General features: G+C 72.1%; 50 protein-coding genes (2 of these 50 only partly in view). 16 read left to right on the top strand and 34 right to left on the bottom strand.

Features of this window, described 5'->3' with window-relative positions:
* Positions 1 to 891, top strand: partial view of an AAA family ATPase gene (locus tag IEZ07_RS07465; RefSeq protein WP_191894066.1) — the 3' portion only. 534 nt of this gene lie to the left of the window's left edge; only the last 891 of its 1425 coding nucleotides appear in the window; its start codon lies off the left edge, out of view; its stop codon occupies positions 889 to 891.
* 40 nt (positions 892 to 931) lie between these two features.
* On the opposite strand, the gene IEZ07_RS07460 is transcribed toward IEZ07_RS07465, so the two are convergent.
* From IEZ07_RS07460 to IEZ07_RS07440, 5 genes are all read right to left on the bottom strand, one after another.
* Positions 932 to 1660, bottom strand: coding sequence for a PH domain-containing protein (locus IEZ07_RS07460; protein ID WP_191894065.1), 729 nt, complete (start codon positions 1658 to 1660; stop codon positions 932 to 934).
* Positions 1661 to 1688: 28 nt separating this feature from the next.
* Positions 1689 to 2771: an adenosine deaminase gene (locus IEZ07_RS07455; RefSeq protein WP_191894064.1), complete on the bottom strand. Its 1083-nt coding sequence runs from the start codon at positions 2769 to 2771 to the stop codon at positions 1689 to 1691.
* A gap of 63 nt (positions 2772 to 2834) precedes the next feature.
* Positions 2835 to 3188, bottom strand: a complete 354-nt coding sequence (locus IEZ07_RS07450) for a cupin domain-containing protein (protein WP_068896675.1) — start codon at positions 3186 to 3188, stop codon at positions 2835 to 2837.
* A 34-nt stretch (positions 3189 to 3222) separates the two neighbouring features.
* Positions 3223 to 3912 (bottom strand): AMIN-like domain-containing (lipo)protein, encoded by a 690-nt coding sequence (locus IEZ07_RS07445; protein ID WP_191894063.1) that lies wholly within the window; start codon positions 3910 to 3912, stop codon positions 3223 to 3225.
* A 199-nt stretch (positions 3913 to 4111) separates the two neighbouring features.
* Positions 4112 to 5539: an MFS transporter gene (locus IEZ07_RS07440; protein WP_239319528.1), complete on the bottom strand. Its 1428-nt coding sequence runs from the start codon at positions 5537 to 5539 to the stop codon at positions 4112 to 4114.
* A gap of 87 nt (positions 5540 to 5626) precedes the next feature.
* Between IEZ07_RS07440 and IEZ07_RS07435 the strand changes: the two genes are divergently transcribed.
* Complete coding sequence (locus IEZ07_RS07435; RefSeq protein ID WP_068896673.1) at positions 5627 to 6019, top strand: MarR family winged helix-turn-helix transcriptional regulator; 393 nt, start codon at positions 5627 to 5629, stop codon at positions 6017 to 6019.
* Between the two features lie 121 nt (positions 6020 to 6140).
* Here the strand turns inward: IEZ07_RS07435 and IEZ07_RS07430 are convergent, their stop codons facing one another.
* From IEZ07_RS07430 to IEZ07_RS07405, 6 genes are all read right to left on the bottom strand, one after another.
* A complete protein-coding gene (locus IEZ07_RS07430; RefSeq protein WP_191894061.1) occupies positions 6141 to 7421 on the bottom strand; it encodes a thymidine phosphorylase in 1281 nt (426 codons plus the stop codon).
* Between the two features lie 5 nt (positions 7422 to 7426).
* Complete coding sequence (locus tag IEZ07_RS07425) at positions 7427 to 7819, bottom strand: cytidine deaminase (RefSeq protein ID WP_191894060.1); 393 nt, start codon at positions 7817 to 7819, stop codon at positions 7427 to 7429.
* The gene (locus IEZ07_RS07420; RefSeq protein ID WP_191894059.1) at positions 7816 to 9105 is read right to left on the bottom strand and encodes an ABC transporter permease; all 1290 of its coding nucleotides are present in this window, start codon (positions 9103 to 9105) and stop codon (positions 7816 to 7818) included. The genes IEZ07_RS07425 and IEZ07_RS07420 overlap by 4 nt, the downstream gene beginning before the upstream one ends.
* Positions 9102 to 10244, bottom strand: a complete 1143-nt coding sequence (locus IEZ07_RS07415) for an ABC transporter permease (RefSeq protein WP_239319531.1) — start codon at positions 10242 to 10244, stop codon at positions 9102 to 9104. Before IEZ07_RS07415 ends, IEZ07_RS07420 begins: the two co-directional genes overlap by 4 nt.
* The gene (locus tag IEZ07_RS07410) at positions 10241 to 11788 is read right to left on the bottom strand and encodes an ABC transporter ATP-binding protein (RefSeq protein WP_239319534.1); all 1548 of its coding nucleotides are present in this window, start codon (positions 11786 to 11788) and stop codon (positions 10241 to 10243) included. The genes IEZ07_RS07415 and IEZ07_RS07410 overlap by 4 nt, the downstream gene beginning before the upstream one ends.
* 130 nt (positions 11789 to 11918) lie before the next feature.
* Positions 11919 to 12986 (bottom strand): BMP family lipoprotein, encoded by a 1068-nt coding sequence (locus tag IEZ07_RS07405; RefSeq protein WP_204054273.1) that lies wholly within the window; start codon positions 12984 to 12986, stop codon positions 11919 to 11921.
* Positions 12987 to 13843: 857 nt separating this feature from the next.
* Here IEZ07_RS07405 and IEZ07_RS07400 point away from each other — a divergent pair.
* The gene (locus tag IEZ07_RS07400; RefSeq protein WP_191894058.1) at positions 13844 to 14170 is read left to right on the top strand and encodes a hypothetical protein; all 327 of its coding nucleotides are present in this window, start codon (positions 13844 to 13846) and stop codon (positions 14168 to 14170) included.
* 190 nt (positions 14171 to 14360) lie between these two features.
* On the opposite strand, the gene IEZ07_RS07395 is transcribed toward IEZ07_RS07400, so the two are convergent.
* Entirely contained in the window at positions 14361 to 15602 is a 1242-nt protein-coding gene (locus IEZ07_RS07395) for a M20 family metallopeptidase (RefSeq protein WP_068896668.1), read from the bottom strand.
* A 538-nt stretch (positions 15603 to 16140) separates the two neighbouring features.
* Here IEZ07_RS07395 and IEZ07_RS07390 point away from each other — a divergent pair.
* Entirely contained in the window at positions 16141 to 17517 is a 1377-nt protein-coding gene (locus tag IEZ07_RS07390) for a peptide ligase PGM1-related protein (RefSeq protein WP_239319537.1), read from the top strand.
* On the opposite strand, the gene IEZ07_RS07385 is transcribed toward IEZ07_RS07390, so the two are convergent.
* Positions 17476 to 17742: an SCO4848 family membrane protein gene (locus IEZ07_RS07385; RefSeq protein ID WP_239319540.1), complete on the bottom strand. Its 267-nt coding sequence runs from the start codon at positions 17740 to 17742 to the stop codon at positions 17476 to 17478. The genes IEZ07_RS07390 and IEZ07_RS07385 overlap by 42 nt on opposite strands.
* A 109-nt stretch (positions 17743 to 17851) precedes the next feature.
* Between IEZ07_RS07385 and IEZ07_RS07380 the strand changes: the two genes are divergently transcribed.
* Complete coding sequence (locus IEZ07_RS07380; RefSeq protein WP_191894056.1) at positions 17852 to 19063, top strand: D-alanyl-D-alanine carboxypeptidase family protein; 1212 nt, start codon at positions 17852 to 17854, stop codon at positions 19061 to 19063.
* Positions 19064 to 19165: 102 nt separating this feature from the next.
* Here IEZ07_RS07380 and IEZ07_RS07375 read toward each other — a convergent pair whose 3' ends face one another.
* From IEZ07_RS07375 to IEZ07_RS07360, 4 genes are all read right to left on the bottom strand, one after another.
* On the bottom strand, positions 19166 to 19909 hold the full coding sequence (locus IEZ07_RS07375; protein WP_191894055.1) for a GNAT family N-acetyltransferase: 744 nt from the start codon (positions 19907 to 19909) through the stop codon (positions 19166 to 19168).
* Positions 19910 to 20029: 120 nt separating this feature from the next.
* Positions 20030 to 20968 carry a YihY/virulence factor BrkB family protein gene (locus IEZ07_RS07370; protein WP_191894054.1) on the bottom strand — a complete coding sequence of 313 codons (939 nt, stop codon included), beginning with the start codon at positions 20966 to 20968 and terminating at the stop codon, positions 20030 to 20032.
* Between the two features lie 35 nt (positions 20969 to 21003).
* On the bottom strand, positions 21004 to 22008 hold the full coding sequence (gene trpS / locus IEZ07_RS07365; protein WP_191894053.1) for a tryptophan--tRNA ligase: 1005 nt from the start codon (positions 22006 to 22008) through the stop codon (positions 21004 to 21006).
* A gap of 38 nt (positions 22009 to 22046) precedes the next feature.
* The gene (locus IEZ07_RS07360) at positions 22047 to 23414 is read right to left on the bottom strand and encodes a hemolysin family protein (RefSeq protein ID WP_239319543.1); all 1368 of its coding nucleotides are present in this window, start codon (positions 23412 to 23414) and stop codon (positions 22047 to 22049) included.
* 122 nt (positions 23415 to 23536) lie between these two features.
* On the opposite strand from IEZ07_RS07360, the gene galE reads away from it, so the two are divergent.
* On the top strand, positions 23537 to 24496 hold the full coding sequence (gene galE, locus IEZ07_RS07355; protein ID WP_068896663.1) for a UDP-glucose 4-epimerase GalE: 960 nt from the start codon (positions 23537 to 23539) through the stop codon (positions 24494 to 24496).
* Between the two features lie 34 nt (positions 24497 to 24530).
* On the opposite strand, the gene IEZ07_RS07350 is transcribed toward galE, so the two are convergent.
* The 3 genes from IEZ07_RS07350 to IEZ07_RS07340 form a co-directional block, all read right to left on the bottom strand.
* Entirely contained in the window at positions 24531 to 25085 is a 555-nt protein-coding gene (locus tag IEZ07_RS07350; protein ID WP_191894051.1) for a DUF11 domain-containing protein, read from the bottom strand.
* Positions 25086 to 25304: 219 nt separating this feature from the next.
* A complete protein-coding gene (locus IEZ07_RS07345) occupies positions 25305 to 26282 on the bottom strand; it encodes a malate dehydrogenase (protein WP_191894050.1) in 978 nt (325 codons plus the stop codon).
* Between the two features lie 42 nt (positions 26283 to 26324).
* Positions 26325 to 27782, bottom strand: a complete 1458-nt coding sequence (locus IEZ07_RS07340) for an MDR family MFS transporter (RefSeq protein ID WP_191894049.1) — start codon at positions 27780 to 27782, stop codon at positions 26325 to 26327.
* Between the two features lie 56 nt (positions 27783 to 27838).
* Between IEZ07_RS07340 and IEZ07_RS07335 the strand changes: the two genes are divergently transcribed.
* Positions 27839 to 28363, top strand: a complete 525-nt coding sequence (locus IEZ07_RS07335) for a PadR family transcriptional regulator (RefSeq protein ID WP_068896738.1) — start codon at positions 27839 to 27841, stop codon at positions 28361 to 28363.
* Positions 28364 to 28564: 201 nt separating this feature from the next.
* Here IEZ07_RS07335 and IEZ07_RS07330 read toward each other — a convergent pair whose 3' ends face one another.
* Positions 28565 to 30889, bottom strand: a complete 2325-nt coding sequence (locus IEZ07_RS07330; protein WP_191894048.1) for a serine/threonine-protein kinase — start codon at positions 30887 to 30889, stop codon at positions 28565 to 28567.
* Positions 30890 to 31167: 278 nt separating this feature from the next.
* Here IEZ07_RS07330 and IEZ07_RS07325 point away from each other — a divergent pair, with 278 nt between their 5' ends.
* Positions 31168 to 32763: an RNA polymerase sigma factor gene (locus IEZ07_RS07325; protein ID WP_191894047.1), complete on the top strand. Its 1596-nt coding sequence runs from the start codon at positions 31168 to 31170 to the stop codon at positions 32761 to 32763.
* Between the two features lie 28 nt (positions 32764 to 32791).
* Here the strand turns inward: IEZ07_RS07325 and IEZ07_RS07320 are convergent, their stop codons facing one another.
* Positions 32792 to 33325 (bottom strand): hypothetical protein, encoded by a 534-nt coding sequence (locus IEZ07_RS07320; RefSeq protein WP_191894046.1) that lies wholly within the window; start codon positions 33323 to 33325, stop codon positions 32792 to 32794.
* Positions 33326 to 33389: 64 nt separating this feature from the next.
* Here IEZ07_RS07320 and IEZ07_RS07315 point away from each other — a divergent pair, with 64 nt between their 5' ends.
* Both IEZ07_RS07315 and IEZ07_RS07310 read left to right on the top strand, forming a co-directional pair.
* Positions 33390 to 35159 carry a hypothetical protein gene (locus IEZ07_RS07315; protein ID WP_191894045.1) on the top strand — a complete coding sequence of 590 codons (1770 nt, stop codon included), beginning with the start codon at positions 33390 to 33392 and terminating at the stop codon, positions 35157 to 35159.
* Positions 35156 to 37120 carry a WD40 repeat domain-containing protein gene (locus IEZ07_RS07310; protein ID WP_191894044.1) on the top strand — a complete coding sequence of 655 codons (1965 nt, stop codon included), beginning with the start codon at positions 35156 to 35158 and terminating at the stop codon, positions 37118 to 37120. The genes IEZ07_RS07315 and IEZ07_RS07310 overlap by 4 nt, the downstream gene beginning before the upstream one ends.
* A 144-nt stretch (positions 37121 to 37264) precedes the next feature.
* Here the strand turns inward: IEZ07_RS07310 and IEZ07_RS07305 are convergent, their stop codons facing one another.
* The 3 genes from IEZ07_RS07305 to IEZ07_RS07295 all read right to left on the bottom strand — a co-directional run bounded on the left by IEZ07_RS07305 (position 37265) and on the right by IEZ07_RS07295 (position 39990).
* The gene (locus IEZ07_RS07305; protein ID WP_191894043.1) at positions 37265 to 38479 is read right to left on the bottom strand and encodes an NADP-dependent isocitrate dehydrogenase; all 1215 of its coding nucleotides are present in this window, start codon (positions 38477 to 38479) and stop codon (positions 37265 to 37267) included.
* A 117-nt stretch (positions 38480 to 38596) separates the two neighbouring features.
* The gene (locus IEZ07_RS07300) at positions 38597 to 38872 is read right to left on the bottom strand and encodes a DUF3017 domain-containing protein (protein WP_191894042.1); all 276 of its coding nucleotides are present in this window, start codon (positions 38870 to 38872) and stop codon (positions 38597 to 38599) included.
* The gene (locus tag IEZ07_RS07295) at positions 38869 to 39990 is read right to left on the bottom strand and encodes a citrate/2-methylcitrate synthase (protein WP_191894041.1); all 1122 of its coding nucleotides are present in this window, start codon (positions 39988 to 39990) and stop codon (positions 38869 to 38871) included. The genes IEZ07_RS07300 and IEZ07_RS07295 overlap by 4 nt, the downstream gene beginning before the upstream one ends.
* Positions 39991 to 40171: 181 nt before the next feature.
* Here IEZ07_RS07295 and IEZ07_RS07290 point away from each other — a divergent pair, with 181 nt between their 5' ends.
* Positions 40172 to 40828, top strand: coding sequence for an FHA domain-containing protein (locus tag IEZ07_RS07290; protein ID WP_191894040.1), 657 nt, complete (start codon positions 40172 to 40174; stop codon positions 40826 to 40828).
* A gap of 155 nt (positions 40829 to 40983) precedes the next feature.
* Here IEZ07_RS07290 and IEZ07_RS07285 read toward each other — a convergent pair whose 3' ends face one another.
* The 4 genes from IEZ07_RS07285 to purN form a co-directional block, all read right to left on the bottom strand.
* Positions 40984 to 41841 carry a bifunctional methylenetetrahydrofolate dehydrogenase/methenyltetrahydrofolate cyclohydrolase gene (locus IEZ07_RS07285; RefSeq protein ID WP_191894039.1) on the bottom strand — a complete coding sequence of 286 codons (858 nt, stop codon included), beginning with the start codon at positions 41839 to 41841 and terminating at the stop codon, positions 40984 to 40986.
* 176 nt (positions 41842 to 42017) lie between these two features.
* The gene (locus IEZ07_RS07280; RefSeq protein ID WP_068896650.1) at positions 42018 to 42200 is read right to left on the bottom strand and encodes a hypothetical protein; all 183 of its coding nucleotides are present in this window, start codon (positions 42198 to 42200) and stop codon (positions 42018 to 42020) included.
* Between the two features lie 555 nt (positions 42201 to 42755).
* The gene (gene purH, locus IEZ07_RS07275) at positions 42756 to 44300 is read right to left on the bottom strand and encodes a bifunctional phosphoribosylaminoimidazolecarboxamide formyltransferase/IMP cyclohydrolase (RefSeq protein ID WP_191894038.1); all 1545 of its coding nucleotides are present in this window, start codon (positions 44298 to 44300) and stop codon (positions 42756 to 42758) included.
* Positions 44301 to 44440: 140 nt separating this feature from the next.
* Positions 44441 to 45067, bottom strand: coding sequence for a phosphoribosylglycinamide formyltransferase (purN, locus tag IEZ07_RS07270; RefSeq protein WP_191894037.1), 627 nt, complete (start codon positions 45065 to 45067; stop codon positions 44441 to 44443).
* An 80-nt stretch (positions 45068 to 45147) separates the two neighbouring features.
* Between purN and IEZ07_RS07265 the strand changes: the two genes are divergently transcribed.
* The gene (locus tag IEZ07_RS07265) at positions 45148 to 45558 is read left to right on the top strand and encodes a hypothetical protein (protein ID WP_191894036.1); all 411 of its coding nucleotides are present in this window, start codon (positions 45148 to 45150) and stop codon (positions 45556 to 45558) included.
* A 31-nt stretch (positions 45559 to 45589) separates the two neighbouring features.
* On the opposite strand, the gene IEZ07_RS07260 is transcribed toward IEZ07_RS07265, so the two are convergent.
* From IEZ07_RS07260 to icmB, 4 genes are all read right to left on the bottom strand, one after another.
* Positions 45590 to 47248: a cell division protein PerM gene (locus IEZ07_RS07260; protein WP_191894035.1), complete on the bottom strand. Its 1659-nt coding sequence runs from the start codon at positions 47246 to 47248 to the stop codon at positions 45590 to 45592.
* 348 nt (positions 47249 to 47596) lie between these two features.
* A complete protein-coding gene (sucD, locus tag IEZ07_RS07255) occupies positions 47597 to 48472 on the bottom strand; it encodes a succinate--CoA ligase subunit alpha (protein WP_068896645.1) in 876 nt (291 codons plus the stop codon).
* Positions 48472 to 49653 (bottom strand): ADP-forming succinate--CoA ligase subunit beta, encoded by a 1182-nt coding sequence (gene sucC / locus IEZ07_RS07250; protein WP_068896644.1) that lies wholly within the window; start codon positions 49651 to 49653, stop codon positions 48472 to 48474. The genes sucD and sucC overlap by 1 nt, the downstream gene beginning before the upstream one ends.
* A gap of 184 nt (positions 49654 to 49837) precedes the next feature.
* Positions 49838 to 50245, bottom strand: a complete 408-nt coding sequence (icmB, locus tag IEZ07_RS07245; protein WP_068896643.1) for a coenzyme B12-dependent isobutyryl CoA mutase small subunit — start codon at positions 50243 to 50245, stop codon at positions 49838 to 49840.
* Between the two features lie 177 nt (positions 50246 to 50422).
* Between icmB and IEZ07_RS07240 the strand changes: the two genes are divergently transcribed.
* From IEZ07_RS07240 to IEZ07_RS07230, 3 genes are all read left to right on the top strand, one after another.
* A complete protein-coding gene (locus tag IEZ07_RS07240; RefSeq protein WP_191894034.1) occupies positions 50423 to 50881 on the top strand; it encodes a hypothetical protein in 459 nt (152 codons plus the stop codon).
* Positions 50882 to 51445: 564 nt separating this feature from the next.
* Positions 51446 to 52213: a hypothetical protein gene (locus tag IEZ07_RS07235; RefSeq protein WP_191894033.1), complete on the top strand. Its 768-nt coding sequence runs from the start codon at positions 51446 to 51448 to the stop codon at positions 52211 to 52213.
* Between the two features lie 210 nt (positions 52214 to 52423).
* Entirely contained in the window at positions 52424 to 53302 is an 879-nt protein-coding gene (locus tag IEZ07_RS07230; RefSeq protein ID WP_191894032.1) for a hypothetical protein, read from the top strand.
* Between the two features lie 508 nt (positions 53303 to 53810).
* Here the strand turns inward: IEZ07_RS07230 and pcrA are convergent.
* Entirely contained in the window at positions 53811 to 56030 is a 2220-nt protein-coding gene (gene pcrA, locus IEZ07_RS07225; protein WP_191894105.1) for a DNA helicase PcrA, read from the bottom strand.
* 254 nt (positions 56031 to 56284) lie between these two features.
* On the opposite strand from pcrA, the gene IEZ07_RS07220 reads away from it, so the two are divergent.
* Positions 56285 to 56955: the 5' portion of a PIG-L deacetylase family protein gene (locus IEZ07_RS07220; protein ID WP_191894031.1), read on the top strand. Its footprint extends 49 nt past the window's final position; only the first 671 of its 720 coding nucleotides appear in the window; the start codon lies at positions 56285 to 56287; its stop codon lies beyond the right edge, outside the window.

Here is a 56955-nt window from a genome sequence, read left to right as displayed (position 1 = left end):
CTGGTCGTCCACCCCCTCACCCCGGTGGACGTGGCGGACGCGACGGGGCTGCCCGCCGCCGAGGCCGTCGACGCCCGGCTGGTCTCCGGCGGTCTGCCGCTGATCTGCCGGGAGTGGCCCCCGGGGCTGCCCGTGCGGGAGCAGCTCCGGCGGGCCCTGTCCGATCCGGTCTCCCCCCTGGTGGTCACGGGGGAGCGCGTCCTGGCCGCCGAGGCGCCGCCGGACACGCAGGCGAGGACCGTCCTGAACGCCGTCGGCGCCGGGCACCGCACCCACTCCGCGATCGGCCGCGCCGTGCCGGGGGTGCCCAGGGCCTCGCTCAACCGGGCGCTGCAGTCCCTCGTGGAGCGGCGGCTGGTCACCGCCGCGGCCCCGCTCTCCACCCGGCCGTCGCGCGAGACCCGCTACCACGTCACCGACGCGCACCTGCGCTTCTGGCTCGCCTTCGTCGGCCCCGGGCTGGCGGAGATCGGCCGGGACCGGGGCGACCTCGCCCTCGCCCGCCTCCTGCGTTCGTGGGACGCGTGGCGCGAGGCGGCCGTCAAGCCCCTGGTCCGGGAGTCGCTGCGGCGCATGGGCGGGCTTCCCGGAGGGACGGGCGCGATCGGCGGTTACTGGACCCGCACCGACGACCCGGAGATCGACGTCGTGGGGACGGACCTCGAACCGGTCGGGCGTACGGTGACCCTGCTCGGCTCGGTCGTGTGGCGGGAGGACCGGCCCTTCGGGCGGGGCGACCTGGACGCGCTCATCGTCCGCCGCTCCCGGATGCCGGGCGCGACCCCCGGCACGCCGCTGCTCGCCGTCTCCCGGAGCGGCTCGGCGACGGCGGAGGTCACCTTGGTCACCCCGGAGGACCTCGTCGCCTCCTGGCGTCCCGGCCCGCCCTGAACCCGCCGGGCCCGGGGCCGCGCCCTCCTGCCGTACGGGCTCAGGCCAGGAAGGCGGCCACCACCAGGGCCAGCGCGACGCCCAGCGCGACCAGGGCGCCCGGCGCCCAGGTGATCCTCATCATCCCGGGCCCCCCACCGGTCCCGGCGGTGGCTCCCGGCCCGAGCCCGGCCCCGGTCCCAATCGTCGCGGGCCCCTCACCGGTTCCGGCGGCTCCCGACCCGGCTCCGGCCCCGGTCCCACCGGTCCCACCGGTCCCGGCCCGCGGCCTGGCGGCCTCCGCGCGCCGCCTGATCTGCTCGGCCGCCCAGTCGGCGTGCGTCCTCCCCGCCAGCGCCTCGGCCGCCGCCTGCTCCCCCCGGCTGCGGGCGGGCTCGGCCGCCGGACCGCCGCCCTCGGGGCCGGAGCGCCCGCGCCGTACGGCCGCCGCCCGCTCCCGCGCGGTGGTCTGCGGCGTCCAGCAGCGGACCGCCGCGTCACCGGAGGTGATCGTGATCGCGTGCGAGACCGCCACGTCGTCCACGGCCGTCCAGGGCACGAAGGCGTCCCGGAGCGGGTTGCGGACCAGCACGCCCTCGTCGGTCAGGACGACCGCCGGGCGGATGCACGTGACGAAGACCAGGGCCGTCAGCACGGCCAGGACCGCCCCGGCGGCCAGCGAGGACGGCCCGCTGTAGCGGACGACCAGATCGACCGCGTTCGCCGCGGCGAACGCGACCCACACCCAGCCGAGGACCAGCGCGGCCTTCGACCGGAACACCTCTCTCATCGCGCCCGTCCCGCTCCCGCCGCCCCGCTCACGCCTGCCACTTCAGGCGCGCGAAGCCCGGCTTGATGACGCCGTTGATGAGGGCCAGCCGGTCGTCGAACGGCAGGAACGCCGACTTCATCGCGTTGACCGTGAACCACTGCAGGTCGTCCCAGTCGTAGCCGAACGCCTCCACCAGTTTGGCGAACTCCTCCGAGACCGTGGTCCCGCTCATCAGCCGGTTGTCGGTGTTGACCGTCACCCGGAAGCTGAGGCGGCGGAGCAGGCCGATCGGGTGCTCGGCGATGGAGGCCGCCGCCCCGGTCTGCAGGTTGGAGGTCGGGCACATCTCCAGCGGGATGCGCTTGTCGCGCACGTAGGCCGCCAGGCGGCCGAGCTTGGGCTCGCCGTCGCCGGACACCGCGATGTCGTCGATGATCCGCACGCCGTGGCCGAGCCGGTCGGCGCCGCACCACTGGATCGCCTGCCAGATAGACGGGAGCCCGAACGCCTCACCGGCGTGGATGGTGAAGTGGGCGTTCTCCCGCTGGAGGTATTCGAAGGCGTCGAGGTGGCGCGTGGGCGGGTAGCCCGCCTCGGCCCCGGCGATGTCGAACCCGGCCACGCCGACGTCGCGGTAGCGGACCGCGAGCTCGGCGATCTCCATGGACCTGGCCTGGTGGCGCATCGCGGTGAGCAGCGTGCCCACCTTGATCCCCCGGCCCTCCGAGCCGATCCTGAACCCCTCCAGGACCGCCTCGATGACCTCTTCGAGGCTCAGGCCCCGCTCGGTGTGCTGCTCGGGCGCGTAGCGCACCTCGGCGTAGACCACGCCGTCGGCCGCCAGGTCCTCCGCGCACTCGGCGGCGACCCGGACCAGCGCCTCACGCGTCTGCATGACGCCGACCGTGTGGTCGAAGGTCTCCAGGTAGCGCTCCAGCGAGCCGGAGTCGGAGGCCTCCCGGAACCAGGTGCGCAGCGCGCCGGGGTCGGTCGTGGGCAGTCCGTCGTAGCCGGTCTCACGGGCCAGGTCGACGATGGTCCCGGGCCGCAGACCACCGTCGAGGTGATCGTGGAGCAAGACCTTCGGAGCCCGGCGGATCTCCTCAAGGGTGGGTAGCTGCTGGCTCATCTCGTCATCCTACCGTCCGGTATGATCCGGCGATCTTGCGGAGACCGCCGGAGGCCGCGCGGGCTATCCGTCGCGGCGTGCCGTCTCCGGGGAGAAGGCGGGCAGGCAGACGGCGACGTACTCGGCGCCCTCGGGGCCGCAGCTGTAGCGGACCTTCTCCCCCGGCTCGCAGGCGAACGCCTGGCCGGCGTGCACCTCGGTCGTGCCCTCGGCGTGCTCGACGACGACCGTTCCGGAGAGCACCAGGGTGTACTCCGCGAACTCCGGCGTCTGGGCCGGCTCGTCCCAGCCCGCGGGGGCCTTCATGTGCGCGATGGAGATCCCGGCGTCGCCGCTGTTGACCCGGCCGACGTACTCGTCGATGATCTTTCCCCCGGGTACGGGGATCCGCGTCGCGCTGTCGATTTTCCTCACCATCGGACCATCTTGCCACCGGGCCCGGGACGCGGGTTCAGTGGGCCACGTCGATGACCAGGCGGTTCGGCTGCTTCTGCTCGGTGACGCGGAATCCGGCCCTGCGCTCCAGCACGATGCCCACGCCCACCACGGCCTCGAAGTCGCCGGTCTTCACGACGCTGCGCACGTTGCCCAGCCCGGCCTGGAGGATCGGCCCGCCCGTCAGGGTGGGGGTGCCCGACTCGGTGTGCGCGTTCGCCGGGAGCATCGTCACCTGCAGGTAGGCCCCGCCCTCGACGTCGATCGGCTCCCCCGACCCGTCCTGGACCAGCTCGGGCACCCAGTCCACGGTGTATCCGGGCAGGTCCCCCCTGAAGTCGATCACCACCCGGTCGTAGCCGCCGTGCTCGGCGAAGCGCACGCCGGTGACGAGCGGCGGCTCGTCGGGGTGCCTCTCGACCCGGACCGCCGCGGTGCTCGTCGGCGGCTCCGGCCCGGTGGGCGGCGCCTGCGGGGCGGAGGTCCTCCCCTGCGGGCTCCGCGCGCCCGGCGAGTCCTGCGCGTCGGGCGGGTCCTGTACGGCCGGCGGAGCCGACCCGGTCCCGCCGGTGGCGGCGACCCCGGAAGACGGGGAGCCGGTGATCCCGGTGGTCCGGCCGGCCGGGTCCGCCTGACCGGTCGAACCGCCGCAGCCGGTCAGCAGGGCGAGGGGAATGAGCACGAGTGCGGCGCGAGAGCGGTTCATGTGGGCCTCCTGCCAGGTTAGATGCCCGGGAACCCCTACGGGTTCACCGCCCCGGCCGCCCCTCGTCGCGCGGAGATCCGCACCCGCCCCCATGGGCCCCTGATTCGTCCATGGGGGCGCGGGCGTCCCCGGCCGGTCTTCCGTCCCCGGGCCGGTTCCGCCCACGGGCGGCTCCGCCTCCGAACGGCCGGCTCCGTCCTCAGACCGGCTCCAGGACCGGCTCCTCCTTCCGTTCCGCGGCGGCCGTACGGGCTCCGCGCAGCCCGGTGAGGGCGATCACCAGACCGGCGAGCGCGAGGATGCCGGAGACCGCGATCGCGGCGCGGAAGCCGTCGAGCGGGTCGGCGCTCGTGCTGGAGGTCAGCACCGCCGTCACCACCGCGAGCACGACGGCGCCGCCGACCTGGCCGGAGGTGTTGAGCAGGCCGGAGGCCAGGCCCTGCTCGTCGTCCGCGACCCCGTTGGTCGCCTGGATGTTCAGCGACGGGAAGGACAGCGCGAAGGCGACGCCCAGCAGGACCATGCCGGGGATGACCAGCGTGGCCAGGTCGGGCGCCCCGTCCACGCGGAGGAAGAAGGCGTATCCGGCGGCCAGCGCGGCCGAGCCGATCACGATCAGCCGGGCGGTGCCGAAGCGGTCGGCCAGGTCGCCCATCTTCGTCGAGGTGACGGCCACCAGCAGGCCCGCCGGGAGGAAGGCCAGCGCGGTCTCCAGCGGGGACCAGTGCAGGAAGTTCTGGAAGTACTGCATGGCGACGAACTGGAAGCCGACGTAGGAGCCGAACAGGATCACCAGGCCGAGGTTGGCCCGGACGATGGGGCCCGAGCGCAGGATGCCGAGCCGTACCAGCGGGTGCCTGACCCTCCGCTCGGTCACCACGAAGGCGGCCAGCAGGGCGGCGGCGGCGAGCAGCGAGCCGACGGTGCGCAGGGAGCCCCAGCCGGCCTCGGGCGCCTCCACCACGGCGAAGACCAGCAGCAGCATCGAGGCGGTGATGGTCACGGCGCCGACGAGGTCGTGGCCGCTCTCGGCCCGCTCCTCGGGCCGTTTCGGCAGGAACCGCAGGGCCGCGACCAGGGCGATGACCGCGACCGGGACGGGCATCAGGAACGTCCAGCGCCAGCCGAGCTCGGTCAGGAGCCCGGAGATGACCAGGCCCAGGGAGAACCCGCTGGCGCCGGAGGCGGTGAAGATGCTGAGGGCCCGGTTGCGGGCCGGTCCCTCGGCGAACGTGGTGGTGATGATGGACAGGGCGGCGGGCGCGGTGAAGGCGGCGCTGATGCCCTTGACGAACCGGGCCGCGATCAGCAGGGTGCCGTCGTCGACCAGGCCGCCGAGGAGCGAGGCCACGGCGAAGACCGCCAGGGCCACCAGGAAGACGCGGCGCCGGCCGAGGAGGTCGGCGGTGCGGCCGCCGAGCAGGAGCAGGCCGCCGTAGCCGAGCACGTAACCGCTGACCACCCACTGCAGGGAGTCGGTGGACAGCCCAAGGTCCGCCTGGATGGACGGGAGCGCGACGCCGACCATGGAGACGTCGAGCGCGTCGAGGAAGACGACGGCACACAGGACCGCCAGGGCGGCCCACAGGCGCGCGTCCCAGCGTCCTTCGGTGGAGGGAGGGATCATGAGGCCCAACAATACATGCAGACGCATCTAATGCAACAGAATTTAATTACCATGCATTTGATGTTCACGCATGCTAGGATCCGCGGCATGAGCGAGGAGTCCGCCGTCCGCGCCTGGCGGGAAGTGCTGGCCAGGCATTCCGTGACCGCCTGCGCGCTGGAGCGGGAGCTCTCCGACAGGCACGGCCTGGGCATGAGCGAGTTCGAGGTCCTGGAGCGCATGGTCGAGGGCGGCCGGCCGAAATACCGCGTCCAGGAGATCGCCGACGCGGTGCACCTGAGCCAGAGCGCCTGCTCGCGGGTGGTCGCCCGGCTGGAGAAGGCGGGCCTGGTCAGCCGGGGCATGTGCGAGGCCGACCGGCGCGGCATCTTCGTGTGCATCACCGAGGACGGCCGCGCCCGCCACGCCGCCGCCCTGCCGACCCACCGCGCCGTCGTCGCCGGGATCTTCGACTCCGCGGAGGCGTCCCTCCCCGCCTGAGCACGCACCCCGAGCACGCACCCCGGACACGGTGGCGGCCAGCCACCGCCGTGCGGTGACCGGCCGCCGCGCCGATCGCCGGAGACCTCCGGCCGGGACCTCGAGGGTCAGCTCCCGACGCTCACGCCCTGATGCGGTCGATCACCAGCGGGAGCAGGTCCACCTCGCCGGCCTCGCCGATCGCGTAGGCGCCGTCCAGCGCGGCCAGCGCGCGGTCGAAGCGGGCCGTCTCGTCGGCGTGCAGGGTCATCAACCGCTGGCCCTCGCGGACCGCGTCCCCCGGCCGCGCGTGCAGCATGATGCCCGCGCCGAAGGAGACCGGGTCCTCCTTGCGCTCCCGGCCCGCGCCGAGCCGCCAGGCGGCCAGCCCCACACCGTAGGCGTCGAGCCGGGTCAGCACGCCCGTCGCGGGCGCGACGACCTCCATCGTCTCGGCGGCCCTGGGCAGCGCCGCGTCCGGGTCGCCGCCCTGGGCACTGATCATCCGGCGCCAGGCGTCCATCGCCGAGCCGTCCTTCAGCGCCTGCTCGGGGTCCTTTCCGCCGTCCAGCCCCGCGGCCTGGAGCATCTCGCGCGCCAGCCGCACGGTCAGCTCGACCACGTCCTCGGGCCCGCCGCCGGCGAGCACCTCGACGGACTCGGTCACCTCCAGCGCGTTGCCCACCGCCCGGCCCAGCGGCCGGTCCATCGCGGTCAGCAGCGCCACCGTGTTCACCCCGGCGTCGGTGCCCAGCTCGACCATGGTGGTGGCCAGCTCCCGCGCCCGGTCCACGGTCTTCATGAACGCGCCCGAGCCGACCTTGACGTCCAGCACCAGCGCGCCGGTGCCCTCCGCGATCTTCTTGGACATGATCGAGGAGGCGATCAGCGGGATCGCCTCGACCGTGCCGGTCACGTCGCGCAGCGCGTAGAGCTTCTTGTCCGCCGGGGCGAGCCCCTCGCCCGCCGCGCAGATGACCGCCCCGGCCTCCCGCAGCACGCCGAGCATCTCCTCACTGGAGAGCGAGGCCCGCCAGCCGGGGATCGACTCCAGCTTGTCCAGCGTGCCGCCGGTGTGGCCCAGACCGCGGCCGGACAGCTGCGGAACGTACCCGCCGCACGCGGCCACCAGCGGGGCCAGCGGCAGCGTGATCTTGTCGCCGACGCCGCCGGTGGAGTGCTTGTCGGTGGTACGGCCCGGCAGCCCGGACCAGTCCATCCGGGTCCCCGACCGGATCATGGCCTGGGTCCACTCGGCGATCTCCCGCCGCGTCATGCCGTTGAGCAGGATCGCCATGGCGAGCGCGGACATCTGCTCGTCGGCGACCACGCCCCGGGTGTAGGCGTCGATCACCCAGTCGATCTGCGCGGTGGACAGCTCGCGGCCGTCCCGCTTGGTGACGATGACGTCGATCGCGTCCAAAGGTCTCAGGCCCCCCGGCTCAGGTCGTCGGGTCCGAAGGCGTACGGCAGGATCTCCGCCATCGGCTTCGGCCCGTCCACGGTCTCCATCAGCAGCTCGGGGCCGCCGAACTCGAACAGCAGCTGGCGGCAGCGCCCGCACGGCATGAGCAGTTCCTCGTGCCCGTCCACGCAGGTGAAGGCGACCAGCCGGCCGCCGCCGCTCGCCTGGAGCGCGGAGACCAGCCCGCACTCGGCGCACAGCCCGACGCCGTAGGAGGCGTTCTCCACGTTGCAGCCGGAGACGATCCGCCCGTCGTCCACCAGCGCGGCGGCGCCCACCGGGAACTTCGAGTAGGGCGCGTAGGCGTTGCCCATGGCCCGTACGGCCTCGGCCTTGAGCGCGGTCCAGTCGATCAATGTTGCTCTCCTCGGCGATAGCGCACACCGTCGGCCGCAGGCGGACGCAGGCTCTGCGAGGCCACGGACAGGACCAGCAGCGTCAGCACGTGCGGGGTGATGAAGACGAACTCGTTGGGCAGCTTGTCGACGGTCAGCCAGAGCCAGAGCAGCGCGACGGCGGCGAGCGCGGCCGCCGCGGCGGCGGTGTACTGCCGGACGCCGGGCAGTTCGGCGGCCAGGCGGCTGCGGACCTGCATGCCCGTGTAAACGAGCAGGAGCAGGGCGCCGAATAGCAGGAGCCCGGTGACGGCCTGGGAACTGCGCAGCTGCAGGCCGTCGGCGTAGCCGAACAGCGAGGCGCCGACGGCGAGACCGCCGGGCCGCCAGTTACCGAAGATCATTGCGGCCAGGCCGATGAACCCCCGGCCGGAGGTCTGCCCCTCGACGTACTTGGTGGTGACGAAGACCAGGAAGACGCCGCCGAGCCCGGCCATCGCACCCGAGACGACGGTCGCGACGTACTTGGTCCGGTATACCTTGACGCCCAGCGACTCGGCCGCCCACGGGTTCTCGCCGCAGGAGCGGAGCCGGAGGCCGAAGGCCGTGCGCCAGAGCACGAAGTACGTCAGCGGGATCAGCGCGACGGCCAGGATGACCAGGACGTTCACGTTGTGAGTGAGGCCGCGCAGCATCCCCGCGACGTCGGAGAGCAGGAACCAGTGCGTGCTCTCCAGCTTCCCGAGCAGGTCGGGGCCGTCGGACAGGATCGGCAGGCTGACCTCCGGGGCGGTGGAGGAGAGCGTGGGCGAGGTGGTGATGCCCGCCCCCTTCTCGGCGGCGGCCGTCCCCTGGGCGTACAGCACCTCGGACAGGAAGCGGGTGATGCCCGGGCCGAGGAGGTTGATGGCCACGCCGCTGATGATGTGGTCGACGCCGAACGTCACGGTCGCGATGGCGTGGAGCAGCCCGCCGAGCGCGCCGCCGAGCAGGCCCGCGACGAGGGCCGCGACGGCTCCCCACTGGTAGCCGGCCCATCCGGCGAACCAGGTGCCGAGGACCATCATGCCCTCGAGGCCGATGTTGACGATGCCCGCCCGCTCGGCCCAGAGGCCGCCCAGGCCCGCCAGCGCGATGGGCACGGCCAGCAGCAGCGCGGCGCTGAACGTTCCCGAGGAGGTGAGTTCGGGCGCGTCCCCGATGACGCGGGCGAGCGACAGGAGCAGGATCAGCGCCGCCACGGCGAGGAGCGCCAGATGGTAGCGGCGCACCCGGCGGGCCTCCGCGGTTGCCACGGACGCGGTCATGCGGCCACCCCTGCCTGGTTGGTGGTGGCGAGCTGGCGTGCGGCCCGCCGTTCCTCGTTGCGCATCGACATGCGGATGGTGACCTCGTTGGCGATCACCACCATGAGCACGATGGTGCCCTGGATGATGGTGATGACGGACGGCGGGATGTCGGCGAACTGGAGCGGGGCCCCTGCGCGGTCCAGGAAGGCGAAGAGCAGCGCGGCCACCGCGATGCCACCCGGCCTGTTCCGGCCCAGCAGTGCGACCGCGATGCCGAGGAAGCCCAGGCCCGCGGTGAAGTTCGAGCCGTAGGCGTGGGTGCGGCCGAGGATCTCCGGCAGGCCGATGAGGCCGGCGACGGCGCCGGACAGGACCATCGCGGAGATCACCATGCGCTTGGGGTCGATGCCGGAGGCGAGGGCCGCCGAGGCGTTGAGGCCCGTGGCCTTCACCTCGAACCCGAACCTGGTGCGTTCGAGCACCAGCCAGATGATCAGGCCCGCCACGACCGCCACCGCGAGGAATCCCCACAGGCCGCCGCCGCGCGGGGCGGGCAGGCCGAACATCTCGAACAGGAAGTTCAGGTTGGGGAACCAGGCGGACTCCGGCAGCTCCGGCGTGGAGGTGGTCAACTGACCCTCCGCACGCTCACCGGCGAACGGGCCGCGGACCAGGAAGGCCGCGAGGTTGATCGCGATGTAGTTGAGCATGATCGTGGCGATCACCTCGTTCACCCCGCGCGTCACCTTGAGCACCGCGGGTATGAGCGCGTACAGACCACCCACAGCCATCGCCACGGCGATGATCAACAGGATCTGGACGGGGCCGGGCAGATCGAATTGGGACCCCACGAAGGCGGCGACGACCGCCGCGATGCGGTACTGCCCCTCGACGCCGATGTTGAAGAGGTTCATCCGGAAGCCGATGGCCACCGCCAGACCCGCGACGAACAGCGGAACGGCCCGGTTGAGAAGGGTGGTGACGGAGTTCACCACCTGGATCTGCGTGTCGCCGAAGTCGAACATCGCCTGGAGCGCGGTCACCGGGCTCGCCCCGGCGGCGAGGATCGCGACACTCGACACCGCGACGGCGATCAGCACCGCCACCACCGCGCCTGCCACCGTCAGCAGCGCGCGTTGCAGCCCTGCGGGCATCATGCCTGTCCCTCCGCGATCGCCCCGGTCATGTATCCGCCGAGTTCCTCGGGTGTGACCTGGTTCGGGTCGAGGCGGGCCACCATGCGCCCGCCGTAGATGACGTAGAGACTGTCCGACAGGCCGATCAGCTCGTCGAGGTCCGCGGAGATCAGCAGCACGGCGAGTCCCGCGGCGCGAGCCGTGCGCAGGTGGTCCCAGATCGCGGCCTGCGCGCCGACGTCCACACCGCGCGTCGGGTGGGCGGCGATGAGGAACTTCGGCGCGCCGCTCATCTCCCGCCCGATGATCAGTTTCTGCTGGTTGCCACCGGACAGCGCGAGGGCGAGGGTGTCGATGCCGGGCGCCCGGACGTCGTACTCGCGCATGATGCGCTCGGTGTCCTTGCGCGAGGCCGCGCGGTTCACCCAGATGCCCTTGCGGGCCGGAACCCGCGTCTGGTGGCCCAGCACCCGGTTCTCCCAGAGGGGGGCCTCCAGCAGGAGGCCCTGGCGGTGCCGGTCCTCCGGGATGTAGCCGATGCCGGCCTCACGCCGCCGCAGGGTCGTCCAGGCGGTGATGTCCTCCTCCGCGAGGAGGATCCGGCCTCCATCCAGGGTGCGCAGGCCCATGATGGCCTCGATCAGCTCGGACTGGCCGTTGCCCTCGACACCGGCGATGCCCACGACCTCGCCCGCGCGCACGGGGAAGGTGACGTCCTTCAGGAGCGGTCTGTCCCCGCTCCCGCAGACCGTCACGCCGTCCAGGTCCAGCACGACGCGGTCGGTGACCGTGGACTCCCGGGTCTCCGGGGTGGGGAGCTCGCTGCCGACCATCAGCTCGGCGAGCTGCCGGGCGGTGACCGATCCGGGTTCGACGCTGGCGACCGTGGTGCCGCGCCGGATCACCGTGATCGCGTCGGCGATGCTGAGCACCTCGTTGAGCTTGTGCGAGATGAAGATGATCGTGAAGCCCTGGGCCTTGAGCTCGTTGAGGTTGCCGAAGAGCTCGTCGACCTCCTGCGGCACGAGGACCGCCGTGGGCTCGTCCAGGATCAGGATGCGCGCGCCGCGGTACAGGACCTTGAGGATCTCGACCCGCTGCCGGTCACCGACGCCGAGGTCCTCGACCAGCCGGTCGGGGTCGACCCGGAGCCCGTGGCTCTCACCCAGTTCGCGGATGCGCGTGCGTGCTCCGGCCGCGTCCAGCCCGCCGGCCTTCTTCGGCTCGGCCCCCAGGACGATGTTCTCCAGGACCGTGAGGTTGTCGGCCAGCATGAAGTGCTGGTGCACCATCCCGATTCCAGAGGCGATGGCGTCGCTGGGGGTACGGAAGTCGACGTCCTGGCCGTTGACCCGGATCCGTCCTTCGTCCGGCCGTTGCATGCCGTAGAGGATCTTCATCAGGGTGGACTTGCCCGCACCGTTCTCACCCACGATCGCGTGCACCGTTCCGGGGGCGACGGTGATGCGGATGTCGTGGTTGGCGATGACGCCGGGGAAGCGCTTGGTGATTCCCTCCAGCTCGACGGCGGGCGGCGCCGCGGCGAGGGTGTCCGAGCTCGTCACAATGCGTTCTCCTGGAGAGCCTAGGGGGCTCGCGAGATCCTGTCCGAGACAGGGAGAAAGCCCGGGGGCCTGCCCCGGGCCTCTCCTGCTTCCTCCGCGGCCCCCTGTCGGGGCCCGCGGAGGAGCGACCTCACGGCTGCGTCGGAACGGTGACCGAACCGTCGATGATCTTCTTCTTGGCCTCGTCGACCTTGGGCATGACATCGTCGATGAAGCCGCCGGAGGTGGACAGTCCCACACCGTCGACCTTCAGGTCGTAGACGCTGTTGCTGCCGCCCTTGGCGCCGCCCTGGAAGGCCTTGATGAACTCGAAGACGCCGTTGTCGACGCGCTTGATCATGGAGGTCATGATGACCTTCTTGAGGTCGGCCTCCTTGACCGTCTCGTACTGGTCGGAGTCGACGCCGATGGCCTGCTTGCCGGCGGCCGCGGCCGCCTGGAAGACGCCCAGGCCCGAGTCGCCGGAGGCGTGGTAGACGATGTCCGCGCCGTCCTGGTACATCTTCTCGGCGGTGATCTTGCCCTTGTCCGGGGCCTTGAAGCCGCTGAAGTCGCCGTCCGGCGTCAGGTACTTGACGTCGATCTTGATGTCCGACTTCACCGACTTGGCGCCGGCCTCGAATCCGGCCTGGAACTTCTTGATCAGGTCGTTCTCGACGCCGCCGACGAACCCGAGGTGGTTCGACTTGGTCTTCTCCGCCGCCGCGACGCCCGCCAGGTAGGAGCCCTGCTCCTCCGCGAAGAGCAGGCCGGTCACGTTCGGCGCGTTGGACGCCGAGTCGACCACCGCGAACTGGATGTCGGGGTACTCGGTGGCGGCCTTCTTGATGTCCTCGCCGTAGGCGAAGCCGACGCCGATGATCGGGTTGTAGCCGGCGTCCGCCAGCTGGCGGAGCAGTTCGCCGCGGTTCGAGCCGTCAGCGGCGGGGCTGAGGTCCTTGATCTCGGCTCCGAGCTCCTTGCCCGCGCGCTCGAGACCGGCGTAGGCGGAGTCGTTGAACGACTTGTCGCCGCGGCCTCCGACGTCGTAGGCGAGACCGACCTTGAGGCTCGACTTGGGCGCCTCGCTGGTCGCACCCGGGCTCGCCGCGGTGTTTCCCCCCGAGCCGGTGTCGTTGCCGCCACACGCGGCCGCGGCCATGAGCATGGCTCCCGCCACCGTGGTCATGGCCATCTTGCCGAACTGGTTACGAAGCAAGGTGACTCCCCTCCATCTCTCCGCTGTATCAACCTGTGCACGCACGAAGAAACGCACGGCAGCCATCCACGGAATGTAGTTGGTAAGACAGACCGCTCCAAACCGGTACACAGGTCCGCAACCTGCCCGTTACCGACCTCAGTCGAGACCGTAACCGGAACGAGCCCTACCCCCCTTCCGAGAGCCCGAACCGGTCACGGGCAATGCCCCTCCCAGCATCCCGTGCCGCTTCTGCAATCGACCTCGGACAGCCGCAGGCCCCCTGTTCCGTGACGGCACACCCGCATCGGGAACGGAGACCCGGGGCCGCGTTCCGCACGCCCGCCCCGGCGGGACGCCCCGGACGGCCGGAGTCACGGCCTGCGCCGCGAACCGGGATCGCCGGCCGTACGAGCGGTCCCGTCCGGCGCCCCGGCCGGTACTCGGCCCCGGTACTCGGCCCCGGTACTCGGCCCCGGTACGCGGCCGCCGTCCGCCCGCCGGGGCGGAACCACCGGGAAATCGTCCGGATCGCCGGCCCAGGACATTCTTCCGACACGGAACCCGTGATTCAGTTAAAAACGTTTCCACGAAAATCTTCCGGCCCTCGGGGCCTCCCCGGCCGAGTCCGAAACACTTCTTCCCATGAATCCGTCCCAGCGCCTTCGACCCGAGCCGAGTACGGCGCCGCGCGCCCCGCCATGCCCCGGACGAAGCGGCCGACCTTTCCAGACGGCCGTCGAAGGCCGAGCTCGGCACCCGAAAGATCGCATTTCACTCCTTGCGGGGAGAATGCGAAGCCTGATTCTCACCGCCGGCCGAACAGACCCCGTGTTAGCCTACCGCCGCAAGATCATCTCGCCGCGAGGAGGATTCACATGAAGAAGCTCAAGGCCATCGCAACGACGCTGATTAGTTCTGCAGCGCTCCTTACCGCGAGTGTCACCACGGCCTCTCCGGCCAACGCGGAGGTCTGGTCCTGCTCGACCAGTCACTCGCCGAACGTCGCACGCACGCAGTGCTTCGCGGGCTGGGGCGCCTACCGGGTGATGGCCACCTGCGTCACTTCGAAGTACCCCTACCGCATCACGATCTACGGCAACACCGTTACCAGGGAGCGGAACACCATGAAGGCACCGGCTTCCGCCGTACGGGCAGCGGGGTACAACTGCAGCATCACCGACGCGACCGTCGACGTTCACTGAGGGAGCGCCGGAAACACCGGTTCGCCGCCGATCGGCTCTGCGGAACGGACGAAGGACCGGTCCGGCACGGATCATTGCCGTCACGGGCCTTGCGGAGATCATCGAGCCTCCGCAAGACCTCTCTTCTCCGCTGTGGAGGCGCGGCGGATCCCGCCACGCTCCGCAACCGGATCGGTCGGCCTCCGGCGGCTCAGGTGTCCAGGTTCACCACGACGAGCGGCTCCTCGACGGTAGGCTGCCGCTCCTCCCAGAGGGCGGTCAGCGCCGTCCCGACCAGGAAGCGCACGCCCGCGCCGATGCAGCTCTCGTCGACGTCGAAGGTGCCCTGGTGGATGTCACCGGCGTGCGCCGTGCCCGGCGTACGCGTGCCCAGGCGGGCGAACGCCCCGGGGACGGACTCGAGGTACCAGCCGAAGTCCTCGCCGCCCAGGCTCTGCTGGGTCGGCACCGCGGCGCCCTCGCCGAGCATGCTCTCGGCCGCCTCGGACAGCATCTGCACGCTGTCCTCCTCGTTGACCACCGGCGGCACCCCGCGCACGTAGTCGAGGTCCACCTCGACGCCGTAGGCCCCGGCCACCGACTCCAGCAAGGACTTGATCATGTCGGGGGCCGCGTGCCAGGCCTCCTCGTCCAGGCAGCGCAGGGTGCCCTCGGCGAGGCCGTCGTCCGGGATCGCGTTGGCCACCGAACCGGCCTCGACCCGGCCCCAGACCAGGCTGAGCGACGAGCGCGGGTCGACCCTGCGGGAGAGCGCGGCGGGCAGCTCGGTGAGGATCTTGGCGAGCGCGAAGACCAGGTCCACGGTGAGGTGGGGCCGGGCGGTGTGCCCGCCGGGACCGCTGACCCGGATGTTGACCCGGTCGCAGGCGGAGGTGATGGGCCCGGCCTTGAGGCCGACCTTGCCCACGTCCACCTTGGGGTCGCAGTGCAGACCGAAGATCCGGTCGACCCCGCTCAGGCCGCCCGCGGCCAGGACCTCCAGCGCCCCGCCGGGCAGTTCCTCGGCGGGCTGGAACAGCAGCCGGACCTTGCCGGGCAGCAGTCCCGCCCTCGCCTGCTGGGCGAGGAAGAGCCCGGCGCCGAGCAGGATCGCGGTGTGCACGTCGTGGCCGCAGGCGTGGCAGACGCCGGGGACCGTCGAGCTGTAGGGCACGTCCTTCTCGTCGGGCACCGGGAGCGCGTCGATGTCGGCCCGGAGCGCCACCGTCGGTCCCTCGCCGCTGCCGATCTCGCAGATCAGGCCGGTGCCGCGCGGCAGCACCGTGGGCACGAGACCGGCGGCGCCCAGCCGCTCGGCGACGCGCTGCGTCGTGCGGTATTCGGCGAACGCCAGCTCGGGGTTCATGTGGAGGTCTCGGCGGAAGCCGATCAGCTCCGCCTCGCGCTCGGCGAGGAACGCGTCGAGTTCCCCCCGCAGATTACGCCCTCGCATTGGTCACCGTCCCATCCGCGCCAGCGGTCTGAATCCTCGACGCACGTGCCACTGCCCAGAATCACCCGATCCATGGGGCAGTCCTGTTGGAAAGCGGTCGCCGCACGGAAGGGCGCGGGCGGGTGCCCCGGACGGGCATCGCGGACACACCGCCGTGGACGACGGATCGCCGGCGCGGAGTCGGCATGCCGAAGCGAGGCCACCGGCGCGTTGACGATGACATCGACTTTATCCCTCCTCAGCGGCCCCGCGCCGACATCTGCACCAAATGTTTTGTCGCCCCATACCCGTCTCCTGTCCCTCCTGACCCATCCGAACCATGACGAATGACTCGGATTAGCCAGGGAACGGTAGTCCTACCGGATGACGGGCGCCTGGCACCCGGGGTCACGGAGGGTTGAAACATCGCCCGACCTGGCAACTTCCATGACCCCGAGGTACCGCTCATCGAACCCGGCGGACTGATGCAACCCGAAAGAATGCGTGGTTCACTCCGCTTATGATCACTAATATCCCATTTGGGGAGAAGCACTCCAGATTGAGCATCTTCGAACCGAACGAGGGAACCGTGGTGGTCATCCCCTCGCTCTCACTGCCCCAGGACGAGCTCCGGATCATCACCGGGGCGCGCTGCTACGAGGAGAGGCTGCTCTTCCTGCTCTTCACCCTGAAGCGGCCGGGGGTGAAGGTCGTCTACCTCAGCTCGGTCCAGGTGGACCCGGCGATCGTGGACTACTACCTGGGCTTCCTCGACGACCCGGGCGAGGCCCGCGGACGCCTTGAAATGATCAGTTTGGATGATCCGCGCCCCCTGCCGCTCACCGACAAGATCCTGAGCCGGCCCGACGTCCTGGCGCGGATCCGCAGCGCGCCGGGCGACGTCCGGGACGCGTGGATGGTGCCCTTCGTGGTCAGCGAGTCGGAGGAGCGGCTCTCCGGGCTGACCGGGCTGCCGGTCTACGGCCCGGCCACCGCCCTGGCCCACCTGGGTTCCAAGAGCGGGAGCCGGATGGTCGGCGACGAGGCGGGGGTCCCCCTCGTCCCCGGCTTCACCGGCCTGCGGTCGCTGACCGAGGTCGAGCACGCGGCCCGCGCGCTCGGCCGGGGCGGCCGGCTGATGGTCAAGCTCAACAACAGCTACTCGGGGCTGGGCAACGCCATCGTGGTCAAGGACGACCCGCGCCTGACCGCCTGCCGTACGAGCTTCTCCGCCGCCGAGGAGAACTGGGCCACCTTCGCGGAGAAGATCGCCGCGCGGGGCGCGGTGATCGAGGAGTTCATCGAGGACCGGCCGCTGCGCTCCCCCAGCGCGCTGGCCAGGATCACACCCGGCGGCGCCTACGACGTGGTCGCCACGCACGAGCAGGTCCTCGGCGGCCCGAACGGCGACGTGTACCAGGGCTGCACCTTCCCCGCCAGCCAGGACTACCGCGCCGAGGTGGGCGAGTGCGCCGGGCGGATCGCCGCCGTGCTGGCCCGCCGGGGCGTGGTGGGGTTGTTCGGGATGGACTTCTTCGCCGTGAAGACCGACGGCGGCTACCGGACGCTGCTGTGCGAGATCAACCTGCGCATCGGCGGCACCACCCACCCCTTCGGGGCCGCGCTGCTCACCACGGGAGCCGTCTACGACCCCGGGACCGGCCTGCTGATGTGCGACGGCCGGCCCAAGTACTACGTCGCCACGGACAACTGCGCCGTCCCCCGGCTGCGGGGCCGCAAGCCGCGGGAGGTCGTCGAGCTCCTGCGCGACCGGGGTCTCGGCTTCGACCGCGAGGCCCGCACCGGGAACGTGCTGCACCTGCTGGGCGCGATCCCCGAGTTCGGCAAGCTCGGCTTCACCAGCATCGGGAACTCCGCGGAGGAGGCCGCCGAGCTACACCGGCGGACCCTGCGGACGCTTCACCCCGCCGCGTAGGCCGCGCAGTCCCCGAAGTCCCCGAAGTCCCCGCAGGCCGCCCAGCCCGCGCACGCCGACGAAACCGAGCACGAGCCCGAGCCCGACGTTGACCGCGACCAGCACGCCGTGGACCACGTAGAACGCCGTGGGATGGCCGTCCTGCAGGTTGAACCCAAGGTTGATCCACTCGACGATCATGAAAGCGGCAAGCCCGACCAGAAATCCGGCGATCTTTCGCGACATTTGCATTATGTCCGTATCCCGCAGCGTGGCTCGTCCCGGGGCCGGGGATGAGCTCCCGCATGCGAACGCAGGCGAATCACCACAAAGCTACCCTGAGATCACTATGGGGATGAAACACGTCGCACCCGCAGGGGTGCTGCTCGCGACGGTCACCTTCCTGGGCGCGCCCGCGCAGGCCGTACAGGCCGCGCCGCCCGCGCAGAGCGTACAGGCCGCACCGCCCGGGCAGGCCCGGACCGTACAGGCCGCACCATCCGCGTACGGCGCGCCGGCCGGGGCATGGGACCCCAGCGGCCGTGAACCCGTCGGCGGCGTGCGCCTGGGCGAACGGGGCATCGTCTTCCCCACCGGGATGAAGGCCCCGCCCAAGACCTCGGCGAAGTCCTACGTGATCGCGGACGCCGACACCGGCGAGGTGCTCGCCGCCAAGAACGCGCACGGCCGCTACCTGCCGGCGAGCACGCTCAAGGCGCTGACCGCCCTGGCCCTCATCCCGAAGCTCGACAAGGCGAAGAAGGTCAGGCCGAGCAGGAACGCCGTCAACGTCGAGGGCAGCGCGGTCGGGCTGGTGCCCAAGCCGCTCTACACCGTCGAGGACCTGTTCAAGGCCCTGCTGCTGGTCTCCGGCAACGACGCCGCGGTGGCGCTGGCCGAGGCCAACGGCGGCCTGGACAGGACGCTCGCCGACATGAACGCCGAGGCCCGGCGGCTGCAGGCCTTCGACACGGTGGCCAAGACGCCCAACGGGCTCGACAAACCCGGCCAGAGCAGCTCCGCCTACGATCTGGCGCTGATCGCACGCGCCGGCCTGGCCAACCCCGACTTCCGGCGGTACGTCAGCCTGAAGACGGACAAGTTCCCGGCGCCCAAGGGCTACTACGAGATCGGCAACCACAACAAGCTGCTCTGGCGCTACAAGGGCATGATCGGCGTCAAGAACGGCTGGACCTCCAAGGCCCTGGCCAGCTTCGTCGGCGCGGCCAAGCGCAACGGCCACACCGTCATCGTGACGATCATGAGGCACGACGGCTACATGTGGGAGGACATCGCCGACCTGCTCGACTGGGGCTTCGCCGCCCGCGGCAGGGCCGTCCCGGTCGGCCGCCTGGTCGAGCCCGTCCCCGAGCCGGCCCCGCTGCCGACCGCCCAGGCCCAGGCCGCGAACCCGCCCGCCCAGGGCCCGGCCGCGGCGCAGGAACCCGCCGGGGCCGCACGACCCGCCGAGGATTCCGGCTCCGCGCTGCCCTACGCGGCCGCGGCCGCCGTCCTGGCCCTGCTCGGCGGCGCCGCCTGGCTGGTGTACGGCCGCCGCCGCTCGTAGCCTGCGGGGCTCGCGCTTCGGTGCGGGCCCGCCGTACGGCCGGCCCGCACCGGACACCGGGGACGGGAAGAGATCCCCGCAGGGAACGGGGATCCGCCATGGTCAGGACGGTGCGAGCAGTTCGTATGCCGAGACCTCGACGACGCTGGTGAAACCGAGCCGTTCGTAGAGGCGGATCGCTCCGTGGTTGGCGGTGTTGACGCCGAGGGCCGCGGTGCCGAACTCCGCGAGCACCGCCCGGCTCATCGCCAGGGTCAAGGCGGCGCCCAGCCCCCGCCCACGATGGTGCGGCGCGACCGTCAGTCCGGCGAGATAGCCGACCCCGCCGTAGCTCACGTCCGCGCCGCAGGCGACCAGCTCCTTCCCGTCACGGACGCCGTGCCACCGCCGGACATGCCGTACTCCCGGCCGGACGGAGGCGTCCGGATTGCCGGAGTCCAGAAGCACCGTGATCCCGTCGGTCGTCGGCAGCACCTCCACCCGGCCACCTCCCGGGAGCTTCGGAGGGGGCGCGTCCGTCCAGCGGAACTGCCAGTCCTCGACGTGCCGGAGCGGTAGGGAGCCCAGGAGTTCCCCGGCCCCCGGGGGGAGCCGCAGCAGCGTTCCGGGCTGGACGAGTCCGTCATCGTGGAGCGTCGCCAGCAACCGGGCCGCGTCCGACGGCGCGCCCCGGAGACCCAGCAGAGGCGTCCGGGGGGTCTCCCCCGACCAGGCCACCGCTCCGGCGCCGCGGTATCCGACAGAGCGGTCTGTGAGCACCATCCGGACGTACGGGTCGTCGCCCGCCATCGCGAGGACGTCGGCACGCCCTGCCGCGCGTTCGATCCGACCGGGCCGAAATCCCATGATCTACTTCCTACACCGCCTGCGCAGACGATCACCCTCGGGGTGGGGACGGACGCTCCTTATCCGGTGTCCGGTGCGGGTCGGCCGTACGGCGGGGCCCCACCGAAGCGCGAAGCCCCCTCAGCTCGCGGAAAGGGTGTCCCCGCCCGGCACCGGGGTCGGATCGGGCGGCGGGCCGAGGGAGGCGGTGGCCGTCCAAGCCGCGGTGTACATCACCACCCGGGCGGAGAAGTTGATCCAGATCAGCAGGCCGACCATCACCGCGAACACCCCGTAGACCGGGTTGTTCAGGGTGGACGAGAGCAGGAACGCGGCGAGCTGCTTGAGCAGGGCGAAGGCGACCGCCCCCAGCAGCGCGCCGCGCAGCACCACCCGGAAGGGCTGAGTGGAGCGGCCCAGCCAGCCCAGGACGACGAGGAAGACCACGGTGTCGGCGGCCACGCTGACCGCGAGGCCCGCCAGCCAGACGGTGGCGGTCCCGGCGAACGACTCCGACAGGCCCAGCCACCCGGCCACCGTCCCGCTGGCCTGCGTGGCGACACCGCCGACCACGACCGAGAGGAGCATCGTGAAGCCGACCAGGACCAGGGCCGCCAGGTCGCGGAGCTTGCCGGGCAGGAAGCCGAGCGGCCGCTCGGTGGTCATGGAGATCTCGCGCAGCGCCCCGCGCAGGGCGTCGATCGCGCCGAGACCGGCGTAGAGCAGGCCGAGCAGGCCGATGATCCCGGCTCCGGTCCGGGCGTCGGCGATCTGGTCGATCGGGAGCTTGGCGGCCAGGCCGGGGAGGTATTCGTCGATGGCCTTCCGCAGGGTCTCCTCGGCGCCCGGCCGCTCCGACAGCAGGAAGCCCGCGACGGCGAAGGCCAGCGCGATGATCGGGAAGAAGGACAGGAAGGCGAAGTAGGTCACCGCGCCGGCCAGCCGGTCGCCCGACTGGAGCTGGTAGCGCTGCACCGTCCGGATCAGGTGGTCCAGCCAGGGCCACCTGATCCGGTCGGTCTCGACCTCGCGCCCGCCCCACTCGCGCAGCGCGCCGATCCGTTCCCGTAGACCCGTCACGCCGCCTTCCTACCCCGGCGGCGGGCGGGAATCGCTCAGGGAGCGGGGAGGAACCCCGCCCGGTCGCGGACCTTCGCCATGGTCTCGGCGGCCACCGCACGGGCCCGCGCGGCGCCGGCGGCGAGCAGCTTGTCGAGCTCGTCCTCGTCGGCGAGCAGCTTCTCGGTGCGCTCCCGGATCGGCGTGAAGGTCTCCACGACGGCCTCGGCGACGTCCTTCTTGAAGGTGCCGTAGCCCTGCCCGGCGTAGCGGGTCTCCAGGTCGGGGATCGGCGTGGCGGTCAGCGCCGACAGGATGCGCAGCAGGTTGGCGATGCCGGGCTTGTTCTCCTCGTCGAAGGCGATCTCGGTGCCGGTGTCGGTGACGGCCCGCATGACCTTCTTGCGGAGCGGCCCCGGCTGCTCCAGCAGGTCCAGGATGCCCGCGGGAGAGGAGGACGACTTCGACATCTTGGCCGTCGGCTCCTGCAGATCGGTGATCTTCTCGACGCCCTTGACGATGTAGGGCTCGGGCAGCGTGAAGGTCTCGCCGAAGCGGTGGTTGAAGCGCTGCGCCAGGTCGCGGGTGAGCTCCAGGTGCTGCTTCTGGTCGGCTCCGACCGGGACCTTGTCCGCTCCGTAGAGCAGGATGTCGGCCGCCTGCAGGATCGGGTAGGTGAACAGGCCGACCCCGGCCGAGCTCTCGCCGTACTTGGCGGACTTGTCCTTGAACTGGGTCATCCGCCCGGCCTCGCCCATGCCGGTGAGGCACATCAGGACCCAGGCCAGCTCGGTGTGCTCGCGCACGTGGCTCTGCACGAAGACCGTGGACCGCTCCGGGTCCAGGCCGACGGCGAAGAGCTGGGCCGCGGCGATCCTGGAGCGCCGCCGCAGCGCCTCGGGCTGGTAGTCCACCGTGATCGCGTGCAGGTCGACGACGCAGTAGAAGGCGTCGTGGCCCTCCTGCAGCGCGACGTACTGCCGCACGGCACCCAGGTAGTTGCCCAGGTGGAAGGAGTCGGCGGTGGGCTGGATTCCGGACAGGACACGGGGACTGGCCATAGTCGGTAATTCTGTCAGGCGCCGGGAGTGCTCGGGGACTACGACGCGGAAGCCGTACCGGAATCCGCGGTCGCCGATCCGGAATCGGGGGAATCGGGAGGAAGATCCAGGGCGGGCGGGCCCTCCTCGGGGCGGCGTTCGATCCGCACCCGTGCCACCCTGCGCCCGTCCAGCTCCGTGACCGACAGCTCGAAGCCGGGGACCTCGACCCGCTCCCCCACCGCGGGCAGGTGCCCGAGGGCCGCCATCACGAACCCGCCGAGGGTCTCGTAGGGCCCGTCGGGCAGCCGGATGCCGGTCTCGCCCGCCACCTCGTCGAGGTTCGCCAGCCCGTCGAGCTCGACCTGCCCGGCCGGCAGCACCGCCGGCTCACCGGTGACGTCGTGCTCGTCGCGGATGTCGCCGATGAGCTCCTCGACCAGGTCCTCCAGCGTGACGATGCCCGCCGTGCCGCCGTACTCGTCCACCACGATCGCCAGGTGCTGCCCCTCGGCGCGCATCTCCGACAACGTGTTCAGCACCCGTTTGCTGGCGGGCACCAGTTTGACCGGCCGGATCGGCACCAGCTCGCCGATCGGCTCGACCGACCCGGTCAGGACCGGGTCGAGCAGGTCCCTGATGTGCACGAACCCGATGACGTCGTCGTAGGAGTCCCGGTAGACGGGGAAGCGGGAGTGCGGCATGGCCGCGGCCAGGACGGCGGCCTCGGCGAGCCGGGTGTCGACGGACATGAACTCCACCTCGGTGCGGGGCAGCATCACCTCGCGGAGCTGCCGCTTGCCCGCCGCGAAGACCTCCGCGATCAGGCTGCGCTCGTCCTCGGCCAGCTCCTGGTGGCCGACCACCATGTCGCGCAGCTCCTCGGTGGACATCTCCTCCCGGTCCGCCTCGGGATCGCCGCCGAGCAGCCTGACCACGCCGTCGGTGGACTTCGACAGCGCCCAGATGACCGGCCGCGACAGCGCGGCCACCCGGTCCAGGAACGGCGCCACCAGGAGGGAGAGCCCTTCGGCCCGCTGCCGGGCCAGCCTCTTGGGCGCCAGCTCGCCCAGCACCAGGGAGAAGTAGGAGATCACCAGGGTCACCAGCACCAGCGCGGCGGGTGCGGCGACGGCGGCCGGCGCGCCCCAGCCGGTCAACACGGGCACCAGGTCCTTGGCCAGGGTGTCGGCGCCGAAAGCCGCCGACAGCATGGTCGCCACCGTGACGCCGATCTGCACGGCCGACAGGAAGCGGTTGGGGTCGCGGGCGAGCTTCGCGGCCCTGGCCCCCCTGCGCCCCCGCGCGCCGAGCCTGCGCACCTGGCTCTCCCGGAGGGAGACCATGGCCATCTCAGCGCCCGCGAAGAATCCGCCGATCAGGACGAAGAGCAGGACCAGCGCGATGTTGGCCAGGACACTGTTCACGACATCCGCTCCGTCATGGCCATCGCCCGTTCCGACTCTCGCCGATATTGGATGAGCCAGCATATGCTGGCGGTAGGCTTACATAAATAAACATCTTCAAACACCATCAAACAGGAGGGCTCGTGAAACTGCTGGTCACCGGGGGAGCCGGCTACATCGGGAGCGTCGTGGCGGCCCAGCTCACCGAGGCGGGCCACGAGGTCACCGTGCTCGACGACCTCTCCACCGGCCACGCCGACGCGGTGCCGTCCGGCGCGCGCTTCGTGCAGGGCTCCATCACCGACGCCGCCGCCGTGCTGGAGGGGATGGACGGCGTGCTGCACTTCGCCGCCAAGTCCCTGGTCGGCGAGTCCGTGGAGAGGCCCGGGCTCTACTGGGCGCACAACCTGGGCGGCACCCTGGCCCTGCTGGACGCCATGCGCACCGCCGGCGTCGGCCGCATCGTGTTCTCCTCCACCGCCGCCACGTACGGCGAGCCGGAGCGCTCCCCCATCGTGGAGACCGACCCGACCCGCCCGACCAATCCCTACGGCGCCTCCAAGCTCGCGGTCGACACCGCGCTCACCGCCTTCGCCGGGATGTACGGCCTGGCCCCGGTCAGCCTGCGCTACTTCAACGTGGGCGGCGCGTACACCGCGGCCGACGGCCGGGTCTACCGCGAGCGCCACACCGTGGAGACCCACCTGATTCCCAATGTCCTCGCCGTGGCGCTGGGACAGCGCGAGTCGGTCAACGTGTTCGGCACGGACTACCCGACCCCCGACGGGACATGCGTGCGCGACTACATCCACGTGTCCGACCTGGCCCGCGCCCACCTGCTCGCGCTGGACGCCTGTACGCCGGGCGAGCACAAGGTCTACAACCTGGGCAGCGGCACCGGCTTCTCGGTCCAGGAGGTCGTGTCGGTCTGCCGCGAGGTGACCGGGCACCCGATCCCGGCGGTCGTGGGCGGGCGCCGCGCCGGGGACCCGGCCGTGCTGGTGGCCTCCTCCGAGAAGATCCAGCGAGAGCTCGGCTGGAAGCCGGAGCACCCGGAGGTGCGGGACATCGTCGCCGACGCCTGGGCGGCCCTGCCCCGCTGAACCGGCGGCCCGGCGCCCCGGCGCCCCGTGCGGGTCACCGCGCGCCCCGCCTCCTCACGGGGGTCACCGTGCGGACCGTGTTGTCGGTCTCGTCCCCGTCCACGACCCGGGAGGAGAGCACGGCGGTGGCCCGCAGCGGGCCGCGCGCGCCCGGCCGGACCACCCCGGTGATCGTCACCTTGCCGTCGCCTCCCGCCGGCACGTCCCGGCGGGAGGCGCAGACCACCTCGCGCGCCGACCGGCCGGGGCGGCACTCCGCGACGTCGACGTAGCGGATCCGCACCGCCTTCGGCAGCCGGACGGTGAGCACGGGCAGCACCGCGTCGCCCGGCCCCGAGTTGCGCACCCGCACCCGGTAGACCAGCCGCCGCCCCGGCCGCGCGCGCCGCGGCGACGCCTCCATGCGCACGGACAGGTCCGCATCGCCCCACGCGGCCCTGCCGGCCGCCGGAGCCGCCCCCGGTTCCGCGGCGCCCACCCGCGCCGTCCTCTTCTCCGCGGCCCCCGCCGTCGCCGCCTCCGGCGCTCCCGCGAGAACCAGACCCATCACTCCGGCGACGACCCGCGCCGCACCATGCACCTTCAACACCGCTCCCCCGACGATCAGTGATCATTGAACGCGTTGATCATGATCGGCGGGCCGAACGACACGTCATGGCTCCGCCATCACCGGGGCATCTGACACGAAAGAGCCCCGGAATTCACCCTGGAGGTCCGGGGCTCCTGCCGTACGCCCGCGTCCTCGCCCGGATCAGGCCGGGGCCCGGACGGCACGCGGACGGCGTCGCGCTCAGATCAGGCGTCGCGGTCAGATCAGGCCGAGGGCGCGGACGGCGTCGCGCTCCTCCACCAGCTCGCGCACCGAGGCGTCGATGCGCTCGCGGGAGAAGGCGTCGATCTCCAGGCCCTGGATGATCTCCCACCTGCCGCCGCGCGAGGCGACCGGGAAGGACGAGATGATGCCCTCGGGGACGCCGTAGGAGCCGTCGGACGGGATCGCCGCGGAGGTCCACTCGGTGCCGTTGACCCAGTCGAAGACGTGGTCGATCGCGGCGTTGGCGGCGGAGGCGGCCGAGGACGCGCCCCGGGCCTCGATGATCGCGGCGCCGCGCTTGGCCACGGTCGGGATGAAGGTGTCGCGCAGCCAGGCCTCGTCCACCTGCTCGGCCGCGATCTTGCCGCCGACCTCGGCGTGGAACAGGTCGGGGTACTGGGTGGCGGAGTGGTTTCCCCAGATCGTCATCTTCTTGATCTCGGTGACCGGGACCTGGAGCTTGGCCGCGAGCTGGGAGAGCGCGCGGTTGTGGTCCAGCCTGGTCATCGCGGTGAAGCGCTCGGCCGGGACGTCCGGCGCGTGCTGCTGCGCGATCAGGGCGTTGGTGTTGGCCGGGTTACCCACCACGAGGACGCGGATGTCGTCGGCCGCGTTGTCGTTGATGGCCTTGCCCTGCGGGCCGAAGATGCCGCCGTTGGCCTCCAGGAGGTCGCCGCGCTCCATGCCGGCCTTGCGCGGCATGGCGCCGACCAGCAGCGCGACGTTCGCCCCGGCGAAGGCGACGTTCGGGTCGTCGGTGATCTCGATGCCGCTCAGCAGCGGGAACGCGCAGTCGTCGAGCTCCATCGCGGTGCCCTCGGCGGCCTTCACCGCCTGCGGGACCTCCAACAGGCTCAGCTTGACCGGGACGTCAGCGCCCAGCAACTGGCCCGACGCGATGCGGAACAGCAGCGCGTAGCCGATCTGACCGGCGGCGCCGGTGACGGTGACCTTTACGGGAGTCTGGGCCATGACCTTCCCCCACTCGAAGGATGAATTCTGACGCTGGGGATGTTACTCCGCGGGCCGGGGCGGCCCTCCGGCGAGTGCCCCGATTCGCCCGCCGGGCAGTGCCAGCAGCGCGGCCAGGGCGAGCACGGCCCCGGCCACGGCGAGCCAGGGGACGACGGCGGCCGTCGCGGCGGCGTGCGCCGCCCCCGGGCCGTGCGACGCGGCCTCGTCGCGGACGACCGCGGTGTAGAGGCCGCCCGCCAGGGCCAGGGCGACGGAGCCGCCGATCTGCCGGAAGAAGGTCAGGTTCGCGCTCGCCGTACCGATGAGGCGCGGCGGGACCGCGAACTGGACCGCCACCGTGAGGCCGGACAGCATGGGTCCCATACCCAGGCCGAGCAGGGCCATCCAGCCGGCCAGGGCGAGACCGGAGGTGGCGGTCGTGAGCCCGGCGCAGAGCAGCCCGCCGACCGCGATCAGGAAGGGGCCGGCGACCAGCCAGGGCTTGTACCTCCCGGTCCTGGAGATGAGCGCGCCGGTGACCACGCTGCCCGCCACCATCCCGAGCATGAGCGGGTAGATCCTCAGGCCCGACTCGGTGGCGCTGAGCCCCAGCGCCTCCTGGAAGTAGCGGGGCAGGAATACCACCCCGGCGTAGAGGCAGAAGGCGGTGAGGAACGAGGCGGCGTTGGCCAGGGCGTAGGTCCGGTCGCGGAACAGCTCCAGCGGGATGATCGGCTCCGCGGCGCGCCGCTCGACCAGGACGAACAGCACCAGGCCCGCGGCGGCCACCGCGACCGGCCAGAGCACCGGGGCGTCGGTCCACGACTGGTCGCCCCGGCCCTTCTCGGTGAGCCCGACGAGCAGCGCCCCGATCGCCCCGGTGAACACGGCGATGCCGAGGTAGTCGGGACGGGCGCCGCGGCCCTGCCCGGCCGTGTGCGGCAGCCGCGCCACGACGATCGCGAGCACGGCCAGGCCGATCGGCAGGTTGACCAGGAACGCCCAGCGCCAGCCCGCCGTGTCGGTGAACACCCCGCCGAGGAACGGCCCGGCGATGTAGCTCAGCGCCATCACCCCGCCCAGCGCGCCCTGCACCCGGCCGCTCCGGCCGGGCGGGAACAGGTCGGCGACCAGGGCCAGTGAGAGCGGGAGCAGGGCGCCCGCGCCGAGCCCCTGCAGACCCCGGAAGGCGATGAGCTGGGTCATGTCCTGGGCCGCGCCGCACAGCGCCGAACCGGCGAGGAACAGCCCCACGCCGACGATCAGGAGCGGCTTGCGGCCGTAGACGTCGGAGAGCCTGCCGTACAGGGGGACGGTGATCGTGGAGGTCAGCAGGTAGGCCGTGACCACCCAGGTGTAGAGGTCGGCCCCGCCCAGCTCCTGGACGATCCGGGGCAGCGCGGTGCCGACGATCGTCTGGTCGAGCATCGCCAGGAACATCCCGCCCAGCACGGCGAGCAGCAGCAGCCCGTCGCCGGGACGGGTCTCCGCGGGAGGAGTCGATATGTCAGTATCCACATGTAGATATTTATATGTCAGTTCTTACATGTCAATCCGTGGCTAGGATGGACGGCATGTCCCTGCGCATGGCGCTCCTCGGCCTGCTGACGGCGTCAGGCCCGGCGAGCGGCTACGACCTCACGAAACGCTTCGAGAGCTCGGTCAACCACGCCTGGCACGCCGGGCACAGCCAGATCTATCCGGAGCTCGCCAAGATGGCCGCCGACGGCCTGGTGACGGTCGGCGAGGAGGGGCCGCGCGGCCGGAAGACCTACACGGTCACCGAGGAGGGCTCCCGGCGGCTGCACGACTGGCTGGTGACGAAGGAGCACTTCCGCCCGGTCCGCGACGAGGGGGCGCTGCGCGCCTTCCTGCTGCCCATGCTGGAGCCGGAGGAGTCCGTGCCGCTGCTCCGCAGGGAGGCGGGGGTCTACGCCGCCAGGCTGGCCGAGCTGGAGGCGCTGGAGGCGTCCAAGCCGCGGGAGCGGGAGACCCGCTTCGGGAGGTACGCCCTGGACCTGGGGATCCGCCAGATGCGGATGATGCGGGACTGGGCCGAGGAGACCGCCGACCGGATCGAGCACGCCGCCCGGGGTTAGCCGCGGCGGGAGCCCGCGACCGGTCCCGGCAGCGGGTCGCGGCCGGTCGTGATCGGTCCCGGCCGGAATCGCCGCAGGTCACCGTCGGTCCCGGCAGCGGGTCGCGGCCGGTCGTGATCGGTCCCGGCCGGAATCGCCGCAGGTCACCGTCGGTCCCGGCCGGGGGTCTCGGCCGACCGTGATCGGTCCCGACCGGCCCCGTCAGCCGCAGTCGGCCATGGCGGGCTGCGCGTCCTCCCGCGTGGGGAACTCGACGCCGGGGAAGTGCTCGTCGAGCATCTCCTTGATCCTGCCCTCCCGGTAGAGCCCGGCGATCACCGCCCGGACGGCCCGGCAGGCGCGCTCGTCGCCCTTCTTCAGCGCCACCGCGTAGCGCTCGTCGGTGAGCTTCAGGCCGAGCACCCTCTTGGGGGTCGCCTCCCGCGCGGGATCGGCGTATCCGGCCAGCACCAGGTCGTCGCCGGGGACCGCGTCGACCTCGCCGGCCAGCAGCTTGTCCATGCACTGGGCGTAGTTGCCGGCGGGGACCGGCCTGAGGCTGGGCACCGCGTCCCGCACCACGCCCACGGCGGAGCTCCCGGCCGGCGCGCACAGCCGCCGGTTCTCCAGCCCGGCCAGGGAGGCGATCGGCGAGTCGTCCCTGACGAGCACGTCCACGTGTGCGAGGTAGTACGGCCCGGCGAACGTGACGTCGCCGTCCTCGTCGATCGGGTAGGTCGCGACGACCATGTCGACCTCTCCGCTCGCCAGCAGCCCCGGCCGCTCCTGCAGGCGGGTGGCCCGGAAGGTGACGCCGCCGGCGGGCACCCCCAGCTCCCGGGCGATCTCGGTGGCGAGGTCCACCTCGAAACCGGCCCACCTCCCGCCGCTCTGCAGCGCGATGCCGGGCAGGAAGTCCCGCATCCCGACGGTGAGCCGCTTGGTCACGGCCACCCGGTCCACGAGCGAGTCGCCCTTCGTCCCGCCCTGCCCGCCGGTCTGCCCGCCGGTCTTCTCGGGCCCGGGTCCGGAGGCGGTCCCGGTGAGGAACGACGGGCGCCAGCCGGTGGCGTAGGCGGTCGCCGCCCCCCCGATCAGCAGCACGGCCACCACCAGGGCGATCCAGCGCGCCCGGCGCGGACGCCCGGAGGCGCCGGCGGCCCCCGGCTCCTCGAGCGGGACGGGACGGGTCGCCTCCCAGCCCGGCGGCCCGGCGTCGGAGGACGGCGGACGGTCGAACCGCCCGGGACCCGACGGACCGGACGGGCGGTACGGCGCCGTCTGGTCGGAGACGTACGGCGCGGGCCGGTCGGAGGCGTACGGCGCGGGCTGATCGGATGCGAAACGCGGGTCCCGGATCGGCGGATCCGTCTGGTCGGAGACGTACGGCACGGGCTGATCCGGCGCGAAGCGCGGATCCCGGACCGGCGGATCCGGCCGGCCGAAGCGCGGATCGCGGAACCCGGTCGAGGGCACCGCGGGCGGCTGCGGGCGCGAACCGGGGACGCGCATGACGCTGGTGGCCTCGCCGGCCTCCCCGTCCTCGTCCCCCTGCCCGTCCGGGGTCCCGGCGGAGCCCTCCCCCGGGCCGGTCCCCGTCGGCCCGGCCTCAGAGCGGGTCCCCGCCTCCGGATCGGGCCCCGTGCCGGGCTCCTTACCGGACCCCGCGGGGACCGGTGCCGCCGGGCTGGCGAGCTGCACGCCCCGGGTGAGCACCGCCGGGGAGGCGTCGCCCGCCTCGGGGTGGCCGAGCAGGCGCAGCAGGACCCGGTCGGCCGAGGGCCGGGCGGCGGGGTCCTTGGCCAGGGCCGCACGGACCGTGCTCCGCAACGGCTCCGGCATCATGCCGACGTCGACCTCCTGGGTCAGGATGCGGCTCAGCACGACGGCGATGGAGCCACCGCCGAAGGTCATCTCACCGGTCGCCGCGTACGCGATGGTCGCCCCCCACGCGAACACGTCGGTGTACGGCCCGACGTCGTCCCCGGAGACCTGCTCCGGAGCCATGTAGGCGGGGGTGCCGACCGCCCGGCTGGTGATCGTCCCGGTGGAGTCGATGATGCGGGCGATGCCGAAGTCGACCACGCGGGGGCCGTCGGCGGCCATGAGCACGTTGTCGGGCTTGAGGTCCCGGTGCACGATCGAGGCGTGGTGGATCGCGGTGAGCGCGGTGGCCGTGCCGACCGCCAGCCGCTGCAGCGGGGCGCCGCTGAGCGGGCCGTCGGCCTCCACGACCTGCCGCAGCGACCTGCCCTCGATGTACTCGCTGGCGATGTAGGGGGTGTCACCCTCCAGATCGACGGCGACGACGGCCGCCGTGCAGAACGAGGCGACCCGCTGCGCCGCCCGCGCCTCACGCGCGAACCGTGACCTGGCGATCGCGTCACCGGAGAACTTCACGTGCAGCAGCTTGATCGCCACCCGCTCCCCGGCCGCGTCCGTCCCCAGGTAGACGACCCCCTGACCGCCCTCCCCGATCCGCCCGACGACGCGGAACGGGCCGAGCTGGCGCGGCTCCCCCGCTCCCAGTGGCTCGATCTGCGGCATCTTCTTCCCTACGGTCTCGCCCGGCTCCGATGGGAAAAACTTTACGTCCCGGCGAGGGCCCGTCCCTCCGCGTTACCCCGAAGTGACCTCGCCGCGCCCGGTCCCGGCGCCCCGGCACGGGACCGCCTCCCGGACCGGACGGCGCCGACGGGGGCACACGGACGGGAACGCACCGGTACGCTTCCAACCGGCCGACTATTGACAATCGTCCCGATTTGGCGCTCCGGCTACCTGGATCGCTACCGTTTGATCTCCCCAACCATGCGGAGTAAGGCCCAATGCGCCGATATATCGGTTTTCGCGACTTCGTCCAGCGCGATCAGCGTTCCCTCGTCGGCACCGGACTCCTGCTCACCGGCAGCCACGAGCAGGCCATCCGGCTGGCCCTGCGCGCCTACCGCACCGTGGGCCTGGCCTGGCCCCCCACGCCGTGGGAGAACCCCGCCACGCACGCCCACACGGCGCTCTACCGCGCCTTCCTCCGCAGGCCGACCGCCGCCGGCGCCACCGCCCTGGTACGGCTCCCGCCGCGCCGCCGTCTCATCGCCGTCGCCTGCCTCCACGACGGCAGGACGCCCGAGGAGATGGCCGACGTCCTCGGCCTGCCCGTGGAGGCCGTGGAGTCGGAGCTCACCGAGGCGCTCGACACCCTCACCAAGGGGGACCGCAGGCGCCTGGTCAACCGGTTCGCCACGCAGGCGGGCGAGGCCTCCGTCCCCGACCTGTCCGACCGGTCGCTGGCGGACCTGCGCCGCCGCGGCAGGCGCAGGGTCCTGCTGACGGCCGCCGTCCTCACCCTGCTGGTCGGGTTCATCGTCACGCTGACCCCGCAGGGCCAGGTGTGGACCACCGCGCTGGCCGCGGGCGACCGCGGCTCCGGCGCCTCGGCCGCGGTCCCGCAGGCCGCCACGGCCTCCTCCGGGCCGTCCGCCCCCGGATCGGCCTCCGCCTCGCCCTCCGCGGAGCCCTCCGCCGGAGGGACCGCACAGCCCGCCGTACCCGCCGCGTGGAAGGCGCCGCGCACGTCCTACGTGATCCGCTACGCGGTCCCCGGCGAGTGCCGGGGAGCCCGTCCCGCGACGCCGTACGCGGGGAAGGTCCTCTGCTCGGGCTGGACCCTGGCCATGACCTCCGACCGCCCGTCGAAGGACCGGCCCGGTCTGCCCAAGGCGACCTGCGAGCCGGGCGGCTGCAGGGCCACGCTCCACGTCCCCGACGCGGTCCAGGACCTGGGATACGGCGACGACCGCTCGCGGGAGCTCGGCCCGGCCGTCAGCCGGGACGGCCGGCGCCTCGCCTACCTCAGCGCGGCGGAGCTCCGGTACGTCGCCCACGACCTGCCGAGCGGGACGAAGCGCTACCTGTCCCCCGCGCTCACCCCGGCCGACCTCGAGCACACCTCCGTCGCCGTCTCCCCGGACGGCCGCCACTTCACCGTGCGCCTGGCCGACCGGCGGCTCCGGACCGACTTCGCCACCGGTTCGACCTCGCCCGTGCCCGCCGGGGAGACGACGCCCGCGGAGAGGTCCGCGGGCTGGCTCGACGAGGAGTACCCGGGCTGGGCGGGTTCCCCCAGCGGGAAGTACGCCGCGGCCGCCGTCTCCGGAGAGCCCGGCAACGACAGCCTCCACATCGTGGACGCCGCCTCCCGGCGGACCGTCAAGCGCCTGCCGCTGTCCCCTCTCGGTGAGCCCGTCTCGGCCGAGGCCGTGCACTGGCTGAGCGCCCGCGAGGTCGTCGTCGAGCTGACCGGCCGGACCAGCCGGGACATCCTGGGGTTCTACCGGGTCGACGTGCGCAGCGGCCGGATGCACCGCCTGGCCGGGCTCCCCGGCGACGACCGGATCGCCATCGGCGCGGCCGCGGACCGCTGACACGCCGGCGCGGAGCGGACGGCACGAACTACTCGAGCTCGCAGACGGACGTGACCGGACCGCGGATCCACGGTGGCGTGTCCTCGGTGAAGGGCACCCCCGCCTCCGCCGTCCCCCACCACCGATCCACCCGGACCCGCAGATCGATCGTCTCGGGAGCCGTCCCGCAGTCGGTGACGGCGTAGGAGAGCGCCAGCGGCAGCGTCTCCCCCGGTTCGATCACCTGGGGCAGGTGCACACCGGCGGAGCGCAGTGCCAGCCCCGGGCTCGCCCCCGACACGCCCGTGACCGTGACCGGCAGGTATCCGTCGTTGACCACGACCCTCTCCTCCTTGACGAGGAGCAGTTCAGGCCGTCCGAGGTCGTCCTTCCGCATCTCCCCCTGACCGTCCTGCCAGCGAGCCGAGAGCCGGGGCACCAGTGCGCCCGAGTTCCAGGCGACCAGGCCCGCGACGATCAGGACCAGGCCCACGCAGCCCGCGACCGCGAACCGGCGCCGGTCGCGCGGGGTGAGCGCCCCCGCCTTCGAGTCCCACTGTGCCAGGACATGATTGGAGATCACCGCAGCCCCCTTACCCGCCGGTAATTGATCATGTTAGATTTCCGGCTCGGACGGAAGGGGGACCGTGCTCTCGATCGCGCTCGTGCTCGCCCCGATCGCCCTGGCCGTCGTTCCACCGCTCATGGATCAGGTCGAGCCGAAACACGTCGAGCGGTTCGCCCTCCGCCAGGGCCTCGCACTGACGCCGTCCAACGGCGACCGCGTCCTGACCTACATCCGGGTGACCCGCCGCTGGCGCTCGCTCGGCCTGGTCTTCGGGCTGCTCGTCGTCCTCGCCGGGTTCACCGCCGAGTCGATCGTGCTCCGTCCGCTCCCCGTCTTCCTCGGCTGGTTCGCCGGCGTCCTGGTCGCGGAGGTACGGCTGGCACGGGCCAGGCCGTCCGGGCGCGGGGACCTCGGCCTGCGGCTCGTCCCTCCGGCGGTGGCTCTGCTGTGGGCCGCGGGCGCGGTGGCCGCGGGAACCTTGGCCTGCTACGGAATGGTCCGCTATCTGAGGTTCGGCACGGACGCCGCCGCCCTGCCGTGGGCCGCGGGCGTGGCGACCGTGGTGACGGCCGTACCGGTCCTGCTCCGGGGGTTGCGGACGCGGCCGCTGACCGATGAGCCGGCCGACCGGGTGGCCGCGGAGATCGCCGCCCGCTCCCGGTCCGCGCACGTACTGGCGGCCGGAGGGGCGGTCGCCGCCCTGTGGTGCGGCTTCCGGAGCATGCCGCCGGACACGCTCGCGGCGTCCATCCTCCTGGTGAGCCTGGTGGTGCCGTTCGTCGCCCTGGTCATGGGCACCCATTCGTGGCGGCCCGTCCCCCGCGCGCACCGGGAACACCGGTGGGCGGCTCCCGCGACCGCCGTCGCGACGGTCACCGCGGCCGTCGCGCTGGGCGTCGTGCTCGCCTGGTCCGTCCCGGCGCCGCGCTCTCCCGACGCCGTCACCTGGAGTGCTCCCGAGGGCAGGGAGGAGACCTCGTCCCGGCCGATCGCCCACGCGGCGCTGCCGGAGTGCGGAACCCGGCTGACCTTCCGGAGGTGCGCGGCGTGGGAGCTGTTCTCGGTGGACGAGGGGCCCGACGACCCGGGCACCTCGGTCATGGCCCTGCAGGCCGCGACGTTCGCCGGGCGGCACGGCCCGCTGCCGCGCCCCGCGCCGTTCGCGCTCAGCGGCGACGGCTTCCACGCCGTCTACCTGCACGCCCGGACCCGGCGGATGGTCCACCAGGACCTGCGCACCGGAGTCCGCCACGACCTCACCGGGCCGCTGGCCGACGCGGAACTCCCTGTGCCCGTGCTCTCGCACGACGGCCGCCACGCCGCCCTCACCACCTCCGGGCCCGGGACGGGCACGACCCGCCTGGTGAGCACCGGCGGCGGCCGGGGTGTGGAGGTGCCCGGGATCGCGCGGGTGCTCGGCGTCGGCTCGCGGGGGTTCACGGCGGTCACCCTGCCCGAGGGCGACAAGGCCGAACTGGTCACCGTCGGCCCGGACGGCGCCGTGCGCACGCGGGTGCCCTTCGACCCCGCACCGGCCGCGGGCCTCTTCCCCGACGGACGCCGCCTGCTGGTCCTCACTGAGAACGGCGAGGCTGCGACGGTGGACCCGGCCACCGGGAAGACCGTCCGCAAGGTGAAGATCCGGGTCGAGCTCTCCGAGTTCGGCGACGCCCCGGAACTGCTGGGCTGGGACGCGCACGGCCGCTTCCTGACCAGGCTCGACCTCGATGACGCCGATGACGAACTGCGGCTGGTCGACCCGGCCACCGGGAAGGCCTCCGAGGCCGAGGGGATCAGCCTGAACGAGAGCCACCGGTTCCCCGTCCTCGGCAAGGTCGACCCCTGGTGACCGCCCCCTGGGGTCCGTGGCGCCGATACCGGTGGCCGACCGCCGGCGCGGTCGCCGGTGCAGCCGTGATCGGCCTGGCGCTGGCCTTCCTGGTGGACTCCGGATCGGCCGGTCCCCGCCCGCTGACCGGCCTCTGGGAGCCCCCGCCGCTCCCGGTGACCGTCAGCTACGCGTCCCCGCGATGCCGCTACGGCCCGGGCCCGGATCCGCAGGTCTCCGCCTGCTCCGGCTGGCGGCTGGCCGTGCGGTCCGGGGAGTCCGTCGAGGGCGCGGAACCGGTCGAGGGGAACGGCGCGCTCCGGTCGATCGAGATCCCCGACGCGGCCCAGCAGCTCCGTGTCCCCGGCGGTCCCGTGCTCCGGCCTCCGCTCCGGGTGAGCGGCGACGGCCGCCGGGTCGCCTACTTCAGCACGACCGAGCAGCACTTCGTCGCCCACGACCTGCCGAGCGGCCGGAGGGTCGGCCTGAGTCCCCGGCTGCTGGACGGCATCACCGCGCGGGAGCGGATCGGCCTGCACGTCTCGGCGGACGGCCGGTTCTTCGCGGCGACCCGCCTGGGCAGGTCGCCGCAGGTCCACCTCACCGACTTCACCACCGGCACGACCACCGCCCTGGACGGCGTCTGCGAGGTCGTCGGCCTGGGCCGCGACGCCCGCAGGATCATCGGTGTCCCCTGCTCTGGTGATCCGTCCGAGGTGGAGGACCCGTCCGAGCTGTACGACCGTACGACATGGGCGGTGTTCGACCGCAGGGGCGAGCAGATCGGCACGGTTTCCGAGCGGGTCCGCGGCTCGGGCGTGAACTCCGCCCTCGTGGCGGCGGACGGGAAGCACTCGGTCGGGCTCTACAGGGAGGCGTTCGGCGGCGAGTACGGCCCCGATTACCAAGAGAGGAGCTCCGAACGGCACGATGTGCTGGCCGTGAGAGACCTGCGCTCCGGTGAGGTGGTCGATCTCGTCCGGCTGCCCGAGATCGACCACGGCTGGTCCCACCGGGGCATGGTCGGCGACCGGGCGCTGGTCTCGAAGGTGTCGGATGACGATTTCCATCTGGTCGACCTCTCCACGGGGGCGATCAGTCCGGTGACCGACCAGCCCGCCTGGTCCGATCCGATGACCGTCTTCGGCGCCCCGGCGACGGGTCCGGCGACCGGCCCGCCCGTGCCGCCCGAGCATCCGCTCCCGACCGCCCCGCCGTCCGGTGTGGTCTCCGGTTGCCGGGGAAGCCCGTGCGGGCGCTGGCACCTGGTCACGGCGGCGGTACCGGAGCCGCCGATGCCGGGGGCGCTCGCCGTACCGTCCCTGTTCGCGGTCAGCCGGGACGGACGTCGCCTGGCCTACGGCCGTGAGAAGGACATGCGCCTGGTCGTCCACGATCTGAAGACCGGAAAGGCGATCCCCGCCTCCGGCCCGCTCGACCCCGACATCGGATGGGAATCCGACCAGCCCCGGCTCTTCTTCACGCCGGACGGCCGCCGGTTGGTCTATCAGTCCGGGGAGGGGCAGCCAGTCGAGATCACCGACACCCGGACGGGGCGGCGGTCGCGGTCCCGCGTCGGTCCCGGTGACGGCCTCATCGGCTGGACGTCGACCGGGCCGGTGGTCCACCGGGTCACCGCCGGCGAGGACGGGCCCTACGAGAGCGAGCTGCGATTCCTCACCCCCGGCGGGAAGCGCCTGCGGACCATCCGTACGGACGGCTGGCCCGGCGGTCCGCCCTCCGGCGTCTCCCCCGATGGGCGCAGGGGGGTCGCTCCGAGCGGCGAGGAGGCGCCGCTGATCATCGACGTCGCGACCGGGCGCGAGGTCCGGACCGACATCACCCGGTACGGCGGCCGGCGCCACTGGATCTTCCAGGGCTGGGTCACCTCGGACGAGATCCTGGTCAGGACCGAGGGGACCGCGACGCGGGAGTACGGCGTGCTGACCCTCTCCACCGGCGAGCTGGACATACTCCGGTGAGCGCGCCCGGTCCGGGGGGAACGGGCCGGACGGGCTCACCGGGGCTGAAAGTCCGGGAAAGCGGGAGGGGGCCGCCCGGTGGGCGGCCCCCTCCTTGTGCCGACGGGGACGGTCAGACCGTCCCTCCCCTGATCCGGAAGGCGGTCAGGCCATCTTCCGCTTCAGGTTCTCGTCCAGGGCCGCCAGGAAGTCCTGGGTGGTCAGCCACTTGGCGTCGCCGCCGACGAGCAGCGCGAGGTCCTTGGTCATCTGGCCGCCCTCGACGGTCTCGATGCAGACCTGCTCCAGCTTCTCGGCGAAGTCGGTCACCGCGGGGGTGTTGTCGAGCTTGCCGCGGTGGGCCAGGCCCCGGGTCCACGCGAAGATCGAGGCGATCGGGTTGGTGGAGGTCGGGTTGCCCTTCTGGTGCTCGCGGTAGTGACGGGTCACGGTGCCGTGGGCGGCCTCGGCCTCGACGGTGCGGCCGTCGGGCGACATCAGGACCGAGGTCATCAGGCCGAGCGAGCCGAAGCCCTGCGCGACGGTGTCGGACTGCACGTCACCGTCGTAGTTCTTGCAGGCCCAGACGTAGCCGCCCTCCCACTTCATCGCCGCGGCGACCATGTCGTCGATCAGGCGGTGCTCGTAGGAGATGCCGGCGGCCTCGAAGTCCTTCTTGAACTCGGTCTCGAACACCTCGGCGAAGATGTCCTTGAAGCGCCCGTCGTAGGCCTTCATGATCGTGTTCTTCGTCGACAGGTAGACCGGGTAGTTGCGGGCCAGGCCGTACCGCATCGACGCGCGGGCGAAGTCGCGGATCGACTCGTCCAGGTTGTACATCGCCATGGCGACGCCGGCGCCCGGGAAGTCGAAGACGTTGAGCTCGATCGGCTCCGAGCCGTCCTTCGGGGTGAAGGTCAGCGTCAGCGAGCCCTCGCCGGGGATCTTGACGTCGGTGGCGCGGTACTGGTCACCGAAGGCGTGACGGCCGATGACGATCGGCTTGGTCCAGCCCGGCACCAGCCGCGGCACGTTGGACATGATGATCGGCTCGCGGAAGACCACGCCGCCGAGGATGTTGCGGATGGTCCCGTTCGGGGACTTCCACATCTTCTTGAGGCCGAACTCCTCGACCCGCGCCTCGTCCGGGGTGATGGTGGCGCACTTGACGCCGACGCCGTACTGCTTGATGGCGTTGGCGGAGTCGATCGTCACCTGGTCGTCCGTGGCGTCGCGGTGCTCGATGCCGAGGTCGTAGTACTTCAGGTCGACGTCGAGGTAGGGGAGGATCAACTGGTCCTTGATGAACTGCCAGATGATCCTCGTCATCTCGTCGCCGTCAAGCTCGACGACGGGGTTCTCTACCTTGATCTTGGGCATGCGTGTGGTTCCCCTTCTGAACTGACACGGGCCAGACAAGTCCTTTTGAGGCTCACTGGCCGTTGAGGCTATCGGACGGGTGCGCGCGGCCTGAGGGCCACCCGGTCATCCGACGACTTATCGCGGCATGAGCCACGGATACTCCAGCAGCAACGACCCGGCCATCAGCGCGGCGCCGAGGACGGCGAGCGTGACGGCGTCGGTCGTCTTCTTCCGTACGGCCAGCCGTCCGCCTCCGGCCAGCCTCGTCGCGGCGCCCAGCATGATGACGGCGCCGAGCGTGAATCCCCCCCACTCGACGTCGACCAGCACGGCCGCGGCGACGGCGACGACCGCACCCGCAAGCACCAGCGGGTACGGTCCCCAGCGGTCGTCTGTCGTCCTGGCGTTCACCGCTCGCCGATCGGCTTCCACTTCTGGTCCCGCTCGCCGATGTACTCGCTGTCCGGACGGATCAGCCGGTTGTCGGCGTGCTGCTCGATGACATGTGCGGTCCATCCTGACATGCGGCTGACCGAGAAGACCGGAGTGAACAGGTCGGTCGGGATGCCGAGGTAGTGGTAGACCGTCGCGGCGTAGAAGTCGACGTTCGGGTAGAGGCCCTTCGTCTCGAAGACGACCTCCTCCATCTCCTTGGACATCCGGTAGTACGTGTCGTCTCCGGAGGCCTCGGCGAGCTCCTGCGACATCTTGCGCAGGTGCGTGGCACGCGGGTCCTCGGTCTTGTAGACGCGGTGCCCGAAGCCCATGATCTTCTCGCCGGCCGCGAGCCTGTCGCGTACGGCCTGCGCCACGCCGCTCGGGTCCAGTGCCTCCAGCGTGCGCATGACCTGCTCGTTGGCGCCGCCGTGGAGCGGGCCCTTGAGCGTGCCGATGGCGGCGACGACGGCCGAGTGCATGTCCGACAGGGTCGCGGCGCAGACGCGGGCGGCGAACGTCGAGGCGTTCATCGTGTGGTCGGCGTGCAGGACGAGGCAGGCGTCGAAGATCTCCACGGCGCGGGTGTCCGCGGCGCGGCCGGTGATCTGCAGCAGGAAGTTCGCCGCGACGCTGAGCGCCGGGTCCGGCTCCGGGATCCGCGTGCCGGTCCTGGCCGCGTGGTAGCGGGCCACCAGGAGCGGCTGCTGCGCGGTCAGCCGGGCGGCCTTGCGCCGGTTGGCCTCCGGAGCGTTGGAGTCCTTGTCCGGATCGTCCGCGCCGGCGAGCGAGACCAGCGTGCGCAGCGCCTCCATGGGCGCCTGCTTCGCCGCGACCTCCGCGACGTTGGCTTCGACGAGGGCGCCGAGCGTGCGCCCCTGGACCAGCTCCGCGCCGTAGGCGGCCAGTTGCTCCCGCGTGGGGAGCGTGCCGCACTGCAGCAGGTGCGCGGTCTCTTCGAAGGTGGTACGGCCGGCCAGATCGTGGATGTCGTATCCGCGATAGAAGAGGCGACCGGCCTGACCGTCGATGTCACTGAGCGCTGTGGACGCGGCTACGACATCGGCGAGGCCTTTGGTGGGCTTGTCCGCCATGAGTGTTTCCTCCGCTTATCTTCCCCGGAAGTCTACCCGTGAGCAGGGGAAACCTTTTCGAGAGGTCCAGACCAATTTCACGAAGGATTCTGCTTCTGGCAAAGGAGATTCCGCATCCCCTCGTTTGGGTAAGCCGGAGCTGTAGTAACAGTTACGGCGGGCTACCTGGGGAGGAACTGCCGTGGAGGGGCCGTTCATACGCATCGAGGACACCGGCGAGGTGGTCCCGTTGCGCCCCGAGATCACGACGGTCGGGCGAGGCCGGGGAGTCGACATCCGGCTCACCGATCCGAGCGTGTCCCGGCTGCACGCGGAATTCGTCCGGCGCGGACCCTACCTGTACGTCGTTGACCTGGGCCTGTCCCGCAACGGCACGCGGGTGAACGGCAGGCCGATCGCCCGGAGGGTCCTCGACGACGGCGACGTCGTCTCCTTCGGCGCCGCGCGGGGCCGGATCGGCGGGGTCCCGCGCGAGGACTTCGTCCCCGAGGTCGAGCTCCGCCGCGCGGCAGCGCCGGAGCTGACCAGGCGGGAGGTGGACGTGCTGACGTCGCTGTGCCGCCCGGCGCTCTCGGACGAGGCGTTCGTCGCCCCGGCCACGGCTCGGGAGATCGCGGACGATCTGGTGGTGACGGAGGCGGCGGTCAAGCAGCACCTCCTCCGCCTTTACCAGAAATTCCGGATTCCGGAGGGCACCAACCGGCGCACCAGGCTGGCCAATGAGGTCGTGGCCCTGGGGCTGGTCAGGCCCACCCCGGTCGTGCCGCCCCAGCGGGCGACCGGCGGCGGCGCCGAGCCCTCGCCGGCGCCGACCACCGTGGGCCGCCGGGCGTCCTGACCGGCCGGCTCCGGGCCCGCGACGCGGTCCGTCCCGGGGCGCTGCCGGCTTCCGGTGCTCGGGCGATCCGGACGCCGGGACCGTGGCGCTTCCGGGGCCGTGGACGTGGTGTTTCCGGGGGCCGTGGCGCTTTCGGGGGCGGGGCGTGATGGGCGTCAGGCCGTCCCGGCCTGGCGCTCGGCGGCCTCGACCACGTTGGCGAGCAGCAGGGCCCGGGTCATCGGGCCCACCCCGCCGGGGTTGGGGGTCAGGAAGCCCGCGACGTCCGCCACGTCCGGGGCGACGTCACCGGCGATCTTCCCCTCGACCCGGGAGACGCCGACGTCGAGCACGGCCGCGCCGGGCCTGACCATGTCCGCGGTGATCAGGTGCGGCACGCCCGCGGCGGCGACGACGACGTCGGCGCGCCGGGTGTGGGCCGCCAGGTCCTGGGTGCCGGTGTGGCAGAGGGTGACGGTGGCGTTCTCCGAGCGGCGGGTCAGCAGCAGGCCGAGCGAGCGGCCCACCGTGATGCCGCGGCCGACCACGACGACCTCGGCGCCCTTGAGCGGCACGCCGTACTCCTGCAGGAGCAGGACGATGCCGTGCGGGGTGCAGGGCAGCGGCGCGTCGACCATGTGCACCAGGCGGCCCAGGTTGACCGGGTGGAGGCCGTCGGCGTCCTTGGCCGGGTCCATCCGCTCCAGGAGCGCCTGGGTGTCCAGGTGCCGGGGCAGCGGGAGCTGGACGATGTAGCCGGTGCACTCGGCCGAGGCGTTGAGGTCGTCGATGACCTCCTCGACCTCCGCCTGGGTGGCGTTGTCCGGCAGGTCCCTGCGGATGGAGGCGATGCCGACCTCGGCGCAGTCGCGGTGCTTGCCGGCGACGTAGATCTGGCTGCCGGGGTCGTCGCCGACCAGGACCGTGCCGAGCCCGGGGGTGATCCCCCGCTCCTTCAGCGCGGCCACCCGCTCCGCCAGACTCGCCTTGATCTTCGCCGCGGTGGCCTTGCCGTCCAGAATCTGCGCGCTCATGATGCCAACTTTCTCATGAGATCGTCCGTGCCCGGCCGTCGGCACCGCCTGCCGGACCGGCCGAGCCGGGGCCGCGGACCGCCGGTGGACCGTGCACACGCCGTCTACCGGGGCGGCCCCGCGGACCGTGTGCCGTACGGCGGGGCGACTCCACGGACCGCGTGCCGTACGGCGGGTCAGCCGCGCTCGGCCGCCTCGGCCTCGCGCCGCTCGATGATCCGGCGGGTGAAGGGGATGACCTCCACGGCCTTGGCGCCCAGGTAACCCGCACCGAGCGCGAGCGCCACCAGGAAGACGGGGCTCTGCCAGAAACCGGCGATCATCACCAGCGCGGGGAGCAGGAAGTCGAGCACGGCCATGCGAGGTCTCCAAGGGAAAGAGAAGGGATGACACAGGCTAAGCGCGCGCCAAACCTTTTCGAGCCGAAAAATTGTGTTCAACTCGCCACTCTTTTGTCTCCTGTCCCAGTGACCTGTCTCACACGGCCGGTCCGGGGCCCTGGGGTTCCGGAGAGGAGCGGCCGTGCGGCGTCGGCCGGGAGGCTTCGCGCGAGTGGCACCATCCGTATCGGCGGGCGGGGCCTCCGCCGTAGGGCTTTCCGGAACTTCCCCGCCCGGTCGCTCCGGTCGCCCCACGGGCTCGCCGTGCGCGTGCACGGCCGTACGGGCTCCCCACGACACAGGACCGCACGGCTGCCCGGCCGGAGACGGAGCCGCGCGGAGACAGGGACGGCGGAGACGGGCCCGCGCGGCCGTCCGGTCGGATTCGGCCCACACGGGCGGCGGAAGACGGCGCAGGCGGGGAGCAGGAAGCGGACACGGCCGCCGCGGAACGCGACGGCCGTGCGGACGGAGAGAGCCCCGAGGGCTCCTGCCGGAGCTCGCAGGCGGGAGCACGGAGGCCCCCGAGGACTCCTAGTGGAAGAAGTGGCGGGTGCCGGTGAAGTAGAGGGTGACCCCGGCGGCCTCGGCCGCGGCGATCACCTCGTCGTCCCGGATGGAGCCGCCGGGCTCCACGATCGCCTTCACGCCCGCGTCGACGAGCACCTTGAGCCCGTCGGCGAAGGGGAAGAACGCGTCGGAGGCCGCCACCGACCCGGCGGCGCGGTCACCGGCGCGGGAGACCGCGAGCTGGGCCGAGTCGACCCGGTTGACCTGGCCCATGCCGACGCCGACGCTCGCGCCGCCCGCGGCCAGCAGGATCGCGTTGGACTTCACCGAGCGGCACGCCTTCCAGGCGAAGGCCAGGTCCGCGAGGACCTCCGCCGACGCCGCGGGGCCCGCCTTGAGCTCCCAGGCCTCGGCCGCGTCGCCGGAGGCGTCCACCCGGTCGGCGGTCTGCACCAGCAGACCTCCGTCGATCCGGCGGAACTCGGCCGGGTTGGCCGGCCCCTCGGGGCAGGCCAGCAGGCGGAGGTTCTTCTTCTCGGTCAGTACGGCCAGCGCCCCGGCGGTGAACCCGGTGGCGACCACGACCTCGGTGAAGACCTCGGCGATCTGCCGGGCCAGCTCCTCGGTGACCTCGCCGTTGACCGCGATGACGCCGCCGTAGGCCGAGACCGGGTCGCAGGCGTTGGCCTTGCGGTGCGCCTCGGCGACGTCGGCCCCGACCGCGATGCCGCACGGGTTCTGGTGCTTGATGATCGCGACGGCGGGCTCGGCGAAGTCCCACGCCGCCCGCCAGGCCGCGTCGGCGTCGAGGTAGTTGTTGTAGGACATCTCCTTGCCGTGCAGCTGCTCGGCTCCGGCCAGCCCGCCGGTGCCCGCGGTGTAGAGCGCGGCGCGCTGGTGCGGGTTCTCCCCGTAGCGCAGGGCGGCCGACAGCTCCCAGGAGGCCCCCATGAAAGCGGGCCAGGTGCCCTCCTCCGCCGTGTAGACGTCGGCGAACCAGGAGGCCACCGCGGTGTCGTAGGAGGCGGTGTGCGCGTAGGCGGCGGCCGCCAGGCGGCGGCGCTCGGTGAGGGTGAAGCCCCCGGCGGCGACCGCGGCGAGCACGTCGCCGTAGGCGGCCGGGTCCACCACGACCGCGGCGGTGCCGTGGTTCTTGGCGGCGGCGCGGATCATCGCCGGGCCGCCGATGTCGATCTGCTCCACGCACTCGGCGTCGGAGGCGCCGGAGGCGACGGTCTGCTGGAACGGGTAGAGGTTGACGACGACCAGCTGGAACGGGTCGATCTCCAGCTCCTCCAGCTGCGCGACGTGGGCGGGGTTGCCGCCGTCGGCGAGCAGTCCCGCGTGCACGCGCGGGTGCAGGGTCTTGACCCGGCCGTCGAGGCACTCGGGGAACCCGGTCAGCGCCTCCACCGGGGTGACCGGGACGCCGAAGGAGGCGATCTTCGCGGCGGTGCCGCCGGTGGAGACGATCTCCACCCCCGCGGCGTCGAGCCCGCGTGCCAGCTCCTCCAGCCCGCTCTTGTCGTACACCGCGATCAACGCGCGCCGGATGGCGATGCGGGTCACTTCTCGGTCCTCCTGTGTCGGTTCCGGTTCTTCCGGGGGCGCCCGGCTCATCCGCCGGGTCGCCCGGCCGCCTGGTCGGCGGGGGTCGAGCAGGTGCCGGGCGGCTGCCAGGCACGTATCGGGGCGCGTGTCGGCCGGAGTCAGCCGACGGCGGCGGGCCGGCCGAGGCGGACGGTCCGGCCGGTGACCGTCCAGCCCTCGCGGGCCATCCGGCCGACGGTGTCGACGAGCAGCCCCCGCTCGACGGTCTTGATGCGCTCGTGCAGGGTGTGCTCGTCGTCGCCGTCGTAGACGCGGACGGCCTCCTGGGCGATGATCGGGCCGGTGTCGACCCCGGCGTCGGCGAGCATCACGGTGCAGCCGGTGACCCGCACCCCGTACGCCAGGGCGTCGCGGACCCCGTGCGCGCCTGGGAAGGCCGGCAGCAGCGCGGGGTGGGTGTTGAGCACGGGGAAGGCGGTCAGCGTCGGCGCGCCGAGGATCTTCATGAACCCGGCGCAGACCACCAGATCGGGTTCGTGCTCCGCGATCCTGGCCGCGAGCGCCCGGTCCCACGCCGCGCGGTCGGGATGGTCCGCGACGCGCTCGACGAAGACCGGCACTCCGGCGCGCTCCGCACGGGCCAGTCCTTCGATCCCGTCGCGGTCGGCGCCCACCGCCACGATCCGGGCGCCGTAACCCTCGTCTGCCACGGCGTCCAGCAGGGCCTGTAGGTTTGTTCCAGATCCGGACACGAGAACCACAAGCCGAGCGGCCTGGGATGACACCGACGCACTCCATTCGGACGGGGACTCACGCCGCTGCAAGGGTATAGGTCCGTCCGCTCGGGCGACGCAAGGAGGTTGGCATGGCGACACCCGTCCAGCTACGGCCGGCGGAGAGCGCGGGGCGGCGGGCCCTGTGGCTCGCGTTCGCGTCGGCGGTGATGACCCTCATGCTCCCGATGGCGGGACTGGTCATGTCGGTCTTCGCGCTCGTCGTCTCGATCCGGGCGATCCCCGCGCTCAGGTCGGTCTCCAAGCCGATCGGCACGGCCGTCGCCGGCATCGCCATCGCGTCGGCGGCGCTCCTGTTCTCGATCATGGCGTCGGCGTTCCAGTTCTACCTGCGCGACGAACTGTCCGCCTACGAGGAGTGCCGCCGCGGCGCGAGCACCGTCACCGCCCAGGACGAGTGCCTCAACCGGCTGGAGGACTCGATGAGGAAGAAGCTTCCCTTCGTCGAGCCCGGCCAGCTGCGCTTCCCGTTCGGCCCCTGACCCGGTCGCGGCCCCTGACCCGGTCGCGGACTCAGTCGCGGTCCCAGGCGTAGGGGTCCACGTAGATCACGTGCCCGCCCTTGTCGTCGCTCTCGTCCACGATGTCGCGCCGGGGCGGCCGGGGCGGCTCCGGACGCCGGTTCCGCTGCGGCTTCTCCGCGGCGGCGGAGGCGTGCTCGTCCTCCCAGTCGTCCCGGATGACCGGGATCGGCTGGGTGTCGCACTCGGTGGCGTCCAGCCAGTGGCCCGGGAGCGCGCGGTGCTCGTCCGCGTCGGCGGCCCTGGCCCGGCCGGTCACCGACCCCGCGGCCATGGCCAGCTTCGCGCCCGCCTTGCGCACGGGCGCCGCCGCCGAGGCGGCCTTCGCCGCCGCCCTGGTGACGGCGGTGTTGTGGCCCCGGAAGATCAGCCACCAGTTGGCCAGTCCCGCCGAGATGCCCGCGGCGACCCCCGTCTCCAGCGTCACCGAGAGCATGACCTCCCAGGCCGCGGGACCCATCTCGACCAGCCTGCCGCCGCCGAGCGCACCGCCGGACAGCGCCGCCAGCGCACCGGCCGCGCAGCCGGTGGCGATGCCGCAGGCGAAACCCCACAGCGGCGCGCCCTCGTAGGTGGGAGAGGGCGCGATCCTGACCAGCACGACACCCGCCACCGCCCCGGCGACGAACGGGACCGCGATCACCGCCATGAGCCAGGCCGGGGTCGGACCCGCCTCGGGCAGCGCACCCAGGATCGGCAGGCTGGGCACGGTGCCCAGCTGCACCCCGGTCGGGGCGATCAGCGTGCCGGTCCCGACCGCGAAGCCGGGCCCGGCGATGTAGGCCATCCCCCAGACGAACGCGTTGAGCAGGTAGAGTCCCTGGACCAGCACGAGCAGCAGGCCGCCGACGACCCCGGGGGCCAGCACGTCCGTCAGGTGCCGGACCTCGTCGAATCCCGCCACGACGGCGCCGAGCACCAGCAGGGCGCCCGCCAGCAGCATGATCCCCAGGGCGGCGGCGGTGCCGCCCGCGACCGAGCGCAGCCGCTCGGGCAGCAGGCGCGGCATCACCCGCCACGGCCCGATCGCCCTGACGGTCGCCAGCGAACCCGCGACGAAGGCCAGGATCAGGTGGCTGACCAGCGCCTCCCCCAGGAACGGCTGGGTGATCGGGTTGCGGGCGACGAGCGCGACCACCCCCGCCAGCAGCGCGTACGGCGCCGCCAGCGAGACGCCCGCCTGCGCGATCAGGACCAGCTGGGCCCGCCGCCGGGCGTTGGCCTGCTCCTTGGGGCTGTTCCTGGGCAGCCGGGCGGGCAGCCGCAGCCGCAGGTCCGCGTCGCGGGCCATCCAGATCCCGGCGCGGTAGAGCAGGAAGGCGGGTAGGGCCACCAGCCCGAGGGGGATCAGCCCGACCGACCCGCCGGGAATCGCGAACCCCGCGTGGTGCGCGGCCAGCCAGAGCTGCGCCGCGGTGCGGAAGACCTCGGGCAGGCCGCCGTCGAGCGTGCCCCGGGGAGCGGCGATCCAGCCGACCAGGGTGAGCGTGGTGAGCACCGCGAGGCCGACGCCGAGCGTCCAGGCGGCTGCGAGCATTCCTGAGACGGGGAGCGGCCTGCGGACGTCGTCGTCACCCGTGGCGCCGGGCAGGGGGATGCGACTGAGGACGGTTCGGGGAGCCGTCCGGAAATGGTCGAGAAGGGCCGTCACAGTACCCGATGGTCTCACCGATCTTCTGGTAGGCGGGCGCTCATCGGTCCGCGTGTCGCACGCCGTACGGGAGGAATGCCGCGAGTCGGACCGGTCTCCGGGAAGGCGGAGCCCGCAGGCGCTTCCCGGGAGGCGCACCCTGCGGGCACGAGGGAGGACCGGGACGCGTGGGGCGCGAGAGAGGACCGGGACGCGTGGGGCGCGAGAGAGGACCGGGACGCGACAGAGGCGTCCGGCGGAACACGCCGGACGCCTCTGTCGAATCACTTCTGCCGAACCGCTGGAGAACCGCTGAGACCGCCGAGTGGCGGCCGGACCGCGCCGTGCGGTGCGGTCCGGCACGGGCGGTCAGCGGGACCGCATGACCTCGCGCATGAGGCGGGCGGTCTCGCTGGGGGTCTTGCCGACCCGCACGCCGACCTTCTCCAGCGCCTCCTTCTTGGCCTGCGCGGTCCCGGCCGAGCCCGAGACGATCGCGCCCGCGTGACCCATGGTCTTGCCCTCAGGCGCGGTGAACCCCGCCACGTAGGCCACGACCGGCTTGGTCACGTGCTGCTCGATGTAGGCCGCGGCCCGCTCCTCGGCGTCTCCGCCGATCTCGCCGATCATCACGATCGCGTCCGTGCCCGGGTCGGCCTGGAAGGCCTCCAGCGCGTCGATGTGCGTCGTGCCGATCACCGGGTCGCCGCCGATGCCCACCGCGGTGGAGAACCCGAAGTCGCGCAGTTCGTACATGAGCTGGTAGGTCAGCGTGCCCGACTTCGACACGAGCCCGATCCGGCCGGCGGTGGTGATGTCGGCCGGGATGATCCCCGCGTTCGAGGCGCCCGGCGAGGCGATGCCCGGGCAGTTCGGGCCGATGATCCGCGTCTTGCCGCCCTTGGCCACCGCGTACGCCCAGAACTCGGTGGTGTCGTGCACCGGCACGCCCTCGGTGATCACCACGCAGAGCGGGATGCCGGCGTCGACGGCCTCCTTGACGGCGTCCTTGGTGAAGGCCGGCGGCACGAACACCACCGACACGTCCGCACCGGTCTCGGCCATGGCCTCGGCCACGGTGCCGAACACCGGCAGACCCTCGTGCACGGTGCCGGCCTTGCGGGCGTTGACGCCGCCCACCACCCGGGCGCCGGCGGCGAGCATGCGGCGGGTGTGCTTGGTGCCCTCCCCGCCGGTCATGCCCTGAACGATGATCTTGCTGTTCTCGGTCAGCCAGATAGCCATTACGCACCTACCGCAGCGAGCTCGGCGGCGCGCTTGGCCGCCTCGTCCATCGTGTCGACCAGCTCGACGCCGGCAAGCTTGGCGTCGGCCAGGATCTGCCGCCCCAGCAGGGCGTTGTTGCCGTCCAGGCGGACGACCAGGGGTCGGGTGACGGCCTCGCCGCGGCTCTCCAGCAGCTGGAAGGCGGACACGATGCCGTTGGCGACCGCGTCGCAGGCGGTGATGCCGCCGAACACGTTCACGAAGATCGACTTCACCGACGGGTCGGAGATGATGATCTCCAGGCCGGCCGCCATCACCTCGGCCGAGGCGCCGCCGCCGATGTCCAGGAAGTTGGCGGGCTTGGGCTGCCCGGGGAACGCCTCGCCCGCGTAGGCGACGACGTCCAGGGTGCTCATGACCAGGCCCGCGCCGTTGCCGATGATGCCGACGCTGCCGTCGAGCTTGACGTAGTTGAGGTCCTTGGCCTTGGCCGCGGCCTCCAGCGGGTCCTCGGCGGCCTTGTCGGCGTAGGCCTCGTGCTCGGGCTGGCGGAAGGCGGCGTTGTCGTCGAGGGTGACCTTGCCGTCGAGGGCCTTCACCTGGCCGTCGGCGGACAGGATCATCGGGTTCACCTCGACCAGGGAGGCGTCCTCGTCGACGAAGGCGGCCCAGAGCTTCTCGATGAGCTCGGCGGCGCCGTCGAGCGCCTTCTCCGGCAGCCCGCCGGCCACGGCGATCTCGCGGGCCCTGGCCCGGTCGACGCCGGTGAGCGGGGAGACCGGGATCTTCGCGACCTTCTCGGGGGTGTTGTGCGCGACCTCTTCGATGTCCATTCCGCCGGCGGCGGAGCAGATGGCGAGGAAGGTGCGGTTCGCACGGTCGAGCAGGAAGGAGAAGTAGTACTCCTCCGCGATCGCGCTGGCCTCCTCGATCAGGACCTTGTGGACCGTGTGGCCCTTGATGTCCATCCCGAGGATGTCGGTGGCCTTCCGCTCGGCGTCGGCGGCGTCGTCGGCGACCTTCACGCCGCCCGCCTTGCCTCGGCCACCGGTCTTGACCTGGGCCTTGACGACGACACGGCCGGTCAGCTCCTCCGCTGCCGCGCGTGCCTCCTCCACGGTGTGCGCGACGATGCCGCGCGGCACGGGAATGCCGTACTCCGCGAAGAGCTCCTTCGCCTGATGTTCGAACAGGTCCACGAGGGTCCGTCCTTGCTTGTCCGGCTGGTGTACAGATGTCGGCGGTCCGGCTCCACGACAGTGAGGGGAGCCTCGCGATTTTTGCGCCAATGAAGCCTAGCCTCCCCAGCGCCCCGGCGAGGTCACCGGGGCCGTGCTGCGGCTCACATCACGGGCGCGGCGGCCCGTACGGCGGGGAGGCGGGTCAGACCCGGGCGGGAACGGCGCTCCGCACCCACTCGACGATCTCCTCCGTGGTCGCCCCCGGCGTGAAGATCCGGGCGACGCCCATCCTCTCCAACTCGGGCATGTCGTCCTCCGGAATGATCCCGCCGCCGAACACCACGATGTCGCCCGCGTCGTTCTCCCTGAGCAACTCGATCACCTTGGCGAAGAGGGTCATGTGAGCCCCCGACAGGATCGACAGGCCGACCGCTGCGGCGTCCTCCTGCACGGCGGTGCGCACGATCTGCTCGGGCGTCTGGTGCAGGCCGGTGTAGACGACCTCCATCCCGGCGTCCCGCAACGCCCTGGCCACGATCTTCACGCCCCGGTCGTGGCCGTCCAGCCCCGGCTTGGCGATGACGACGCGGATCCTCGGCTCGGCATCCATGACAGACCTCCTCGTCTGCGTCCCGCCCACTCGTGGGCGGCGGCTGTCCGCAGCGTAACCGGCCCGACGGGGTCGGACTCCCCGCGCCCGGAACCTTGCGGGGCGCGGAACCGCGGGACCGGGCCCCGCGTCCCCGGGGCGCGGAACCCGGACTCACAGATGATCGTTACCTGACAGGTGGGCGGCAAGGGCGGCCCCCTCTTCCTCCAGCACCCCGACGTACTGGAGCCGGTCGTGCCGGCCGCCCTGGTGAAGGACCCCTCCGGCAAGCACTCCCGCGACGGCCTCCGGCACCAGGGCACCCTGACCTACGCGGAGCCGTACAAGCTCTCCCCGGGCTTCCGCGCCGCCCTCCGCACCAAGCCGACCGGTGAGTCAGCCAAGGCCGAGCTCTCCTGGCGGCTCTGGCTCGACGGCAAGGGCCTGCCCCGGCGCGCGGCGGTCTCCGAGACCCTCGCCGTCGGCAAGTCGTCGCTGACCACGACGTCCGACACCCGCTTCAGCGGCTGGGGCTCGAAGGTCACCGTCACCGCCCCGCCCGCCGATCAGGTCATCGACGAGAAGGACCTGCCCTCCGACGCGCCCGACCCCAAGGAACTCGTCAACACCCTGGGCTCGCACCGCAACGGCGGCTGACAGGGGCCGGGCCGGGCACCGCCACCAGGGCCGGGCGGGGTGCGGCCCGCGTACGGCATGCCGTACGCGGGCGCGGCCGGGAAACGGCCGGGAGCGGCGGAAACCGCTCCCGGCCGTTTCCCGTAATGGGCACCCCACCCCGCGAGGCGGCCTTTCCATGACCGGTCCATCCGTCGCCGCGTCTCGCGCCCTCATGCAATCAGTGAACGGCCCTCCACCGCGCGAATATCGCGCGGAACATCGATATCCCGTGGGCATGTATCACCTCCGCCCTCCACCGGAGAACGCGCCGTTTCCCCATCGGCGGTCCGGTTCCCTGGGCGTTCCCGACCGGAACGGCTCATCTCCGTGCAAAACCGGAAGGCGGAGTTGTCAGCCTGCGGCATAGCCGCGCGGGCGCGGGTGGCCTAGCTTGGCGGATCCTGGCTTCCGGTTGAGGGAGATCCGATGAGACGGTGGGCCGTTCCGCTCGTCGCGGTGGTACTGTCCACCGCACTGCCGCAGCCGGGTACGGCGCAGGCCGCACCGTCACAGCCGGGTACGGCACAGGGAGCGCCGTCGCCCGTGACGGCGCTGAGACGGCACTTCGTCGAGCACACCGGGCTGCGGATATCCGATGTCGGACGGGTCCACCGGGACGGCAGGGCGGTCGTCACCATCTGGCGCAGAGGCCGGGTGGAGTTCGACGCCTCGGGGGTGTACGCCACGGACACGACGGGGCGCACGGAGGCGGGACGCGGGGCGATCCGGGAGTTCGAGGGCCTGATCGGGCGGCGGCTCGGCTCGACCCGGGTGATCTGCTTCCCGAACGAGGCGTACCTGTCCGGGCCGGGTTACGAGACCTGGCTGCCCGAGGGCAAGAGCTGGCTCGGGCTGATCGGCCCGGCGAACATCAAGCAGACCGCGGCGCTGCCGCAGATCGTGAACGTCTTCGAACCGGCCACCCTGGGCGTCCTGCTCTCCCACAGCTCGGTGAAGCGGAGGCTGCCCTCCGGCGCGTACCACCAGGGCACCGTGACGCTGCGCACGCTCTACCGCGTCTCCCCCTCCTTCCGCGACCGGCTCGCCGGGCCGCCGAAGGGCCGGAGCGCGAAGATCACGGTCGGCTTCCGGCTCTGGCTGGACCGGTCGAACCTGGCCCGCCGCCTGACGACCACCTGGAGGCAGCCCGTCCCCGGGACGCCGAAGCGGCCCACCGTCACGGTCGCGGACACCCGCTACACCGGCTGGGGCTCGGACGTGACACTGGCGCCCCCGCCTCCGGAGGACACCGCCGACGCGGGCCGGGTCGGCGGCGATCTCTCCCCTCCTCCGACGCTGCCGGTCGGCTGACCGTTTCTCTCCGCCCCCCGGAACCGCCGGTCACCCGACCGACCCTCCGCCCCCGGAGCCGCCGCCCGACCGGACTGCGGCGTTCTGCACGGAATATCCATCACCAATTCGGCATATGCCGCATTTAACGAGACTTCATTGTGATCTGGATTCGGAAGGATGTCCGGGTCCCTCCCGAACGGGGTGGAGGGAATACACGGGAGAATCCACTTGAAGCGTTTCATCGCCGGTCTGGCCTGTGCCGCGGCAGCAGGTCTGGCCGTCCCCACGCTCGCCTCGGCCGCCCACGCGCAGGCGCCCGCCGATCCCCTCGCCGCGCTGCAGAGCAAGCTCGGCGCCGGCCGCGGGGTGAGCTTCTCCGACAAGACGAAGCTGGTCACCGGGAACACCCGCCAGGTCTTCTCGACCCGGACGGGCGTCCTCCAGTTCGGCCGTTCCGGGGTCGCCGCGTCCGACCACACCACCAAGCTGCGCATCAAGGCCAGCGACCTCGAGGAGTTCGGGGCGATCGCCGAGGAGTCGAGCGGCGAGGACAACGCGAACTTCGCCAAGATGCTCGCCGGGCTCGCCAAGCCCGAGCGGACCATCCGGGTGAAGAACGTCTCCTACCTCTCCGGCGGCGTCTTCGGCGAGTTCCTGCCCTCCGGCAAGACCTGGCTCCGCTTCCCCGGCCCCATCAACGGCACCTACGGCTCGATGAGCCAGCTGGTGAACCCGGCCGAGCCCGCGACGCTCAAGGCCTTGCTCGCGCACGCCGTCAAGCAGACCGGGGGTTACAGCGGGAAGATCACCTTCGGTGAGCTCTACAAGGTCTCGCCGTGGTTCCGGACCTCGATCCTGCAGAAGCCCTCCGCCAAGGACGCCAAGACCGTGGTGACCTGGAGGATGGCGTTCGGCGCCGACCGGCTCCCCACCAGGCTGTCGACCACCTACGCGACCGGGAAGGACTCCTCCGTCACGGTCGAGACCGAATACACCCGCTGGGGCGCCAAGGTCTCGGTGAAGGCCCCGTCGGCCGACGAGGTCGCCGAGGTCAAGGACCTCGAAGAGGGCGCGAGCGAGACCGCGATCCCGCTGGTCACCAAGTGATCACAGACGTCTCGCGGCCGGTCCCCTCCGGCCGGTGACCGGGCGCCCGGCGGATGCTCCGCCGGGCGTTCACACCTCTCGGACCTGCGGTCCGAGAGGTGTCGATTCCGGCAGAGGCCTCACGATAGGGCGGTCCAGCCTGGGACAGACCCAGCCGCTTCAAGAGGCCAGGCAACTTCGACATACCAGCAAGACATGACATATCACCGCCAGAGGTTCCCTCTGGTCCACCGGCTTCCAAGAGATGTGATCAATCCGGGCCTATGTCCCAGGAGTTGGGACTACGGTGACCCGCATGCCGTTGACCCGCTTCTCCGTAGAGAACTATCGATGCTTCCAGAAAGCGCAGGAAGTGGAGCTTCGCCCCCGAGGAGCTTCTGGGAGAGGCTGACATCGACACGGAATGATCCCTCGGTCGCATGAGCCGAGGGATCCGGCGCCGCCGCATCTCCCCGCCGGCCCTCCTGTGGTGAGCTGGTGCGTTCCGCAAGCCGTAGAAGGACCGAGATCAGAGCTTCTCCAGCGGCGCGTAGGCCAGCATCAGGGTCTTGGCCCCGCCGCTGCCGAAGTCGACCTTCGCCTTGTCGCCGTCGACCGAGACGACCGTGCCCAGGCCGTACTGGTCGTGGGTGACGCGGTCCCCCGGAGAGAGGTCGGGGATCTTCCGGCCGCCGGGCTTGCGGGCGGGGGCCGTACGGGAGGGCTCGCGGCGGGTCGCGGCGGTCCAGGCGTTCTTCTTCGGGTCGCTGCGCCAGTCGACCAGCTCGGACGGGATCTCGGAGACGAAGCGGGAGGCCGGGTTGAACGACGGGGAGCCCCACGAGCTGCGGACCGCCGCCCGCGAGACGTACAGGCGCTGCTCGGCGCGGGTGATGCCGACGTAGGCCAGGCGGCGCTCCTCCTCCAGCTCCTTCGGCTCGCCGAGGGAGCGCATGTGCGGGAAGACGCCGTCCTCCATGCCGGTGAGGAAGACCACCGGGAACTCCAGGCCCTTGGCCGTGTGCAGGGTCATCAGCGTGACCACGCCCTGCCCGCCGTCCTCCGCCGGGATCTGGTCGGCGTCGGCCACCAGCGAGACCTGCTCCAGGAACTCCACGAGCGTGCCCTCGGGGCTGGCCTCCTCGAACTCCGAGGCCACCGAGACCAGCTCGTCCAGGTTCTCCAGGCGGCTCTCGTCCTGCGGGTCGTCGGAGTTCTCCAGCTCCGCCCGGTAGCCGGTGGTCACCAGCACCTCCTGGGCCAGCGCCGACGGCGGCATGCCCTCGGCCTTGACCGACAGGTCGTCCAGGAGCGCGACGAAGTCCCTGATCGCCTTGAGCGAGCGGGTGGCCATGCCCGGCGCCTCGTCCGCCCGGCGCAGCGCGTCGGCGAACGGGATGCGCTCGCGCGCCGCGAACGCCTCCACCATCGCCTCGGCCCGGTCCCCGATGCCGCGCTTGGGCACGTTGAGGATGCGGCGCAGCGAGACGACGTCACCGGGGTTGGCCAGCACCCGCAGGTAGGCCAGCAGGTCGCGGACCTCCTTGCGCTCGTAGAAGCGCACCCCGCCCACCACCTTGTACGGCAGGCCGGTCCGGATGAACGTCTCCTCGAAGACGCGGGAGGCGGCGTTGGTCCGGTAGAACACGGCCACCTGGCCGGGGACCACGTCCTCGGTGTCGGTGAGCCGGTCGACCTCCTGCGCGACGAACATGGCCTCGTCGTGCTCGTCGTCGGCCACGTAGCCGACGATCTTCGGTCCGGCCCCCTGGTCGGACCAGAGATTCTTGGGCTTGCGGCTCTCGTTGCGCGAGATCACCGCGTTGGCCGCGGACAGGATCGTCTGGGTGGAGCGGTAGTTCTGCTCCAGCAGGATCGTCTTCGCGTCCGGGTAGTCGCGCTCGAACTCCAGGATGTTGCGGATCGTCGCGCCCCGGAAGGCGTAGATCGACTGGTCGGCGTCGCCCACCACGCACAGCTCGGCCGGGGCGATGCCGGACGTGCCCTCCCGGACCAGGTCGCCGTCGGCGGTGCGCAGCTCGGGGCGGCCGACGAGTTCCCTGATCAGGGTGTACTGGGCGTGGTTGGTGTCCTGGTACTCGTCGACCATGACGTGCCGCCAGCGGCGGCGGTAGTGCTCGGCCACCTCGGGGAAGATCTGCAGCAGCGTGACCGTCAGCATGATCAGGTCGTCGAAGTCCATCGCGCCGGCCTCGGTCAGCCGCTGCTGGTAGAGCTTGTAGGCCTCGGCGAGCGTGCGCTCCATGTGCGTGGCCGCCTGGGCCGCCGCCGTCTCGTAGTCGACGAGCTCGTTCTTGAAGTTGCTGACCTGGGCGGAGAAGGAGCGCGGCGGGTAGCGCTTGGGATCGAGGTCCATCTCCCGGCAGACCATGGCCATGAGCCGCTGGGCGTCGGCCTGGTCGTAGATGGAGAAGCCGGAGGGGAAACCCAGCCGCTTGGCCTCGCGCCGCAGGATCCGCACGCACGCGCTGTGGAAGGTCATCACCCACATCGCCGCGGAGCGGGGCCCGACCAGCCGGTCGACCCGCTCCTTCATCTCCTTGGCGGCCTTGTTCGTGAAGGTGATCGCCAGGATCTCCTGCGGATGCACGCCCCGCTCGGCCAGCAGGTAGGCGACGCGGTGGGTCAGCACCCGCGTCTTGCCCGAACCGGCGCCCGCCACGATGAGCAGCGGGCTGCCGTGGTGCACGACGGCCTCGCGCTGCTGGGGGTTGAGCCCGTCGAGCAGCGGGTGGGTCAGGGAATCGGCTGGGATCGGCACCTCCCTAGGTTAAGGCGGCTCACCGACAACCGGGTCCACACCCGGGCGAGGAACACCGGGGTACGGACGGTCGTCACGGCCGGATGAGGAATGCCGGGGGGCGCGCGGACGGCCGTCACGGCCGGATGAGGAATGCCGGGGGGCGCGCGGACGGTTGTCACGGTCGGGCGGGACGCCGATCACGGTGCCGGCCGGAGGAACCGAAGGCAGGAAGGGCCCACATGCTCCCCGAGAACGAGATCAGCCGGGTGCTCGCGGTGACCGCGCACCCGGACGACGTCGACTTCGCCGCCGCGGCGACCATCGCGCGGTTCACCGACCGGGGTGTCGAGGTGGTCTACTGCGTGGTGACCGACGGCGACGCGGGCGGTTCCGACCGCGCGCTGGACAACGGCGGCATGGCCGAACTCCGCCGGGCCGAGCAGCGCGCCGCCGCGGAGATCGTGGGCGTGCGGGACGTGCGGTTCCTCGGTTACCGCGACGGGACCGTGGAGCAGAGCCTGGACCTGCGGCGCGACATCGCCCGGGTCGTCCGCCAGGTCCGCCCCGACCTGGTGATCACCCACACGCCCGAGCGCAACTACTCCTTCATCGCCCCCAGCCACCCCGATCACCGGGCCGTCGGCGGTGCCGCCCTGGACGCCGTCTACCCCGACGCCCGCAACCCCTACGCCTTCCCCGAACTGCTGCAGGACGAGGGCCTCGCGGCCTGGACGGTGCGCGAGGTCTGGCTGAACGGGCACGAGACGCCGGACCACTACGTGGACGTCACCGAGACCTTCGGGCGCAAGCTCGCGGCGCTGCGCGCGCACAAGAGCCAGACCGGCCACGTCCAGGGCCTGGAGGACGCCCTCAGGGAGCGCTTCGCCCTCATGGCGCAGCACGCCGGGTT

This window comes from Planomonospora parontospora, assembly GCA_014647935.1.
Taxonomy (GTDB): Bacteria; Actinomycetota; Actinomycetes; order Streptosporangiales; family Streptosporangiaceae; genus Planomonospora; species Planomonospora parontospora.
Note: the sequence above shows the minus strand (reverse complement) of the source record. Positions and strands in the feature narration are given on the sequence as shown.

Excerpts from the sequence above, each read along its gene's own strand:
- IEZ07_RS07345 (WP_191894050.1), bottom strand. The coding sequence starts at position 26,282 with ATGGCCCAGACTCCCGTAAAGGTCACCGTCACCGGCGCCGCCGGTCAG.
- IEZ07_RS07265 (WP_191894036.1), top strand. The coding sequence starts at position 45,148 with ATGGCGACACCCGTCCAGCTACGGCCGGCGGAGAGCGCGGGGCGGCGG.
- IEZ07_RS07440 (WP_239319528.1), bottom strand. The coding sequence starts at position 5,539 with ATGATCCCTCCCTCCACCGAAGGACGCTGGGACGCGCGCCTGTGGGCC.
- IEZ07_RS07385 (WP_239319540.1), bottom strand. The coding sequence starts at position 17,742 with ATGTCGCGAAAGATCGCCGGATTTCTGGTCGGGCTTGCCGCTTTCATG.
- IEZ07_RS07460 (WP_191894065.1), bottom strand. The coding sequence starts at position 1,660 with ATGAGAGAGGTGTTCCGGTCGAAGGCCGCGCTGGTCCTCGGCTGGGTG.
- IEZ07_RS07400 (WP_191894058.1), top strand. The coding sequence starts at position 13,844 with ATGAAGAAGCTCAAGGCCATCGCAACGACGCTGATTAGTTCTGCAGCG.
- icmB (WP_068896643.1), bottom strand. The coding sequence starts at position 50,245 with ATGGATGCCGAGCCGAGGATCCGCGTCGTCATCGCCAAGCCGGGGCTG.
- IEZ07_RS07415 (WP_239319531.1), bottom strand. The coding sequence starts at position 10,244 with ATGATGCCCGCAGGGCTGCAACGCGCGCTGCTGACGGTGGCAGGCGCG.
- IEZ07_RS07280 (WP_068896650.1), bottom strand. The coding sequence starts at position 42,200 with ATGGCCGTGCTCGACTTCCTGCTCCCCGCGCTGGTGATGATCGCCGGT.
- IEZ07_RS07285 (WP_191894039.1), bottom strand. The coding sequence starts at position 41,841 with ATGAGCGCGCAGATTCTGGACGGCAAGGCCACCGCGGCGAAGATCAAG.
- IEZ07_RS07295 (WP_191894041.1), bottom strand. The coding sequence starts at position 39,990 with ATGGCGGACAAGCCCACCAAAGGCCTCGCCGATGTCGTAGCCGCGTCC.
- IEZ07_RS07435 (WP_068896673.1), top strand. The coding sequence starts at position 5,627 with ATGAGCGAGGAGTCCGCCGTCCGCGCCTGGCGGGAAGTGCTGGCCAGG.
- IEZ07_RS07455 (WP_191894064.1), bottom strand. The coding sequence starts at position 2,771 with ATGAGCCAGCAGCTACCCACCCTTGAGGAGATCCGCCGGGCTCCGAAG.
- IEZ07_RS07325 (WP_191894047.1), top strand. The coding sequence starts at position 31,168 with ATGCGCCGATATATCGGTTTTCGCGACTTCGTCCAGCGCGATCAGCGT.
- IEZ07_RS07450 (WP_068896675.1), bottom strand. The coding sequence starts at position 3,188 with ATGGTGAGGAAAATCGACAGCGCGACGCGGATCCCCGTACCCGGGGGA.
- IEZ07_RS07380 (WP_191894056.1), top strand. The coding sequence starts at position 17,852 with ATGAAACACGTCGCACCCGCAGGGGTGCTGCTCGCGACGGTCACCTTC.
- IEZ07_RS07375 (WP_191894055.1), bottom strand. The coding sequence starts at position 19,909 with ATGGGATTTCGGCCCGGTCGGATCGAACGCGCGGCAGGGCGTGCCGAC.
- IEZ07_RS07305 (WP_191894043.1), bottom strand. The coding sequence starts at position 38,479 with ATGCCCAAGATCAAGGTAGAGAACCCCGTCGTCGAGCTTGACGGCGAC.
- IEZ07_RS07330 (WP_191894048.1), bottom strand. The coding sequence starts at position 30,889 with ATGCCGCAGATCGAGCCACTGGGAGCGGGGGAGCCGCGCCAGCTCGGC.
- IEZ07_RS07420 (WP_191894059.1), bottom strand. The coding sequence starts at position 9,105 with ATGACCGCGTCCGTGGCAACCGCGGAGGCCCGCCGGGTGCGCCGCTAC.
- sucD (WP_068896645.1), bottom strand. The coding sequence starts at position 48,472 with ATGGCTATCTGGCTGACCGAGAACAGCAAGATCATCGTTCAGGGCATG.
- IEZ07_RS07445 (WP_191894063.1), bottom strand. The coding sequence starts at position 3,912 with ATGAACCGCTCTCGCGCCGCACTCGTGCTCATTCCCCTCGCCCTGCTG.
- trpS (WP_191894053.1), bottom strand. The coding sequence starts at position 22,008 with ATGGCCAGTCCCCGTGTCCTGTCCGGAATCCAGCCCACCGCCGACTCC.
- IEZ07_RS07335 (WP_068896738.1), top strand. The coding sequence starts at position 27,839 with ATGTCCCTGCGCATGGCGCTCCTCGGCCTGCTGACGGCGTCAGGCCCG.
- IEZ07_RS07395 (WP_068896668.1), bottom strand. The coding sequence starts at position 15,602 with ATGCGAGGGCGTAATCTGCGGGGGGAACTCGACGCGTTCCTCGCCGAG.